This is a genomic window from Nocardia sp. NPDC003979 (assembly GCF_053605015.1).
This window is the reverse complement of sequence record NZ_JBSGIJ010000010.1, coordinates 170,798-226,682: the sequence shown is the minus strand read 5'-3', so window position 1 is coordinate 226,682 and position 55,885 is coordinate 170,798. Positions and strand designations below refer to the sequence as shown.

Sequence of the window (55,885 nt, the reverse complement as noted above, 5' to 3'; positions counted from 1 at the left end):
TGGAGACGACCTGGCCCTGCACGAGCACCTCACGCAGATCCTTGCTGGTGGCATCGAATTCGGTGCGCCAGGCGCCGGTGGCCCCTGCCAGCACCGCGGCGAAAAAGGTGTCGAGGTCCTTGGCGTCGTAGCTGGCCAGGGTGGGGGCGTAGGCGCAGGCGGCCTGGAGCGCGGCGTCGCGGGCCTGCTCGCGGGCACGGATGCGGTGATTGTCCACGGCGAGCGATGTCGCGATCGCGACGGCGCCGATCGCGGTGACCGCTGCTGCCGGAAACAGAATGCGGCGCAGTGTGTTTCGCCGAGGTTCGGTAACCGGCGCGGAACTCTCCGGACTCGGGTCGTCGGCGAGTGGGTTGTCGGGTTCGGTTGTCATACGAGGATTCCTTTGCGTGGGTAGGAGTCAGTTGGCGGGCAAGGGGACGGACAACTCGTCGCCGGTGACTCCGGGTGGCGGGCCCGAACCGTTGTCGGGCCCGGCGGGGCGCGGCGCGTTCGCCGACCCGCGGATCTGCAGTTCGGGGTGGTCGGTGACGCAGTAGTTGTAGAGGCGGGTGCGGCCGTCGGAGACCTCGGCAGGGGAGACCGGGACGGTCTCGTACTCACAGGTGGGGCGCGGCCAGATGTCGGCCATGGTGTGAAAAGCGTTGTCGTGGGCGGGGATTCCCAGTGCGATCACCGCGGTGCGCAAGGAGGGGAACAATGCCGTCATGGCCGGCGTGCGCAGGCGGGCCGCGCGGGTGATGGCGACGAAATTGGTGACCAGGCTGGTCAGCGGGTCACCGGTCTCGGTGAGAACACCGTCGAGTGTCGCGAGCCGGTCCGGCCCCTGGTCGAGGAGTTCGCGCACTTCGTGGTCGGCGGCGTTCATCTGGTCGAACAGCGTGCTCGAACCCCGCACCAGAGTGGCGAGGTCGGGCTGGGCGTGTGCGGTGGTGGCGGCGATGACGCTCAGGTTGCGGATCAGTTCGGTGGTCTGGGGCAGCAGCTCGGCGAGTCCGGCCGTCGCCTGGCTCAGGCCACTGATCACACTGCGCAGCACCTGGGGGCCGCCACGCAACGCGCGGTCGAGTTCGTCGACGATCGCGGTGAGCCGGTCCGGATTCATCCCGGCGATGAGGGCGCCGGTGTTGTCCAGGAACGAGTCGATCGTCACCGGCGTGCTCACCTGGTCGGCGGGCACGGTCGCCCCGTCGGCGAGATAGGGCGCCTCGCCGGTGACGGGCCGGAAATCGAGGTACTGCTCGCCCGCCGCCGACAGGCGACTCACCGCCACCGGCGTGCCGACGGGAATCAGTGCGGCACTGTCGATTACGGTCTCGGCGAGGACGCCCGACTCGTCGATGCGGATCGCGCGCACCGACCCGACCTCGACCCCGCGCACCGTGACGTTGCTGTGGGGGAGCAGTCCGCCGGAGCTGTCGAGCTGGACGCGCACGGTGTAGGTGGTGTGCAACGGCCGCACACCGATCACATCGATGGCGATGTAACTCGAGCCCACCGCCAGCATGGCGACCATGCCCAGCACGCCTCCCATGGTCTTGTGGTCGTGCGCCCAGCGGGCCAGCCGGACGACGACAGTGGCGGTCCACCCGATCATCGGTGACCCCCTTGCAAGCGGCCGAGCACCCGCGCGAGCACCTGGGCAAGGCTGCCGACGAAGGCAGTGACGTCGGTGCCGTCCGGCAACCGGCTGCCCTCGGTGTCGGTGAGGGCGCCGACGTCGAGGTACGAGATGCGTGCGGCCACGGCGAGACTCGACCCGCGCATCGAAGCCCGTGCCACCGGGGCCACCGTATTGAGCCGGTCCAAGGTGGTGGCCAGGTCGTCCCCCATCCGGGTGAAGCCGCTCATCAGTTCCTGCACACTGTCGAACAGGCTCAGAAACTGCGGGCCGGTGGTCGAGGTGAAATCGCCGAGCGCGGCGGTCACCGTCGACACCTTCGTCGTGAGATCGGTGATGGCGCGGTTGTTCTCGCCGATCACCCCGATCAGTTCCGGGAAGGTGTCGGCGGCCCGACCGAGTTCGGTCTTGCGTGCCCGCAGGGTGGTGGTGAGCCCGTTGAGACCGTGCAGAACCGAATCGAGCTGCGCGGTACGCTGATTCAGCGCGGTGAGCGTCGCGGTGAGTTCGGTGAGCAGGTGCGACAACTGCGGGCCTCGTCCGCCGACGATGGCGGCGAGCTCGGAGGTGATCCGCGCGACTTGATTCATCGCGCCGCCGTCGAGCAGCAGCGACATCGCGGTCATCAGCTCCTCCACCGAGGCGCCCGCCGAGGTGTGCTCGCGGTCGATGACATCACCGTCGGTGAGCAGCGAGTTGCCGGGACGGTGCTGCGGCAACACGATGGCGACATGGAGGTCGCCCAGGGGAGTAGGTTGTCGCAATTCCGCGCGGGTGCCGTGCGGTAACGCGATATCGCGGCGCAGTTCGAGTTCGACCTCGGCGCGGAAGTTCGTCGTCTCGATCCCGGTCACCACGCCGACGTCGGTGCCGCCGATCTTGACCCGTGCGCGCTCAGGCAGGTTGAGCGCGTCGTCGAAGACCGCGTGCAACCGGTAGGAGGGCCCGTCGACACCGGGACGGGGCAGTGGGACGTCGTCGACGGTGACCGTGCACGAGCAAACGCCGAGGGCGGTGAGCGCGGCGGCCGTGACGCGTGCGGTCCGGCTCATGCGGTGAGTCCCAGCAGTGCGGCGGTCAGACCGAAGTCGGGCCCGAAGTCCATCAGTTTGCCGGTCCGGCAGCCGTCGGAGCGCAGGGACAACCGAGCGCACAGCAGCGCGAGAGCTTCGCTGTCGAGCACGGACTTGTCGGTGAGCAGGTGCAACCGCAGGGCCCGCTGTTCCGGGTTGACGGCGCGCGCGAAATTGTCGGCCATCAGGGGCGTCACATCGATGATCTCGGTGAGTCCGCGTGCGTTGTCCCGCATCTGGCCGGTGATGGCGACCAGGCGGTTCACCGCGTCGGTGAGCGGGGTCTGGTTGTCGGCCAGGACGGTGGAGGTGTTGGCGATGAAATCGTTCACCTGGGTGAGGACCGCGCCCAGCCCCGGAGCCTGCTCTTCGAGCAGCGCGACCAGTTCGGTCAGCCGACCGCTGAAATCTCGCACCGTCCGGTCGTTTCCGGCGATCATCGTGGTGAGGTCGTTGAGTTCGACGATGGTGCGCGAGATCTGGTCGCTGTTGGCCAGCGACACGTCGAAGGTGGTCGCCAGCGCGTCGAGGGTCTCGCGGATCCGGTCTCCGTTGCCGTCGAGCACCGGGAACAACACCCGGCTGGCCATCGGGCCGTTCGCGCTGTCACCCTTCAACGCGTCGCCGAGCTGTTCGAAATTGCGCAGGATACGGTCGAGTTCGACCGGTGTCCTCGTCCTGGCCAGCGGGATGTGGGCGCCGTCGGCCAGGGGCGGTCCACCGCCGGTGCCCGCCGGGGTCAACTCGACGTGTCGGTTGGTGATGAGCTGCGGCGAGACCAGCGCCGCCTTGACGTCGGCGGGCAGTTCGATGCCTGGCTCGATGGTCATCGCGACCTCGACGAACGCCCCCTTGGGCGCGATCGCGTCGACCCGTCCGACCGGGACACCGAGGACCGCTACGTCGTTGCCGACGAACAAGCCCGCGGTGCTTTCGAAGTCGGCGGTGAGGTGGACGGCATCCGGTTGTAGCGACACCGGAATCGAGGAACAGCCCGCACCGATCCCGGTAGTGATCACCAGCGCGAGGCATTGGAGCAGTCGTCGCATCTACTTGCACCCTTCGACGGCGCCGGCCAGACACAGCCAGTTGTCCGGGAACAGCCACGGCATGTAGATGTCGCCGTAGGGTCCCTGCGCGAACGTGTTGTTGAATTGGCGAACGGCTACCGGCATCACCTGGTACAGCGCGGCGAGGTGGTCGCGGTTCTTCTCCAGGCCCTGTGACATCGTGTTCAGGCTCTGGATGAGCGGGCCGAGTCTCCCGCCGTCCTCGATGCCCATGTCCTGCAAGATCTTCGACGCGGCGGCGATGTTGTCGAGCAGATCTGCGATCAGGTCGCGGCGGCGGCTGACGGCGGCGCCGATCGCCTCGCCTTTCGTCAGCAGCTCGAGCACGCTGTTCTGGTTGTCGGCGATCAGACCCGACACCTGGTCCATGCTGTTCAGCAGTTGGTCCACCTCGTCGCGCCGGGAGGCGATCACCCGGGCCAGCGCGCCGACGCTGTCGAGTGCCTGCGCGGTGAGGTGCGGTGAATCGCCCAACTGGGTGGCCACCGTGTCCAGGCTCGCGCGCAACGCGTTCGGATCGAGCCGTTCGAGATGCTCGAAAGAATTGCGGTAGGTCGGGTCGTTCACGACCTTGGCCAGGTTGTAGGGAACGGTGGTGGCCGACAACGGGATACGGGCATCGGGCAGCTCGCCGCCGGTGCCCGGGTCGAGCTCGACGTGCATCTTCCCGAGAATGGTCGACATCTTGATCGCAGCCTCGGCGTCGTGGCCGAGGCCGAGGTCGGGGCGCACGCTCATCGTGACCAGCACGCGGTCGCGTTCCAGTCGTACCGAAGTGACCGTGCCGACTTCGATCCCGGCTACATCGACGCTGTTGCCGGTGCGAAGACCGGCCGCCTGGGCGAATTCGGCCCGCAGGGTCGCCTCGCCCAGATGCGCACGAGACAGCAGCCCGGATCCGAGGACCACCGCTGTCACCGTCACCCCTGCCGCGATGCCCAGCGAGAAGTTCCGGTTGCCGAACGCGTCGACCAGGGTCGTCCGGATCAGCTGGAACAGGAATCCGATCATCGACAGACCTCCGAGTGCGCGTTGCCGCCGACCTGGGAGAGCACGCCGCGGGGGAACAGCACACCCCACAGCGAGACATCGAGGTTGCAGACATAGGTGTTGACGTAGGTGCCGTTGCCGCTGATCCGGGCGAGCCCGGACATGATCAGCGGTAGTTCGACGGCCGCCTGGTCCAAGCGGGCGCCATTGGTGAGCAGCAGATCCACGCCCGCGACGGCCTGCCGCTGTGCCTGCGCCATTCCCGGGGCCACGCGAGCGATGAGATCGGTGAGTTTCGTCGTCGATTCGGCGATCCCGGTGACCGCCCCACTGAGCACCGCGCCCTGTTCGTGGAGCCCGGTGACCAGGGCGCGCGACTGGGCGATCAACGTTTCCAGCTCGCCGCTGCGATGAGCCAGGCTGGTGATGACATCGCTGAGGTTGCTGATCACCGCGCCGAGGATCTCGTCGCGCTCGGAGAAGGTGGCTGCCAGTGCGGCGGCCTGAGTGATCAGCGCCGACAACGACACTCCGTCGCCTTGCAGCGCCTGCACGAGGGTTTCCGACAGCGAGTTCACGTCGTCGGGTTGCAGCAGGCTGAACAACGGCTCGAAGCCCGACAGCATGGTCGAGACGTCGAAGGAGGACTCGGTGCGTTCCAAGGGGATCGAGCCACCGGCGGGCAGCGGTTCGCCCGGCGATTCGCCCGGAGTCAGTGCCACATAGCGCTGGCCGATCAGATTCTGATAGCGGATCAGCGCTTTCGTGGTGGTGCTCAGCTGTTGCCGCGACTGCACGGACAAGGTCACCCTGGCGTGCTTGCGGTCGACCAGGTCGATCGCGTCCACCCGGCCGATCCGCACACCGGCGATCCGCACGTCGTCGCCGGTACGTAAACCGAGCACATCGGTGAAGGTCGCACTGTAGCGGTGGGTGTCACCGGAGACCGAGCGCTGCAACGTCGACCAGATCGTGAAGGTCGCGATCACGGACAGGGTCACGAAAACAGCGAGCCCGAGATGGGTTGTGCGGGGGCGCATATCAGTGTCCTCCCGAGGGCTTGGGTGTGGCTGTGACGGTCGCGCCGGTGAGCACGGAGCCGAGTAGAAGCAACTGTGTGGTGTTCGGGCGTGCGCCCAGGAACCCGGCCACCGCCGCGGGTCCGGTGAGGGCGATCGGTCCGGCGGCCGGTGGGGAACCGGGCGGTGCGGTGAGGCCGGGGATCGCCGCACCGGGCAGCGACAGGCCGGGGACGGGCGGCAAGGCCGGGAAGCCGGGCACCACCGGGCTGGGTGCGGGTCCGGCGGCTGGAAGGTGGCCGGGCCGCAGCTGCGGTGGAAAAATCTGTGCCGCAGGAGAATCAGGAATTGTCGCGGTATCGCATCGCGGACCTGCTTGGCTGCCGTAGCGGGGGCAGTCGGCAGCTGTGTACTGGCGGAACGGTGTGAACGAGACGGTGATGTCCCACTGCATCTGTCTACTGGGACCCCAGTGGAACACCGTGGCGAGCCGGCTGAGCGAATCACCGAGCGCGGTAACGGTTTCCGTCATCGCCGCCGGATCGGCAGCGAGGGCACCGAAAGTCGCGTCCAGTCCGACCACGAGTTCCTTGCCCGCATCGGGGTTGCGCGCGAAGAGCGCCTGGGTGGCGGCGGTTGCCGCCTCCGCCGCGGTGAGCAGTTCGATGACCTGATCGCGGCGCGCGGTGATGGTCTGCGCCGTCTGGACCGACTTGCCGAGGGCGTCGGCGAGTTCCGGCGCCGACTGGTTCACCGCGGCAGTGGCTGCCCCGAGATTCCCGAGCAGCTCACCTATTCCGGGCAGGGCGCGTACCTCGGTGATCCACCGGTCGAGACGTTCGATCGTCGAACCGGGCAGCCGGGCGTCACCGTCGAGCGCTTCGGCCAGAGTGGCGAGCACCCGGGCAAGCGTGGCGGGCTGCACGCGGTCGAGCACATCGCGCAGGGTGGTCAGCGTCGTCTGTAGCGCCACCGTGGCCCGACCGGTGTCCTGCTCGATCACCGCTCCGGCGTGCAAGGGTGTGGTGGCCGGCCCGTTGTCCACGAGTTCGATCGCTGTGACGCCGAAGATATTGGCCGGAACGACCCGCGCCGTCACAGTGGCCGGGATCCCGGCGGCGGCATCCGGTTCCAGCTCCAGGTCCACGCGTTGCCGAAGACCTTGCTCGGCGATCTCCACCGCGGACACCGAGCCGACCAGCAGTCCGCGAAAGCGCACATCGGCGCGCGCGGGCAGTCCGTCGCCGGTGCTCGTCATGAGGGCGGTCACCGCGACGGTGTCCTCGAAGTGTCCGCTGTATCGCAGCCCGAGCAACGCGACCACCCCGGACAGGCTCAGCGTCATCGCCACCCCGGCCGCGCCGAGTCGCCGACGCGACCAGCCGCGCCCACTGGGATCTGGATACATGTCGTTTCCCCTATCCCGAGATCCGGATACCGGAGTCGACGCCCCAGATAGCCAGTGTGAGAAGCAGATTCAGGAAGACGACGACGATGATCGTCACCTTGATGGCTCGCCCGGCCGCGACGCCGACGCCTTCCGGTCCGCCGGCGGCGATGTAGCCGAAGTAGCACTGGACGAACGTGGCGACGAGCACGAACGCGACCGCCTTGAGCACCGAGTAGACGATGTCACCCGGGTCGAGGAACTGGTGGAAGTAGTGGTCGTAGGTGCCGATGCCGTTGCCGCCGAGGAAGATCGCGGTGATCTTGGTGGTCAGGTACGCGGTGGCCATGCCGACGGCGTACAGCGGCAGAATCGCGACGGCGGCGGCCAGCATGCGAGTGGTGATCAGGTAGGGGAGGGGGCGGATGGCCATCGACTCGAGCGCGTCGATCTCCTCGGCGATCCGCATCGACCCGATCTGTGCGGTGAATCGGCAACCCGCCTGGGCGGCGAACGCGATGGTCGCCAGGAGCGGGGCCAGCTCCCTGGTGGTGGCAAAACCCGAGATCGCGCCGGTGAGCGGGCTCATCGTCAACAGATCGAGCGCGGTGTGCGATTCCATGCCGACGGTGACGCCCCCGAAACCGCACAGGATCACGATCACCCCGGCGGTGCCACCACCGACGACCAGTGCGCCGTTGCCCCAGGTGACATCGATGATCAACCGTGTGACTTCTCTTCGGTAGTGCCGCAGCACGAACGGAACGGCGAGCAGCGCTCGCACGAAGACGACGCCCTGGTGGCCCATCCGCACGTTCGCCTCGACGACCGGCGTTGTCGCTGTTCTCGCCGCCTGGAACGGACGCAGCAGGGGTGGCGTGTAATTCGACATCTCAGAGCACCTTGGACGGCAGCAGGGTGTTGTAGATCTGGGTGAGCGCGATATTGGCCGCGAAGAGCACGATCGCCGAACTGACCACCGCGGAGTTCACCGCGTCGGCGACCCCGCCGGGGCCGCCTTTGGTGTTCAGACCGCAATCACAGGCGATGATCGCGGTGAGCGCGCCGAACACCGCCGCCTTCACCAGCGCGACCAGCAGGTCGCTCGCGACGGCGAACGAGGCGAACGTACTGAGGTAGGAGCCGGGCGTGCCGTCCTGGACGAAGATGTCGAACAGGTAGCCGGTGGCGAAACCGATGAACACGACGAACCCGCACAACAGCATGCTCACCAGCACCGCCGCCAGCAGTCGTGGTGCTACGAGCCTGCGCACCGGGTCGACGCCCATCACCCGCATCGCGTCGATCTCCTCCCGGATCGTGCGGGATCCCAGATCCGCGCAGATCGAGGAGCCGACCGCACCCGCGATCATCAGCGAGGTGACAAGTGGGGCGCCCTGCCGAATGATGCCGAGGCCGTTGACGGCACCGATGAACGTGGTGGCCCCGACTTGGCTGACCAGGGCGCCGATCTGGATCGAGACGATCGCGGCGATGGGTATGGCAACCAGGAGTGTCGGAGTGGCTGAGACAGTTGCCATAAATGAGCTCTGCCGCAGGAATTCGGCCAGTGGAAAACGGCGATTGCCGAGCGCTCGGACCAGCTCTGCGATGGCTTGCCAGGCCATGCTGACCTGTCGTCCCGCGGTCTCTGTCGCGCGTCGCGGATGGTTGCGCCACCAGTCCAGGCAGAAGGAGACGATGAGGTCGAAATCAGTTGGTGTGCTGGTTGATGCAGTTTTCGAGCCCATCGCAACCGCCTCTGTGTGAATGCGGTGGTGGACTCGTGCGACCACTACCGGCGAGATTTCTACTTCGGTGTAGGTGTATTACTACGCGACCGTAGTTTTCTGTCTGGGACTGTAGCAAGAGGTGGTCGTGACTGTCGAGGAAATCGAGGCATCCCGGCTTCGCTCGGATGAGTGCGATGGTGCGGCGTACCGGGCAGCAGTAGGGCAACCCGCACGAGCAACGTGCCGGGGACGGCCGGTCAGCCGTGCCAGCGGCGGTAGACCTCGGCGGCGGCGGAGTGCAGGGGGACGGTGCCCGTGCCGATGAGGAAACGGCCGTCGAGGAATTGGGTGCCCGCAGCCTCGGCGGGGACCAGGGCATCGGCGTGCCAGAGGAGCAGTTCGACGATGGCGGCGGCTGTTTCGTCGGGCAGGGTCGCGGTGGCGAGAAGCAGGTTGGTGACGCCGATGGTGTGGACGGCGGGGCTGCCCGGGTAGGCGTCGGCGGGGATGGCGACGTGGTCGTAGACGGGGCCGTACTTTGCGCGCATAGGTGCGACCAGCGCGCCGAGGTCGAGCAGCCGCATCGGATCGGGCACAGTGAGGGCGGCGGTCGGTACGCCGCCTGCCCACAGCAAGGCGTCGATGGCGCCGTCGGTCAATGCCCGGGTGGCTTCGCGCAGGGGGCGATGTTCGATCACCACGTCGGCGGCCGGGTCGAGGCCTGCCGCGGTCAGAAGGCGCGCACCGGTCACCGCGGCACCCGAACCGGCCGCACCGAGGTTCACCCGTCGGCCACGCAGGTCGGCTACCTGTTCGATACCGCTGTCGGCACGGACCGCCAACTGCAGGTAGTTCTCGTACACGCGGCCCAACGCCACTACCCGGCCGCCGAAGTCGCCGACCGAATCCGCCAGCGCCAATGCGGTTTCGACCTCGCCGTCGGAGATCATCCGCAGATTCTGTTGGGAGCCCGCGGTTTCGACCGGCTCGATCCGGACGTGGTCTGTTTCGTTCGCGGCCGCGTCTGCCAGCAGCCGGGCGAAGGCGAAATAGAAGCCGCCGTCCTCGCCGGAGGCCAAGCGCACTGTCGACCGGTCGCCCGTGCCGCAGCCGAAGAGCGCCGCGGAGGCGAGCGCGGCCAGCGCGAGCATCCGACGACGCGTCATCGGCGCCGCGCCGCTCACCGGGTCACCGCCTGCATCGGACAGTGCCTGCTCAGCACCGCGCCGCTCATCGAAGTACCGCTGGTAGCCGGAGCGCCACGGCGAGGCCGTGTGGCCGCACCGCCTCCACCGCCAGTTCGCCACCGTGCGCTCTGGCCAATGCCTGCGCGATCGAGAGTCCGAGCCCGGTGCCGCCCGGGACAGCCGTGGTGCCGCGGAAGAAGCGGGTGGTGAGTTTGTCGAGTTCCTCCGGTGCGACACCGATCCCGTCGTCGGCGACCCGCACCGTAACCCAGCCCGGCTCGGCCTCGATGGTGACGCGGGTGTGCGCACCGGCACCCGCGTATCGGCGAGAATTGCTCAGCGCCACATCGAGAATCTGCGCCAGCGCCGCCGAGCTGATCGCCGCGGACACCGCCCCGCCGCCTAGTGCCGAAACCTGAGCGGTCCCACCGGACGCACCACTCGAATCCAGCGGCTGAACGCGAGGAGCCGACCGTGGGACCGCCGCCAACTGAACGCCCGCCTCCTGGAACGCCGATACCCACGCATCGATGCGGTCGGCGACGACCTGCGCCGGATCGCACTGTTCCTCCTCGGAAGCGGCGGTCCCGAACGACGCGGGTGCTTCCGCCACGGCCAGGTCCAGCAGATCATCCAGCAGCGCGGTCAACCGTTCCACCTCCGCGGTGGCGCCGCGAAAAGTCGCCGACGCAGTGTCGGGCACGGCGAACTCGAGTGAGTCCAGTCGAATCATCAAAGCAGCCAAGGGATTACGCATCGCGTGGGCGGTATCGGCGACGAGTTGACGTTGCGCGTCGGCGGAGTCGCCGACCGCGGTGGCCATGGCGTCGACGGACTCGGCCAGCGCGCGAACCTCGGGCGGGCCGCCGTAGTTCCTGGTGATCGGTGCGCGCCCGCGCGGCTTGGGCAGGGTGGCGGTGAGCTCGGCGACGGCGTCCGACATCGCGGCCAGCGGACGCAGCACCCAGCGGCTCAGAACGAGCGCCAACAGCATGAAGCCGATCATCGCGCCCAACCCGCCGACCGCGATCACAGCCCAGGTCCTGGCGATAGCGGCACGAGCCGCCGCGGTCGACGCCTCGATCACGACGGCGCCGTTCACCTGCACGCCGGTGCCGACGGGGCGCGCGACGAGCATGACCGGTGCGCTCCACGGCGTGAGCCGATCCTGGTGCTGGGGACGCTGGTTGCGCCGCGCCGCCGCCAGTGCCGCGCTGATGCGCGAATCGGTCACCACCACACCGGCATTCACGATCGGCGCGCCCCGCGCGTCGACGACGAGCACATTTTCGCCGTACAGCTCGTGATAGCGGTGCACCTCGTCGGCGAGCGCGCGCACCCCGTCGGGGGAACCGGCCCCGTCGGCGAGGGTGGCGAAACGGTCGGCGTCGCCGGAACGGCCGAGCACCAGCTGCTGGGTGCGGCTGGTGGCGGCGGTGAGTGACAGCGGCACCGCGAAGGCCAGCACCGCCAGCGCGGCGAACACGGTGAGGACGATCAGCAGTCGGCGGCGCACGCGCCTCCTCCGGTGATCACTGCCCCCACCGATACCCGTAGCCGCGAATGGTGGTGATCAGTCCCGGCCGGTTCAGTTTGGCGCGCAACCCGGTCATGTGGACGTCGAGGGAGCGGGAGACGGCGACGAACGCGTCGCCCCAGATGCGGTCCATCAGCTGCTGCCTGCTCACCGCCGCACCCGGTCGCTCCACGAGCGCCTCGACCAGCTCGAATTCCTTCTGGGTGAGCGAGACCGGGGTTCCGCCCACCTCGACCGTGCGGGCGCGCAGGTCGACGCGCACGTCCCCGGTGACGACCTCGGTTCTGCTCTGGTTGGCGACGGCGGCCGCCCGCCGCAGCACCGTCTCCAGCCGCGCCATCAGCTCCGCGATCCGCGGTGGTTTCACCACATAGTCGTCAGCCCCACCGCGCAGTCCGCGCACGATGGACCGTTCGTCGCTGCGGGCGGTCAGGATCAGCACCGGCACGGCGCTCACCTCGCGCAGTTGCCGAAGTACCTGCAGTCCGTCCGCGTCCGGCAGGCCGAGGTCGAGGAGGACGGCGTCGTAGTCGCGGTGGGCGATGAGCAGGTCGGCGCCGCGGCGCATGCGCTCGGCGCGGTAGCCGCGTGCGGTGAGCGCCTCCACCAGGGCGTCGCCCACTCCGTCGTCGTCTTCGACCACCGCAAGCCGCACGCGCCGATCCTCCCACAGGGCCTGGATCGGCGCGTGTACCGCACGGTCAGCCACGCACGGCGGCCATCGTCCGTTCCGGCTCCACCGGGTCGGCGTGGACCTCGCGTTCGGCTTCGATGGTCGACTCGGCCGAGGTCTCCCGCATGAAGTAGTACGTGAGCAGCGAGATCGCGATACACCCGGCGACGTAGAAGAAGTACAGCGACTCGAGGTCCGCCTTCTTCAGCGCCAACGCGACCATCTCGGCGGTGCCACCGAAGATGGCGACGGTCAGCGCGTACGGCAGGCCGACGCCGAGCGCGCGGATCTTGGTCGGGAACAGTTCGGCCTTCACGATCGAGTTGATCGAGGTGTAGCCGGTGACGATCACCAACGCGAGCATCATCAGGCCGAAGGCGGCCAGCGGGTTGGCGGTGTGGGCGAGTGCGGTCATGATCGGCACCGTCAGCAGGGTGCCCGCGACGCCGAAGAAGATGAGCAGCTTGCGGCGGCCGATGCGGTCGGACAGTCCGCCCGCGATCGGCTGCAGCACCACGAAGACCAGCAGTGCGACGAAGTTGATCCAGGCGACGGTGTCCTTGGAGATGCCCGAGGTGTTGATCATGAACTTCTGCATGTAGGTCGTGTAGGTGTAGAACGCCACGGTGCCACCCATGGTCAGGCCCACGACCAGCAGGCATTCGCGCGGGTACTGCAACAGCACCCGCAGCGAACCGCGCGAGCTGCTCGGGGCCGCGGCGGCGGTCTTCGTCGCGGCCTCGAACGACTCCGACTCGTCCATGCCGCGGCGCAGCAGCATCACCACGATGGCGCCGCCCGCGCCGATCAGGAACGGAATGCGCCAGCCCCAGCTGTACATCTGCTCGGCGGAGAGCACCTGCTGCAGCACGATCTGCACACCGAGCGCGGTGAGCTGGCCGGCGACCAGGGTCACGTACTGGAAGCTGGAGTAGAAGCCGCGCCGCCCCGGTGAGGCCACCTCGGACAGATACGTGGCGCTGGTGGCGTATTCGCCGCCGACGGAGAGTCCTTGCAGTAGCCGCGCCAGCAGCAACAGCACGGGCGCCGCGATGCCGATGGTCGCGAAGCCGGGGGTCACCGCGATCATCAGCGAACCGGCGGCCATCACGGTGACCGACAGGGTGAGCGCGGCGCGGCGACCGAACCGGTCGGCGTAGCGGCCCAGTGCCCACCCACCGATCGGGCGCATGATGAACCCGACCGCGAAAACCGCCGCTGTCGAGAGCAATTGGGCCGTCGGGTCGCCGTCGGGGAAGAACGCCTTCGCGAAGTACACGCTGAACGCGGCGTAGACGTACCAGTCGTACCACTCGACGAGATTGCCGATCGACCCGCGCAACACATTCGCGACGACCCGCTTCTCACCACCGACCTGTGTCGTTGTCACCTTGGACCTCCTCTTTCGGCGCGGCAGTGCGCCGTCGCAGACCACTGTGTCGGCTGTCACAGCCCCCACGGAAGCCACAACGGAGGTTCCTAACGTTCCCTTAGGACGATGCCCGCCCGGGTTCGGTCCGGACAGAAGGAAACGCCCCGAACCCGAAGGGTTCGAGGCGTTTCGTGTCAGGTGTCAGTGGCGGAAGGCGTCCTTGGCCTTCTCGCCCGCGTCCTTGAGGTTGGCCTTGGTCTGATCGGTTTTGCCCTCGTGCTCCAGGTAGCGGTCGTCGGTCGACTTGCCCGCCGCTTCCTTGGCCTTGCCGATGAGCTCCTCGGCCTTGTGCTTCGCCTTGTCCGCGAGACTCACAGTTCGTTCCTTCCAGACAGATCGCTCGGTCAGCGTCGGTGACCGTGGGCCGTCCGTTGGACCCACTGAGCGCATACCCCGGTTTCGGAAAGACAATCAGGCGCAACCATTTTCATTGGTGGGGCTGGTCACTCCGTGATCGCGGGTACCTGTTCGCCGGGATGGGGCGGGGGCGGTGGGGTGCCGTCGCCGAAGGGGCGGCCGCCCAGTTCCTCGCGGTGGTGCGGGGTGAGCCAGTTCGACAGGTCCGGACCCTTCGGGACGATGCCGGTGGGATTGATGTCGCGGTGCACCACGTAGTAGTGCTCCTTGATCTGGCCGAAGTCGATGGTGTCGCCGAAGCCGGGTGTCTGGAACAGGTCGCGGGCGTAGGCCCACAGCACCGGCCTCTCGCTGAGCTTGGTGCGGTTGCACTTGAAGTGCCCGTGATAGACCGGATCGAAGCGGGCCAGGGTGGTGAACAGTCGCACGTCGGCTTCGGTGATGGTGTCGCCGACGAGGTAGCGCTGGGTCCGCAACCGCTCGCTCACCCGGTCGAGTGCGGCGAAGAGCCGGTCGTAGGCCGCGTCGTAGGCGTCCTGCGCCCCGGCGAAACCGCAGCGGTACACGCCGTTGTTGATCTCGGTGAACACTTCTCGGTTGATCGCGTCGATCTCGTCGCGCAACGGTTCGGGATACAGCTGCGGCGCGCCCGGTCGGTGATAGGCGCTCCACTCGGTGGAGAAATCGAGAGTGATCTGGGCGTAGTCGTTGGTGACCACCTGCCCGGTCGCGATCTCGACCATCGCGGGCACGGTGATCCCACGCGGATAGTCCGGGAACCGGGCCAGGTAGGCGTCACGCAGGCGATGGATACCGAGCACCGGATCGACGCCGCCCGGGTCGAGGTCGAAGGTCCAGCTGAGTTTGTCGTGGGTCGGCCCGCACAGGCCGAGTGACAGCACCGGCTCGAGCCCGAGCAGGCGACGCACGATCAGGGTGCGGTTGGCCCACGGGCAGGCCCGGGCCGCGACCAAGCGGTAGCGGCCGGGCTCGACGGGGTAGCCGTCGCGGCCGTCGGCGGTGATGCGTGTGGTGATGTAGTTGGTGTCGCGGCGGAACTCGCCCTTCTCGACGTAGCTGCCCGCACCGGCGTCGGCATCGCTCATCGGGTCAGTGTCGCATATCGGACGGGCGAAACCGGTCACCTGCGGGCGGTGGTGGCTACCCTGGAAATCGAACCTGTTGTGGCGCAGTGACGCTCGCCGGCTTGTGTGGGAAAGGGGTCGGGGACATGATGTCCTAGCGAAAATCATTGTCAACAAACGTGGCTCGGATGGGGGCAGTGTGGAACCGGACCTGGTCTTGACGCCGCGAATCGGTGGGTCGCTTCGCGCGGTACTCGACACTCCCGGCAGGCTCGCGGAGCTGGTGGCCGCGCTCGGATCGCCACTGAATGTGGTTGTGCCACAACAACTGGAGGAGAACGCGGCGAGCTACCGCGCCGTGTACGGCGCGCACCGGCTGAGCGGGAACATCTTCTTCGCGCACAAGGCGAACCGGTCGAGCGCGATCGTCCGCGCGCTGGCGGCGGGGGAGTGCGGAATCGACGTGGCCTCGCTCGGGGAGCTGCGGCACGCGCTCGAGTGCGGATTCACCGGCGACCGCATCATGGCGACCGGTCCCAAGGACCGGGAATTCCTGTGGCTCGCCGCACGGGTCGGCGCGGTCGTCAACGCCGACTCCCGCGAGGAGCTCGCCGAGCTGGCCCGGCTGGTCACCGGTTCGGGGTTGCCGCGAACCCGAGTGATGATCCGGCTGTCGGCGTTCGACTCGCCCGGGGTGACCATTGCCAGCAGACGCAGCCGTTTCGGGCTGCACATCCGCGAACTGCCCTCGGCCCTCGACCTTCTCGACCGACATCGCGACGCCCTCGACCTGCGTGGCATGGCCTACCACCTCGACACCACCGGCCTCGACGAGAAGGCCCTGGCCCTGGAAGGGTGCCTGCTGGCGATGCGGGAAGCCCAGATCAGGGGATTCACCCCAACCGCGATCGATATCGGCGGCGGTTTCGGTGTGAGCTACCTGCGTGACCGTGCCGAATGGCACCGCTACACCACCGAACTCGGCAACGCGGTGCTCGGTACGCGCCCAGCCTTGACCTGGCATAGTCACGGTTACGGCCTGCGCGCAGAGGCGGGCACGCTACGCGGCACCCTCGGCCTCTATCCCGCCCATCGCGAACTCGCCGGTGCGGACTACCTGGACGAACTGCTGCGCCGCGAATCGCCCTCGCTGGGCCGAACATTGGCCACCCTGCTGCTGGAAAACCTCTACGACCTGCACATCGAGCCCGGTCGCTCGCTGACCGACCAATGCGGCCTCACCCTTGCCCTGGTCTCGGAGGTGCGCACCACCGAGGAGGGCGAAATTCTGGTCCGGGTTGCCGCGAATTCCCGTGACATCAGCGCCGAACACCATGCGGTGCTGATGGATCCGGTGCTGCTGCCCGAACGCGCCGGCGAGCCGGTCGGTGTGTACCTCACGGGCAATCTCTGTCTCGAAGAGGACTTCATCACCCGCCGCGAAGTCACCCTGGCGCGCACTCCGGTGCCGGGTGATCTGCTCGCGTTCGTGAACACGGCGGGCTACTTCATGGATTTCGCGGCCGATTCCGCGCTGATGCAACCGGTCGCCCGCACGATCGCGGTCCGCCCCGGCGCGGACGGGTGGACGTGGTGCCTGGATGAACAGTATTGGCCCGTGGAAGGGAACCGCGCATGAAGTACGACAGCATTCTCGACGTCATCGGGGACACACCGCTGGTCCGGATCGATCCGGCCGTACACGGGCTCACCAATATCGACCTCTACGCGAAGATGGAGATGCTCAACCCGTTCGGTTCGGTGAAGGACCGTCCGGCCTGGAACATGGTGCGCGACGGCCTGTCCCGAGCCGTGGAACAGGGTGACGCGGTGGTCGAGTTGTCCAGCGGCAACACCGCCAAGGCGCTGGCGGTGATCGCGGCGATGCACGGACTGCCGTTCAAGAGCGTCACCAACCGCATGAAGGTGCCCGAGATCAAAGAGCTGCTGCTGTTGCTCGGCGCCCGCATCGAGGAGCTGCCGGGCCAGACCGAATGCCTCGACCCGACCGACACCGAAGACCCGCTCAGCCGCATGTACCGGATGCTGTCCGAGGACGGCGGCGGCTACCTGCACACCGATCAGTACTTCAACACCCGCAACCTCGACGCGCACCGCACCGGGACCGCGCCGGAGATCATCAAGGACCTCGACGGCGCGGGCCCCGACATCTTCGTCGCCTGTATCGGCACCGCCGGCTCCTCGACGGGGGTGGCGGGTGTGCTGCGCGAACACAATCCGGCGGTATCGGTGATCGGGCTGGTCGCCGACAAGTCCGATTTCATCCCCGGCATCCGCAATATCGACGAAATCAACGAGGTCGGCCTGTTCGACCCGGACAACTACGACACCATCGACGCGGTGACCTCGCAGGAGGCGATCGAGGGCATGCTCACCCTCAACCGCCGCTGCGGGATCCTCGGCGGGCCGACGGCGGGCGCCGCCTACTTCGGGGCGCTGCGTCATCTGCGGACCGTCGACGCGGAGCTCACCGAGCGGCGCACCGCCGTGTTCATCGTGTGCGATCGGGTGGAGAGCTATCTCAGCTATGTGCGCAAGCGCAGGCCCGATCTGCTCGAGCAACCGGTGCGCCCGAATTCGGTGAGCACGGTGACCGACGCCGAGATCGCCGCCGTGGCGACCGTCGACGTGGACCAGGCGCGTGAGTGGATCGCCCGGGACCGGCCGGTGGTCGTCGACCTACGCGGTTCCTTCGCCTACGGCGCCGTCCACATCGAGGGGTCGATCAATATCGTCGACGAGCTGTTCGACGAACTCGTCCACGGCGGGCTGCCGTTCGGTGCGGGCACTCCGGTGCTGCTCGTGTGCCCGGTCGGTGAGAAGTCCGCGCGCTACGCGGCCCTGCTCACCCGGATGGGGCACCGGGACGCGCGGAGTCTGCGCGGCGGTGTCGTGGCCTGGCGCGACGCCGGCGCACCGCTGGTCAGGGACTGAGCCATGACCGACGACGTTCTCGACCGGCTGGCCGACTGGCAGGCCGGACTACGCGCACAGTTCCCGATTCTCACGCGCAATCCCGACGTGGCCTATCTCGACAGCGCGGCCACGACCCAGAAACCGGCCGCGGTGCTCGACGCGGTCACCGATTTCCTCACCACCGGCAATGCCAATGTCGGGCGCGGCTCGTATCCGTGGGCGACCGCGACGACCAGCCGCATCGAGCGTGCCCGCGATCGGGTCCGAATCGCCCTGGGCGACACCACGACCGGTTCCTCGGTGGAGTTCGTCGGCGGCACGAGTCACGGATTGCGGGCGGTGGCGCAGGACTGGTTGGCCGATCAGCTCCTCGACGGTGACGAGATCATCGTCCCCTTCGGTGACCACGAAGCCAATCTGCGTCCCTGGCTGGACATGCGAGACGACTTGGCGCGCGGTGGTATTCGCGTGCGCATCGTCGCGATGCCGGTCGATCCGGCCTCCGGTGACTACGACCACCGGGCCCTGCCGTCGGTGGTCACCGACCGCACCCGCTTCGTCGCCGTCACCCACGTGCATCACGTCTTCGGTGTCGACATGAACGTGCACCGGGTCCGCGAGGCGGTGGGACCCGACGTGCCGATCTGTCTCGACGCCGCGCAGAGCGTCGGGCACCGGCCGGTGTCGGTCGCCGACCTCGATGTGGATTTCGTGGTGTTCTCCGGGCACAAGATGCTGGCGCTGCCCGGCATCGGGGCGGTGTGGGCGCGCAATCGACGTGGCCCGCGCTTCGCGCTACGCGGGTGGGAGGGGACGCCGAACACGGCGGGCATCGTCAGCATGGCCGCCGCCTTCGACTGGCTCGATGCCGCCGGAACGGCCGAGATCGGCGCCTGGACAAGCGCTTTGACCCTGCGACTCACCGACGGGTTGGCCAGGCTGCCCGGAGTGCGGGTGCTCGGCTGTCAGGACAGTCTCACCGCCGAATCGACCGTGCAGCGGCGCGAGGCGCTGGTGACCTTCCGGCATCGCGCGGTGCGCTCCGACGATTTGGGCTTCGTGCTCGCCGACGAGGGGATCATGGTGCGCGCCGACGGGCACTGCCAGGCGGGCCGTGATTCCGACGACCACGCCGTGCGGGTGAGTGTGCACGTCTACAACACCCCCGGCGAGATCGACCGGGTGCTCGAGGTGGTGCGGCGGTGCGAGGGAATGAGCAGCTGAGCGGGTCCGGGCGGCGTGCGGCCCCGAAGGCGCTGCAGGGGTGAGCAGTTGAGCGGGGTCAGGCGGGGGTGCGGCCTCGGAAAGCGGTGCGCGCGCTGAGGAGGGCGATGTCGTCGCGGGTGCCCAGCCAGTGCTCGTCGTGCGGGTCGAGGAGTCGCTGCCAGACCGCCGTGTCGGCGTCATCGAGGTACGGTGCCGCCCGGCGCACCCGAGCGGCGAATTCGTCGAGCACGACCCGGCGGACTTCGGTGGACAGGGGAGCGGGCAGGTCGACCAGTGCCGTCGAGGCGGTGACGTCGAGGAGACCGGCGTCGGCGAGAATCGTGGTCCAGGCGCGGCGCGGCCGCACCGCTGCCGGGCGGTCGAAGAACCAGCGTGTGAACTGCTGATCGTGCGCCTGGTCGAGCCGGACCTCCAGGCCAGGCCTGCCGAATCCGATGTCCCACGGCAAGCAGCGGGTGGGCAGACCGCCCTCGGCGATGCCGAGGACGCCGCCGGGTCGGAGTAGCCCGGTGAGGGACCGGACGGCCGCGTCCCAGTCGTGCGCGTGGTGCACACACCAGGACGACCAGACCACGTCGGCCGGTTCGGGTAGTGGTGGTGCGCCGTCCTCGAGATCGTGCAATACCGCGCGGACCCGGTTGCTGACCCCGGCCGCGCGCGCGGCCTCGATGGTCAGCTCGAGCATGGCCGGATCGAGGTCCACCGCGTATACGCGCCCCGCCGCACCGACAGCCCGGGCCAACGCGACGGTCGACGTTCCCGCCCCCGGCCCCACATCGACGACAACCTGGCCCGGCGTGACCGCCAACGGCTCGAGCAACGCCAGCGTCGCGTCGAGGAATACGGCCTCGGCCGCGGCCGGTTCCCCGGTCGAGGTCCCGGTCCCCGCACGCCCCCCGCGGCGCTCATGAATGATCGTCATAGCGCACATGCTACTGAACATCATTTTCAACTCGAATGGGGACACGCCGATCGGGAATCGGCGGTGGCGGCAATCGGTGCTTGGCGATGAATCAACAACCCCTGCAACAGCTTCCACCGAGAAGCTGTCGGTACCCCGGCCTACTGTGCTCGGTATGGAGCTCCTGCCCGACACCCGCTTGACCGAGCTGTTCGCGCGGCTGCGCGCCGCCGATTTCCGTGACTGCACGCGCACCGACATCGAACGCGCCTGTCGCGCGATGGGCGGCACACTCGCGAGCGACGGCTCGGTCGACATTCCCGACATGCCCGCAGGCACCCATACCTTCGGCGACGACGATCCCTACGACGAGAACAAGCCGTGCCGACTGTTCTCCGTTCCCCTCGCGAAGATCGAGCCCGAACAGTTCCGCACCTACCTCGATCGCGCGGTGGCGGCGTGGGGTGAGCCCAGCTGGTACAGCGGCCTCTCGGAGGATCTCGACGTCGGCTGGATCTACGGGCCGACGCTGTACACCCTCGAACTGGCGACCGACGGAGACCTCGAGCTGGGTATCCGTTCGGTCGAGGTCGACGGGAACCGCCGATGGTGGAACTGGAAAACGCAATACCACTACCCGGAATTCCTCGACGAGGACGACTGGGTTCCCGCCGACGAGCACGACCTGGAGCACACCAGCGCCGACGACTACGAGGTCGACTACACGTGGTCCGCGGGATCGTCCGGTCGCGGGGCCGAAGTGTGGAGCGTGTACACCCTCGCGCACCTGCGTGGCCTGCTCACCGACCTCGTGACCAGCCTCCATCTCGCGATGCGCGCCCTCGGCCCGGGCCCGCAACCCCTGGTGCTCGACTTCTACGACCTCGAGCAGTCCCCGGATCGTCAGGTGCGATTCACCCTGTCTTCCAATGAGATCCGCGTATCCGCTGCGGTCACCGATGCCACGCGCCACCACCTGGCCGCCCTCGGCTTCACTGATCGCCCCGATGGCACCGCGCTGCGCTGCTGGTCCGACGTGTCAACCGATGCCCGCGCCGCCGCGACCGTCACCACGGTCCTGCTGGACCGGCTCGGCCTCGGCACCGAGTACCTCACCATGCGCGAATCGGGTGACCCACTGTCGATTCCGGGTTTCTCGGTCGACCTGGACGTGGACTTGGTCGATCCCGACGAGGACGAGGACGACGACGAAGAAGACGACTTCTAGCCCGCCACGGTTTCGTCCGTGCGTGTCATAGGAGGCGGTGCACGGCCTCGATGACGGCGCGGCGGCGGTCGTCGGTGGTCTCGGCTTCGGAAGCCGGCACGCCGGCGGCATTGCCCGGAGTCCAGGCGAGCGCGATGCTCAGGACCAGCGTCAGCAGTGTGGCGGGTGAGAAGCCGGAGCCGATGTTGTTCGCCTTCTGTACGGCGGCAAGCGCTTCCAGCTTCACCTCGCGCGCCGGCGTCGCGCCTGCGGGGTTCTGATCGCCGCGCTCGAGGCGGTGCCAGGTGGCGAGCCGGATGACTTCGGGATGGGCTCGGCAGTAGTCGAATAGTCGCCCGGCGTACTCGGGGAGGTCGTCCGCGGTGAAGGGAACCGAGTCGAGACCGTGGGTGACATGGGCATCGAAGACGGCGTCGAAGAGTTGATCTTTGCTGCAGAAATAGATGTAGATGAGGTTCTTGTTGGCTGCGGCGGCCTTGGCGATCCGGTCCACCCGGGCTCCGGCGATGCCATATGTCGCGAACTCCTCGGTGGCCGCCTGGAGGATGCGTGCCTTGGTGGCCTCGGCTCGGGACATGGGGTCATCGTAGTTCCGTGGATTATCGGCGGTGTCATCCGATTCCGAAGAAGACCAGGACCGCGTCGGAGGAAACCAGCAGCACGGTGCACCACACGGTGACTCCGGTCATCAGCCAGCCGATGAGTCGTCGGCGCGGGATTCCCAGCGCGGCACCGAGCATGGCCGAGCCCCAGGTGCCGAAAAGAGCGGGCCCGAGTATGCCGAAACCCGGGACGCCGAACCGGGCGAGGACGCGCCGTGCCCGCTGCCCCGCGGCGCCGGACAGCCGGCCCTCCGCCGCGAGCTCGCCGATGTCGATCGAAGCCCCTACTTGATTCCGTGTTGTCGAATTGCCCTGCAGCGCAGCTGATTTCCAGCGGACAGGCCACGTCTGCCAGGCCAGTCCGACGCGCTCCATGGCGACCACCGCGAAGACGACACAGCACGCCGCGCCCAGTATCACCGCCAACAGGGCGATCGGACCGGGCAAGGACAGCGAAAGACCGACGGGAATCGCGGGGGTGCCCAAGACGAACCCCGCGAGAAAAGCCCAAACGAATCGCACCACGCGGCTTCCTTCTGTTGCTGATCATCGAGCGGCTCGATGCCGCAAACTAACTAACTGGTTAGTATCTTGGCATGGATCACCTCGACACGATGCTCGACGACTTGTCCACCGGTAAATATCTGCTGCTCACCACATTTCGCCGCGACGGCACGCCGGTTCCCACGCCGGTCTGGGTGATGCGCGACGGGACGGCGCTGGCGGTATGGAGCGCGGCGGACACCGGAAAGGTGAAGCGAATCCGCAACAGCGGTCGGGTGACGGTCTGCTCCTGTGACTGGCGCGGCAAGCCGCTCGGCGTCCCCGTGCCCGGGTTCGCCGAGGTACTGACGCCCGGCGAAAGTGCGCACTTCACCGGTCTGATGAAGCGCAAGTACGGCCTGGTCGCTCGCATCGGGCTGGCGGGCAGCGCGCTGCGCGGTGGCTCCGAGCGCATGGCGGGCATCCGCATCCGGCTCGAGCGATGATCGGTGTGAATTCCGCGCGTCATCGACCGTGACGAGCAGTTCTACACTCGACCCCATGTCTGCCGACAACGACCCCACAGGCTCCTTCGACGCGGTGATCTCGGCCGCGGACGCGCCCGTCTGGATCGTCACCACCAGCGCGCACGGCCATCGCGCGGGCTGCCTCGTCGGGTTCGCCACGCAGGTGAGTATCGAGCCGCGTCGGTTCCTCGTCGGTTTGTCCAAGAGCAACCGCACCTACGAGACAGCCACCACCGCAACACATCTCGCCGTGCATCTGATCGCGGCGCGGCATTTCGAGGTGGCCGGGCTGTTCGCCACCACGACCGGGGACGACACCGACAAGTTCGCCAGATGTGACTGGCACACCGGTCCGCACGGGCTGCCGATCCTCACCAGTGCGGCCGGCTGGTTCGCGGGGGAGATCCTCGAGCGCATCGACCTCGGCGACCATCTCGGCGTGCTTCTCGCGCCCGTCGCGGCCGAAGCGCCGTCGACCGACCACGCGATCCTGCACCTGAGCGCGGTCGCCGAATTGAAGCCGGGTCACCCCGCCTGAACACGACAACGGCCCGGAACCGTGGTGGGTTCCGGGCCGTCGGCGGGGATCAGCGCAGGTCGAACCGGTCGTTGTCGACCACCTTGACCCAGGCGTCGACGAAGTCCCGCACGAACTTCTCGCCCGCGTCGCTCTGGGCGTACACCTCCGAGACCGCGCGCAGCACCGAATGCGAGCCGAACACGAGGTCGTTGGCCGTGGCCGTCCAGCGCTTGGCTCCGGTCTTGCGATCGAAGCCCTCGTAGACGTTCTCGCCCGACTCGGCCGGCTTCCACTCGGTGTTCTGGTCGAGCAGATTCACGAAGAAGTCGGTGGACAGCACCCCCGGGCGATCGGTGAACACACCGTGCGAGCTGCCACCGTGGTTGGCACCGAGCGCACGCAGGCCGCCGACCAGCACGGTCATCTGCGGTGCGGTCACATCGAGCATGTACGCGCGGTCGAGCAGCAGACGCTCGAGCGGCGCCTTCTCACCCGGACGCACGTAGTTGCGGAAACCGTCGGCGCGCGGCTCGAGCACGGCGAACGACTCGACGTCGGTGGACTCCTGGGTGGCGTCGGTGCGTCCCGGGTGGAACGGCACCGTCACCGTGTGACCGGCGTCCTGGGCGGCCTTCTCGACCGCCGCGGAACCCGCGAGGACGATCAGGTCGGCCAGCGAGATCTTCTTGCCACCGGTGGCCGAGGCGTTGAAGTCCTGCTGGATGCGCTCGAGCACCTCGAGCACCTTGGCCAGCTCGGCCGGCTCGTTGATCTCCCAGTCGCGCTGCGGTTCCAGCCGGATGCGGGCACCGTTGGCGCCGCCGCGCTTGTCGGTGCTGCGGAAGCTGGCCGCCGACGCCCACGCCGTCTTGACCAGCTGGGCGACGGTGAGACCGGAGTCGAGCACGGTGCGCTTGAGCGCCGCGACATCGTTGTCGTCGACCAGTTCGTGGTCGACGGCCGGGACCGGGTCCTGCCACAGCTGCGGCTCGGCCACCCACGGGCCGAGGTAGCGGCTCAGCGGACCCATGTCGCGGTGCAGCAGCTTGTACCAGGCCTTGGCGAAGGCCTCGGCCAGCTCCTCGGGATGATCGAGCCAGCGCCGGGTGATCTCACCGTAGATCGGGTCCTCGCGCAGGGCCAGGTCGGTGGTGAGCATCGTCGGCGTGCGGGCCGGACCGCCGAACGGATCGGGGATGAGTCCTTCGCCCGCACCGTCTTTCGGCTTCCACTGCCACGCGCCCGCGGGGCTCTTGGTGAGTTCCCATTCGAAGCCGTACAGATTCTTCAGGAAGCCGTTGCTCCACTGGGTGGGTGTCGCGGTCCAGACGACCTCGAGCCCACTGGTGATGGCGTCCTTGCCCTTGCCGGTACCGAAGGAACTCTTCCAGCCGAGACCCTGCTGCTCGATCGGGGCGGCCTCGGGCTCGGGTCCGACCAGGCTCGCGTCACCCGCGCCGTGGGTCTTGCCGAAGCTGTGCCCGCCGACGATCAGCGCCGCGGTCTCCTCGTCGTTCATGGCCATCCGGCCGAAGGTCTCGCGGATGTCGCGGGCCGCCGCTACCGGGTCGGGCCTGCCGTTGGGGCCTTCCGGATTGACGTAGATCAGGCCCATCTGCACCGCACCGAGCGGTCCGGAGAGCTCGCGGTCACCGCTGTAGCGCTCGTCGCCGAGCCAGGTGTCTTCCGGGCCCCAGAACATCTCTTCGGGCTCCCAGATGTCGGGGCGGCCGAAGCCGAAGCCGAAGGTCTGGAAGCCCATCGACTCCAGCGCGACATTGCCCGTGAACACCAGGAGGTCGGCCCAGGAGATCTTGTTGCCGTACTTCTGCTTCACCGGCCACAGCAGCCTGCGCGCCTTGTCGAGATTGGCGTTGTCGGGCCAGCTGTTGAGTGGGGCGAAGCGCTGGGCGCCCTGCCCGCCGCCGCCGCGGCCGTCGGCGATCCGGTAGGTACCGGCCGCATGCCAGCTCATCCGGATGAACAGGCCGCCGTAGTTGCCGTAGTCGGCGGGCCACCAGTCCTGGGAGTCGGTGAGGACCGCGGCGATGTCGGCCTTGAGCGCCTCGACGTCGAGCTGTGCGAATTCCTTCGCGTAGTCGAAGTCCTCGCCGAGCGGGTTGGACTTCGACGAGTGCGCGTGCAGGACCGAGACGTCGATCTGCTCGGGCCACCAGTCCTGATTGGTCAGCGGGCGATGCGCCTTGGGCTCGGGCGAGGGGATCGCGGGGTTCTCGCTCTCGCTGGTGCTCGAGGTCTCGGTGTCAGGAGCGGGTGGGCGGCTATCGGAGGTCACGATATTCCTTCCTGGACGGGTGGTGCGGACTACTCGTTAGGGGTGGACGGTGCGTGCGCGCAGTCGGGGCACAGGCCCCAGTAGATGACCTCGGCTTCATCGATGGCGAAGCCGTGGTCGTCGGCCGCGGTGAGACAGGGTGCTTCGCCGACCTGGCAGTCGACGTCGAAGATCGCGCCGCAGTCCCGGCAGATGAGGTGGTGATGGTTGTCACCGACGCGCGACTCGTATCGGGCGACCAGGCCGCGTGGCTGGATGCAGCGCAGCAGGCCGGCGCCGGTCAGGGTGCGCAGCGAGTCGTAGACCGCCTGGTGGGACACACCGGGCAGTCGCGAGCGGACCGCCCGGATCACCGAATCGGTATCGGCGTGCGGGTGTTCGTGCACAGCGCCGAGCACCGCGACACGCGGAGCTGTGACGCGCAGTGAAACTCCCCGCAGCATCTGCTGGAATTCCTGGTCCGTCGGCACGCCACGAGTCTTCCCCGTTTTCTTGAATCAGTCAAGTATTTGTTCCGGGTCAGGTTCGTGAGAACACCGCGACGAGGAAGTCGGAGTCGTCGCGGAAGGGGCGCAGGTCCCAGGTGGACAGCATGAGATCGGTTGTGAGACCGGCTTTTTCGGTGTCGTCGAGGAAATCGGCGAACTCGTAACCGCGCTCGGCGCCGAAGCCGGTGATCAGGCGGCCCGCGGGTGCGAGATGGCGGGCGAAGCCCTCGAGCACCGCGATCCGGGTGGATGGCGCGAGGAAGGTGAGCACATTGCCCGCGCACACGATGGCGTCGAAATCGCGGGTGGGCAGATCCAGTTCGGCGAGGTCGCCGACGAGCCAGGTGGGGCCGGGGTGATCGGCGCGCGCGGCGTCGATGAGCACCGGGTCCACATCGACACCGACCACGGTGTGCCCCGCGTCGTACAGGTAGCCGCCGATCCGGCCGGGTCCGCACCCCGCGTCGAGCACGCGCGCGCCACGTCCGAGCATGGCGTCGACCAGCCGCGCCTCACCGACGATGTCGGTGCCCTCGGCCGCGAGGGTGCGGAATCGTTGCACGTACCTCGCCGAATGCGACGGGTCGGCGGCGACGATCTCCTCCCACTGACTGGGCGTGCGGTCCTTCGATGCGCTCATGATCGACTCCTCCTGCGGCCGACCCTAGCGCGATTCACGGACTAGGCGCGGAGATCTCCGGGAAATGGCCGGCTGGTGAGGCTGTGATAGAGCACGCTCAGGTCGAGGGCGTCTCCGGCGGCGGTTTTGGGCTCGGCGGCTCGATCGACCTGGCGGTGCAGCGCTTCCATCTTCTCGTCGAGCTGGGTGGCCGCCTCGGCTGCCTGGGCGAGGTCGCTGCGCAGGTTCGGCGGCACCTCACCCCGGTATTTGTAATAGATCTTGTGCTCGAGGCTGGCCCAGAAATCCATGGCGATGGTCCGGATCTGGATCTCCACCGGGACCCGCTGGGTGTGCCCGGCGCGAAACACCGGGATCGACACGATCAGGTGCAGGCTCTGGTACCCGTTGGGCTTGCGGTGGGTGATGTAGTCGCGCTCCTCGAGCACGGTGATGTCGGCCTGGCTGACCAGCAGGTCCCGGATTGTGGCGATATCGGAGATGAAGCTGCACACCACCCGCACACCGGCGATGTCGAGCACGTTCTCGCGGATGGCGGCCAGGTTCATCTCGTAGTTCTTGCGGCGCACCTTCTCGAGCACGCTCTCGGGCGACTTCAGCCGCGAGCCGACGTGCTCGATGGGGTTGTAGGCGTGGGTGTTGTTGAAGTCCTCACGCAGGATGTTGATCTTGGTGGTGACCTCGTCGATGGCGAACTTGTACCCGAGCATGAAGTCGACGAACTGGTCGCGCAGCGCGCGCACGTCGTCGACATCGACCAGTTGCCCGTTGGATGCCGAGCCGGTGTCGGGTTGCCAGGGTTTCACCCCGACCATTGTGCCCGTTACGTCGCCGACGGCCCCGCGGGGGCGTCAGAGCCCCGGTTCGTCCTCGTCGAGCAGATGGTGGTTGAGCTGGGCGAATCCCCACGCTGCCAGGGCGGTGAAGCAGGCGATGTAGAGCAGGTAGGCGGTGAGGACGAGCACGATGCCGTAGTCGTGCATCCAGTGCCCCAGGGGGAACACCGCGAGTGTGCCGAGGCCGAGCATCACCACCGAGGTGCCGAGGGCGGGCAGCGCGAGAGGGGTGAGGTCGGTGCGTTTCGGTTCCGGCGCGGGAGTGGGTTCCGGGCGAGCGATCTCGGGGCAGCGGTCGGGTTGTGCATCGGTGATCATCGAGAATTCCTCGCGTTCGGGCTCGAAATATCAACGGGGGCAGCGGGAGTGGGGCGTCGGCGGTGACGCGCGAGGATCGCCACCCGCCGATGGGCGGTGACCCGTCATGTATTCGGTCCTGCGGGCGGATGGGATGGGACCGATCTGCGTGTCGCAATTTTCCAGCTAAATCGTGTCACTGAGCATGGAAGCGGTGGTCTCGTGGCATGGAGTGAGCTTCAGCGCTCGTCGGCACCACCGCGCCAGCTATGTTTTGGCACACCGGTACCGTTTGCGGCGCGGTCGGCGGGGTAGGGCCACGGCATGACCGAACCAGACGACACCTACGACCCGCCCCAGGACACCGGCGCACCCGACTCGGTCGAAACCGATCCGGCCGCGCTCAACAGCAGCGAGGACCTCGATGAGGACCGCCTGCGCGAAGACCCGCTGGAAGCCGGTATGGACCCGCCCGAGCACTGGACCGGCGTCACGAAATACGGGATGACCCCGGCCGAAGAAGCCACCCCACGTGGGCTGGACGAACGCCTGGCCGAGGAGGAACCCGATGTGGTTCCCGGTTCCGCGCCGCAGGCGGCCGGGTCGTCCTCGGTCGAACTCGATCAGGACGGCAACGAGGTCGCTCCGCGGGTCGGCTACGAAGAGGAACTCGGCATCGCCGCCGACGTGGCCGGTGGTTCCGTGCCCGACGAGATCCGCAGGCCGGAACCGCCGGAGTGATTCGGGTCGCTCAGCTGCCCGCGTATTTCGCGGCGTAGAGAGCCTGATCGGCGCGGGTGAGCAGGTGGTCGGGCCCTTGGCCCGCCAGCGTGACGAGGACCGCGCCGATGCTCACCGTCACGTCGATGCTCACGGTGTCGACGTCGACCGGGATGCTGAGCGCCTTGTGCAGCGCGGCGACCAGCCGGTCGAGCAGGTCCTGGTCGGCCGGGGGTTCGGCGAGGACGACGAACTCGTCGCCGCCGGTACGCGCCAGCACGCACCCGTTCGCGGCGGCCGCCGACTCCAGCCTGTGCGACACCGCGGCGAGCAATTTGTCGCCGACGATGTGGCCGAACGAGTCGTTGACCTCTTTGAAGTTGTCCAGATCCAGCGCGCACACCCCGGCCCTCGCCTCCGGGTCCGCCTCATCGATGACGGTGTGCAGCCGGTCGAGCAGGTACCGCCGGTTGGGCAGGGCGGTGAGCGGGTCGTGCATCGCCTGCCACTGCAATTGCTCTGTGGTCGTGCGTCTTTCGGTGATGTCCTCGCCGAAGCCGAGCAGGTATCGGCGTTCGCCGTCGGCCGAAGTGCAGCGGGTGACGGTCCAGGAGGTCCACACCATCGATCCGTCCTGGCGGGGGAAGCGGCCTTCGATCTGGATGCTGCCGGTGGCCGAGTAGTCGAGGGCGCGCATCACCCGCTCGCGCACCTCGGTCTGCCGGTCGGCCGGGAACATGGTGAAACCGGTCGTGCTGCGCAGCTCGGCGAGGTCGCGGCCGATGAGCCGTTCGAAGGCCGGATTCGCGTCGAGGATTATGCCGTTCTCGTCGCCGATGGAGATGCCGATCGAGGAGTGGTGGAAGGCGATCTCATAGCCCTCGGCATGGGGTGGCCCGGCGCACAGGGCGCGCGCGAAGCCGGTGCCGAATCCGCCGAGCAATGCATCGCCTGCTGCGAGATCGAGCGGTCTCGCCGAATCGGCCACCGCGCGTAGTACCGGAACCGACGCAGCGATGACGGCCGGGTCGGTGAGGCCGAGATCGGCTATCGCTCGCGCGGCTCGTTCGCCGGCCTCGAACGCGGACTCGGGTGGTGCTTGGCCGAGCTCGGCAACTACGCGGCGGAGCTGTTCGACGAGCGAATTCCGCGAGATCGGACCGAGCTCGGCCAGGCGCCGAGCCCACTCGTCTGCGTGGTCGTCGAGGTTCATAGCGAAGCCGGTTCCAGGTGTGCGGCGTCCTTGCCGAGGCCGATGCGGTCGGTGGTGATCATGCCACGTCGGGGCCGGACAGCGGCCGCTCGGCCGCACCGATTCGGTGCCGCGAGGGTCAGGCGGGCTCAGCTGTCGAAGTGAACATCCAGCAATCTCTCGCTCGCGCGCAAATGCTCGGCCATGGTGACGAGCAGGTCGATCGAGTCGCGGGACAGGCCGATCGTCTGCACGAGGAACAGGCGTGGCCGGTCGAGCTGCAGGCGCGCGAGCAGGGTGCTGTCGTCGACGTGCGGCTCGTTCAGGTCGCGGACGAAGAAGTAGTCAGGTTCCACGTGGAAGTAATCGGCGAGTGCGGCAACGGTTCTCCACGAAGGGTTGCTGCGGCCGCCCGACCGCAGCTGGGACAGATACGGTGCCGAAATGCGATGCCCCGCCGCCTGCAACGAGCGTGCGACCTGGCGGTTGGTGCACCGGTCCGCGACCTGCTCGGGTGGATTGCGGAAGAGCTCGTTGAGGCGGGTAGCGAAGTGCGACACGGCGATTCCTCGACATCAGGTTGGTCAGAAGACCATCTTGTGCCGCTCGCTGTGTCGCTGGCAATAGTGCCAGCTAACTTGTGGCTTCCATCACGAAATTCGGCCGGGCCGTTTGTTCCACGGCGAAATGCGGTGGCCTGCCCTCAGTAGGCGAGAGGGTAGTCGTCGTCCGGCATCGGAGTGATCCACGACTGGTCGAATACGTCGGCCGGGTTCGCGGAATCCCAGGCGGCGCGGGCGAATTCGCTCGCGGGTGTGAGCGCGTCCAGATCGAGGCCCACTTCGCGGTCGGCGTCGTCGGCCACCGCGAGCTGTTCGGCGAAGTCGGCGTCATCGCGGGTAGGGAGCATTCTCGACCTCCAGATGCGGATTCGGCGGGGTGGGCCGGCTGCCGGACCGGCCCACCCCGAGGTGGAAGAGCGACGTGACATTCGAGGTGTTCTCGCCGTTGCGGCGGGGGTCCGCGCTGGGTAGGCGGACCCGGCAGCGGGGTCATGACGCGCCTCCTCGCAGAGAAGCGTCCGGACGGGTCAGGCGTTGATGGCCTGGCGCTGGTGTCCGTTGGAGTGTGCGATCTCGATCTTGCGCGGCTTGGCCTTCTCGGCCACCGGGATCGTCAGGCGCAGCACGCCGTCGGCGTATTCGGCGCGGACGTTGTCGGTGTCGAGGCCCTCGCCGAGGAACAGCTGACGGCTGAACACCCCGCGCGGGCGTTCCGCGGCGATCATCTCGCGGCTCGAGTCGAGTTCGGGTCGCGATGCTCGCACGGTGACAACGTTGCGTTCGATATCCAGGTCGAGCGAGCTCGGGTCGATACCCGGCAGGTCGAATTCGACGACGAACTCGTCGCCCTCACGCCAGGCGTCCATCGGCATCACCGTCGGCCGGGCCGCAGTGCCGAGCACCTGCTGCGTGAAACGGTCCAGATCGCGGAAAGGATCGGTACGCATCAGCATGGTCGCCACCTCCAACTCACTCCATTCTCTCTCGTAGGTCAGGTAACCTGTGCCATGTGGCATAGATTTGTTTTAGCACTCTCGGCACGAGAGTGCAAGAGAGGAGTGAGATGTCGCTGGACCCGCACGCGGGATCCCCGCTACCCGACCCGGCGCAGGCCGTGTACGGGATCTCGGTGACAGCAGAACTGACGGGGGTCGGCGTGCAGACGCTGAGGCTCTACGAGCGGCACGGGCTGCTCACCCCGGCGCGTAGCGACGGCGGTACGCGTCGCTACAGCAGCAACGACCTGGCGCGGCTGCAGCGCATCGTCGCGCTCGCCGCCGCGGGGGTGAACCTCGCGGGGATCGGCCGCATCCTCGAACTCGAGGACGCCAATGCTGTTCTGCACGCTCGTCTGCGTGGCGAACTGCCTCCGGATTAGCGCCGACCTGGTGGTCTGTTCCTGTGGGTGAGCATGGGGTCGTGCGGGAAGTGTCGTGAATCTTCCAATGACTTCGATTAACGGTTTTTCCGGGTGAGGGTGAGTCCTAGGTTTCAGGGCGGCTGTCCGGCCGAATTTCGCCTGCGAAAGACCGAGTGTGCGTGTGACGAGTTGGGTGCCGATCCTGCGATCGGTGCTGGTGATCGCCCTGATGACCGGGGCCGTCATCGCCCTGCGCGGTCGGGTTCCCGGAATCGTCCCGGCGGCGGGGGAGCGGCCCTCGGCGCTGACGGTCGCGGTGATGCCGGTGCTGTTGCTCGTCTCGGTGGTCATTCTGGCGGCCGGGGTCCTGATCAGCCAGCACCGCTTGCCGTTGGCGATGCCGCGGATCGAGACCGCCGGTGGTGGGCTGCCACGGCTGCGGGTCGGACGGCTGTCGGTGCTTGTCCCGGTCGCTGTCGGCGCCGCGGCGCTGGTGTTCGCCGGTGGGATCGTCGCCCTGTTCCTGCTGCCCGGCGCGAAAACCGAGCAGACGCCGCCCGAGGACGCGCCGATAGGCGACCGCCCGACCTCACTCGATGCCGCTGCTCCCGAATCACCCTTCAGCACACCGGATCTGAGTGGTCTCACCCTCGTCGTCGCGACCGCACTCGCCCTGCTGCTTGTGGCGATCGCGATGGTCGGTCTGGCCGCGGCGTTCGGTTCCGCACGTCGCGTCCCCGACCACGTCCCACCGCCCGACACCGAACTGCCCGCGCCCGAAGTGGATTCACTCACCCGGGCCGCCGAAATGGGTCTGGCCGCGATGATCGCCCCCGGCCAGGACACCCGCGAGGCCATCATCGCCTGCTACGCCGCCATGGAAAGCGGCCTGTCCGCCGACCGCGCCGCCGCCCCCCTCATCTCCGACACCCCCAACGAGGTCCTGGCCCGCGCCTTCACCACCGGCGTCCTGCAGGACTCCTCCGCCCACGAACTCGTCACCCTCTTCGAGGAAGCCAGATTCAGCCCGCACGACATGCTCGGCTGGCAGCGCATTCGCGCCGAACAATCCCTGCGCGCCGTCCTCGCCGACCTCCAACGCCGCACCGCCGAACTCGTCGCCTAGCGCCCGGCGAGGTGGGGGCGCGCCGCGTCTTTGCTACGGTGGCGATGTGTGCTGGAGCACACCTGTTCGGTTAGCAGCTGGTGGCGGGCCCGTGAGGGCGTGCCGCGGTGGTCGGTGGTGAGGTCGGTGTCCCACGACGAGAGGCCGTTCGATGCGTGCGCAGATCAGTTTGACCGTGGACGGGCATACGCGGGAGGTCGGTGTCGATACGCGGGCCACGTTGCTCGACGTCCTGCGTGAACAGCTCGGTGTGACCTCTCCGAAGAAGGGGTGTGATCACGGGCAGTGCGGGTCGTGCACGGTGTTGCTCGACGGGCGTCGCGCCACGCTGTGTCTTGCGCTGGCCGTCGCGCACGACGGGGCGACCATCGTGACCGCCGACGGGCTCGCCGACGGTGACGACCTGCATCCGGTGCAGCAGGCCTTTCTCGAGCACGACGGTTTCCAGTGCGGTTACTGCACACCGGGCCAGATCTGCTCGGCTGTCGGCATGCTCGAGGAGGTGAAGGCGGGCGCACCGAGTCATGTCACCGCCGACCTCACCGGTTCGGTCGAGCTCACCGACGACGAGATCCGGGAACGGATGAGCGGCAACCTGTGCCGCTGCGGCGCCTATCCGCATATCGTCGCCGCGATCGCGGAGGCCGCCCGGTGAGGGACTTCGGCTACGAACGTGCGATCGGGCCCGAGCAGGCGGTGGCGACGATGCTTGCCGAGCCCGACGCCGTATTCCTCGGTGCCGGAACCAATCTCGTCGATCACCTCAAGCTCGGTATCACCGCACCCGGCCTGCTCGTCGACGTGAGCCGGCTGCCGTTCGACGACATCACCGAACGCCCGGACGGTGGCGTGCGGGTCGGGGCGACGGTGCGCAACGCGGACCTCGCGGCGCACCCGGTCATCCGCGCCCGCTACCCGATGCTCTCGGCCGCGTTGCTCGCCGGCGCGTCACCCCAGCTGCGCAATCTGGCCACCACCGCGGGCAACCTGCTGCAGCGCACCCGCTGCCCGTACTTCCAGGACGTGACAACGCCGTGCAACAAGCGCACGCCCGGCAGCGGTTGTTCGGCGATCGGCGGATACGACCGCGACCAAGCCGTCCTCGGCGCCTCGGACCAGTGCATCGCCACCCACCCCTCCGACATGGCGGTGGCCATGACCGCGCTGGACGCGACGGTCCGCGTGCTCGGCGCCGACGGCGAACGCGAGATCCCGCAGGTCGATCTGCACCGGTTGCCCGGCACCGAACCCGAACGCGACACCGTCCTGGCCCACGGCGACCTCATCACCGCCGTCGACCTGCCCGCCCTGGACTGGGCCGCCAACTCCACCTACCGCAAGGTGCGTGATCGGGCCTCATACGCCTTTGCACTGGTTTCCGTCGCCGCGGCCGTCGATATCGCCGACGGGCAGATCCGCGATTGCCGCATCGCGTTCGGCGGTGTCGCGCACAAACCCTGGCGCGCCCACGCCGCCGAAGCCGCGCTGCGCGGTCGCCCCGCCACCGAGACGAGCTTCGCCGAGGCCGCCGACGCCGAACTCGCCGCCGCACGCCCACAACAGCACAACGCCTTCAAGATCCCACTGGCACGCAGAGTCCTCGTCGCGACCTTGCGCGACCTGACCGAGCAGGGGGCGCGATGACACCCGCGATCGGCAGTTCGCCCACCCGTGTCGACGGGTCGGCCAAGCTACGCGGCCGGGCACCGTACGCGATGGAACACCCGCTCCGGGATGCCTTGCACGCCTTCCCGATTCAGGCGACCATCGCACGCGGCCGGATCGGCGCGATCGATACCCGCGAGGCCGAGACGATGGACGGTGTCGTCGCGGTACTCACCCATCTCAACGCCCCACGGCTGGCCGCCGACGACGACAACGAACTGTTCATCCTGCAGAACGACGAGGTCGCCTTCCGCGGCCAGCTGATCGGGGTGGTAGTCGCCACCAGCCCCGAGGTGGCGCGCGAGGCGGCCACACGGGTCCGGGTGAGCTACGACGAGAGCTCCGCCGACGTGGTCTTCGACGCCGACCGCGACGACCTGTACGCACCCGAGGACGTGAGCGGCGGCTTCGCCACCGACACCGCCATCGGCGATGTCGAGAAGGCACTCGATCTGGCCCCGGTGACCGTCGACCAGACCTACACCACCGCGATGGTGCACAACAATCCGATGGAACCGCACGCCACCATCGCACACTGGACCGAGGACGGTCTGGTCCTCTACGACTCCACCCAGGGCCCGCACGTGGTGCGCTCGACGCTGGCGCCGCTGTTCGGGCTGGAACCCGAACAGGTGCATGTCATCGCACCGTACGTCGGTGGTGGATTCGGGTCGAAGGGTGAACCGCACGCCAATATCGTGCTCGCGGCCATGGCGGCGCGGTTCACCGGCGGCAAACCGCTGAAACTGGCACTCACCCGCCAGCAGTTGTTCTCCCTGGCCGGTTACCGCACGCCGAGTGTGCAGCGGGTCCGGCTCGGCGCCCATCACGACGGTACCTTGACGGCTTTGAGTCATGATGTGGTCCAACAGGTTTCGAAGGTGAAGGAATTCGCCGAGCAGACGGCGATCGTGTCGCGGGTGATGTACGCGTCCGGTACCCGCGCCACCACCCACCGCTTCGCGGCGCTGGACGTGCCGGTGTCGTCCTGGATGCGGGCGCCGGGGCACTGTCCCGGGATGTACGCGGCCGAAACGGCGATGGACGAGCTGGCCGTCGAACTCGGCATGGACCCGATCGCGCTGCGCATCCACAACGAACCCGAGGTCGATCCGGAATCAGGGCGCCCGTTCTCCAGTCGTGGGCTGGTCGAGTGCCTGCGTACCGGGGCACGGCGGTTCGGCTGGGCCGACCGCGATCCGGAGCCGAGATCGCGCCGGGACGGACGGTGGCTGGTCGGCTCGGGGGTCGCTGCGGCCACCTACCCGGCCGATGTGAATCCGGGCAACAGCGCCCGGGTGCGTTTCACCGGCGGACGCTACGAGGTGGCCATCGACGCCATGGACATCGGCACCGGCACCTGGACCACACTCGGCCAGATCGCCGCCGACGCCCTCGGTGTCGCCGGCGACCGCATCGACCTGCGCATCGGCGATTCCCGGCTGCCCGCCGGAACCGTCGCGGGTGGTTCGAGCGGGATGGCGTCGTGGGGATCGGCGGTGGTCGCCGCTGCCGAGGACTTCCGCCGCCGCTACGGCGACGACCCGGCCGACGGTGCCGAGACGACCGTGGAAACGTCGAAAGATCCGGCGCGGGAGAACTTCTCGACCCACGCCTTCGGCGCGCATTTCGTCGAGGTGCGGGTCGATACCGACACCGCCGAGATCCGGGTGCCCCGGGTGGTGAGCGTGTTCGGCGCGGGCCGCATCATCAACCCGCGCACCGCCCGCTCGCAGTTCATCGGTGGCATCACCATGGGCATCGGCATGGCCCTGCACGAGGAGAGCGTCTTCGACACCCGCTTCGGCCAGGTCGTCAACCACGACCTGGCCGGCTACCACATTCCCGTCAACGCCGACATCGGCGAGATCGACGTCAGCTGGATCGATGAACACGACCCGCACGTGAATCCCATGGGCGCCAAGGGAATCGGTGAGATCGGCATCGTCGGCTCGGCGGCGGCCGTCGGCAACGCGATCTACCACGCCACCGGAGTCCGCGTCCGCCATGTTCCCATCCACCTCGAGGACCTCCTCGACGTCGTCTGAGCCCATCGCCTAGATTCGCCGGATGACCTCCACCGCCCTGTACTGCGGCACGCGCTGGGACGAGCAGGGTCGATGGTGTTACGAATTGCTGCGCGCGGACGGCACCGTCGACCTGCTGCCCGGTCTCGGCACCCGGCTCGCGTTCCGGGTCACCGAGGGCCGCTACTGCCTCGGCTACCGCGCGTTCGGCGGCGAACCCGGGCGCCGGACCTGCCCGCACGAGGCGCGGATCGACACCGGTCACCAGTGCGAACGGTGCCGGATCCGGGAGGGGTGGTCGGTGGTGCACAGTCATCGCGGCCCCCTCGCCACCCTGCCCGAACAGGTGCGCGATTACATGGCCCGCCCGCACCACCTCTACATCGCGTACTTCGGTGACGGGATGGCCAAGGTCGGGACGGCCTCGGCGATGCGCAGGCACCGCAGGCTGTTCGAACAGGGTGCGCTGGCCGCCCGCTTCATCACCGATTCGCCCGACGGGTTGCATGTGCGCGAACTCGAACGGGTGGTGACCGAGCGGGCCGGGCTGCGCCAATCGGTGCCCGGCGTCACCAAGACGCGGATCCTCACCCGCCCCCTGCGGCCGTGGTCGGCGGTGGAAGAAGGCGTAGCCGAGGCGGCCGCGCACGCGGCGAGCGCCCTGCCCGACGACATCGTCCGCACCGATATCGCGTGGTCGGGCGGTCGCGACTTCTACGCGACCATCCAGGCCAGCGGCCGATTCCCGGATCCCATCGAAATCACGGCCACCGCAGGCGAATACGTGTTCGACGCGGTGGCCGCCCACGGCCACACCCTGGCCTGCCGTGATCCGGCGGGAGCCGCTGAACTGGTGTTGGTCAACGACTCCCGCCTCGTCGGTCGCCGAATCGAACTCGATGCGGCGATCAGCGTCACCCCGGAACCGGCGCAGACCAGCCTGTTCTGAGGTGCCGGATCAGGCGGGCACGGGAGTCCACTGCTCGGCCGGCGGGCGGCCGGGCAGCGGCTTGCCGATGAGCGCGAGCGGGACGAAGAAGTTCACCTGCCCGATCGCCATGGCGAGGGTGGCCAGAGCCGTCTCGTCGTAATACTTCGCGGCGGCGTCGTAGAGCTCGGCGGTGACCCGTTCGCCGTTCGCGGCCGGAAGCAGGACGGCCTCGGTGAGCGCGAGCGCTACGCGTTCGGGCTCGGTGAACGACGGTGCGTCACGCCAGGTGGCGACCGCGGCGATGCGGTCCTCGGATTCCCCTGCGGCGCGCAGGTTTCCGGTGTGCAGGGCCGTCAGATAGGTGCTGCCGACGATCTGACCCGCGCGCAATTGGATCAGGCTGATGGTCGAGCGGGGGATCGCCCCGTTGCCGACGGCTTTGAACAGTGCGGCGCCGACCTCTGCGAGGGCGGGGACGAGCTGCTGGGGGTTGGGCAGGCGGGAACGGTCGGACATGATGATTTCCTTTCCGGTGGTGTGATTGTCAGGCGATGCGGGTTCGGGAGCCGGTGAGAGAACGCAGGGCCGCGGTGGTGGATCCACCGGTGGGCAGCCAGGCGCGGGCGGCGAAGGTGGCGGCGGTGAAGAACAGGGGCACGGCCCATTTGTCGGGGCCGTCGCCGACGGCCAGGTGGGACGCCGCCGCACCGCCGTAGACGAAGACCAGCCCGGCGTAGGCCCATTCCTTCGTACGCGGGTGGCCGGGCGTGAGAATGGTGGCCAGCGCGGCCGTTTTCGCGACACCGAGGACGGTGGCGAAGTACATCGGGTAGCCGAGGTGGTCGAAGGATTCGCGGACGTAGGAGATCCGGGCGAGATCCCAGTAGGCGCCGACGGCGGTTTCGGCGAGGACTGCGGCAACGGGCACCCAGCGCGCGAATTTCGCGACGCGGGTCAGGCGAGTAGTCATGAGTGAGTTCTCCTGTGTGGGAAGGGAATCGGTCAGGCGGCGGCCGCGACGTGGGTCGCGGCCCGGTGGAGGACGGCGGCGAGCCGGGCGTTCTCGGGGGCGTTGAAGGCGAAGGCGGCGCGACGGCGGGTGTAGCCGTAGGTCAGGCCGCTGTGCGGGTCGGCGAACCCGTCCGATCCGGCGGAACCGGTGTGCCCGATGGCGTAGGCGCCGAGGAACGGAGTGAGCAGGCTCTTGGCTTCGAAGCCGAGCGCATACGGTGCGCTGTCACCGCGCACCAGGTCGCGACCACCGGAGTGGACGGTGGACACCGTCGCGATGGTCTCCAGCGACAGCAGTGGTTCGCGTCCGTCGATCCCGGTGGTAGCCGCCGCGTACATCGCCGCGATACCCGCCGCGCTGCCCACCCCGCCCGCCGAGGCCTGGCCGAGCCTGCGCACGGTGCTGTCGTTGGGCAGCGCCATCACGTCGGCGGCGGTGAAGCCGTGGGCGTTGAGGTTGTAGGCGATGCCCGCGATGCTGTGTGGCGCGGGGGAATTCGCGGCGAAGGCGGCCTCGGCCTCCGGTGTCGCGCGCCAGGGCAGGATCGGCAGGTAGCGGGGCTCCAGGTCGGCGGGCAGGCCGAGGTGGATGGCGAGGTCGAAGGGTGCGCGGATGCGCTGCTCGAACAGCTCGCGCACGGTGGCGCCGGTGACGGCCCGCACCACCTCCCCGACGACGGCGTAGGTGACGAACCCGCCGTATCCGTGCACGGTGCCCGGCTCGAAGTAGGGCCGCTGCCCGACGAGTCGTTCGGCGATCACCCGGTCGTCGGCCAGTTCCGCGACGGTGAAGCCACCATCGACTCCGACCACGCCGGAGCGGTGAACCAGCATGTCGCGCACCGTGATCCGTTCCTTGCCCGACTGGGCGAACCGCGGCCAGTAGTCGGCCACGGGCCGGTCGACGTCGAGCACACCGTCCTGGATCAGCAGCGCGACCACCAGGGCGGCGGCGCCCTTGCTGGTGGAATGCAGCCCGGTCAGCGTCGTGCCGGACACCTCGGAGCCGGACCAGAGGTCGACCACCCGACGACCACGCACGAACGCTGCCAACTGCGCGCCCGGGTCACCCTCCTCGCTCACTACGGCCGCGAATTCGGCCCGCACCTGTTCGTATCCCTCGGCGACGAAACCGTGCACCTCGACCATGATGTTCTCCTTTCGGCCGCAGCTTCCGGCCGCGGCGGATCGTGTTCTGACGCACTGACGTAAGCCACGGGCAGAACGTGACCCGGTCGTGGAAAAACGCTGGTCACGGCACTACGGTCACACTCGGCGTCCCGCTTTCGTCAGAGCGGTGGGACGACATCGAGGAGGACCCGTGCAGAACGCACAGTTGCTGGCCGAACAGTTCGAGGACAACCGCGCCCACCTGCGGGCGGTCGCCTACCGGATGCTCGGCTCGCTCACCGAGGCCGACGACGCGGTGCAGGAGGCCTGGCTGCGGCTGGCCCGCACCGACACCGCCGAGGTGGACAACCTCGGTGGCTGGCTCACCACCGTCGTCGGACGGGTCTGCCTGGACATGCTGCGCTCACGCAAGAGCCGCGGCGAGGAACCGCTCGACAACGATCGTCTGACCGATCCGGTGATCGCGAGCGAGACCGTCACCGACCCCGAACAGGAAGTGGTGCTGGCCGATTCGGTCGGCCTGGCACTGCTCGTCGTGCTCGAGTCGCTGCGTCCCGCCGAACGGCTCGCCTTCGTGCTGCACGACATGTTCGCCATGCCCTACGAGCAGATCGCTCCCATCGTCGACCGCACGCCACAGACGGTGAAGAAGCTGGCCAGCCAGGCACGCCGCCGGGTACAGGGTGCGACGCCGGGTCCCGATCCGGATGTCGCGCGCAGGCGCCGCGTCGTCGACGCCTTCCTCACCGCCGCGCGTGGTGGCGATTTCGACGAATTGCTCCGCCTGCTCGATCCCGAGGTGGTGTTGCGGGCCGACGCGGGTGCGGCGATGCGGGTGATCCGGGGTGCCGCCGCCGTCGCGGGCCAGGCCGAGACGTTCCGGCGCATGGCCACCCTGTGCACCGTGTACCCGGCCCTGGTCGACGGCCGCTGCGGGCTGGTGAACACCATGGACGGTGACCCGTTCTCGATCATCGGCTTCACCGTCGCCGACGACCGGATCACCGCGATCGACATCCTGTCCGACCGGGAGCGGCTGGCCCGTCTCGATCTGACGCCTGTCCTGGGATAGCTCGATCAGTCCGTGGCCAGCTGGGTGCGCAGGGTGTCCAACCCCATGCCGCCCAGCTTCAGGGCCCTGGTGTGGAAGTGCTTCAGGTCGAATTCCGCGCCCGCGCGGCGCCGGGTGTCGTCGCGGGCCGCGAGCCAGGCTTGTTCGCCGAGTTTGTAGGCGGCGGCTTGGCCGGGCCAGCCCAGGTAACGATCGATCTCGTCGCGAGCGGTGACGGCGTCTTCGAGAGTTCTCGTCAGCAGGAATTCCCGACCGAGGTCCGGGGTCCAGCGTTCGCCGTCGTGAAAACCGGTGCCCGGCGGTATCGGCAGGTCGAGGTGCATGCCGATATCGAGGACGACGCGGGCCGCGCGGAAGAGTTGCTCGGAGAGCATGCCGAACAGGGCACCGTCGTCGTCGAGAAAGCCGAGTTCCCCCATGAGACGCTCGGCATAGAGCGCCCATCCTTCGCCGTGCCCGTCCACGAACGACATGAGTCGCTGGAACCTGTTGAGCGACTTCGCCTCCCGTACGGCAGTGGCGATCTGGAGATGATGACCCGGCACACCCTCGTGGTAGACGGTGCTGATTTCCCGCCAGGTGCTGAACCGCTCACGGCCCGCTTCCACCGACCACCACATACGGCCGGGCCTGCCGAAATCCTCGCTCGGGCCGAGGTAGTAGGCGCCGACTCCGCCACCCGGCGGTGCGATCCGGCACTCCAGGGCCATCAGCTCGTCCGGAATCTCGAAGTGTTCACCGCGCAACGCGTTCAGTGCTCGATCGGAGGTTTCCTGCAACCAGTTCGCCAGGGCGGCGTGCCCGTGCAGGTGGTACCGGGGGTCGGCGTCGAGGACCGCGGCGGCTTCGGAGAGGGAGGCGCCCGGCGCGATCCGGCCGGCCACGGTCGCCATCTCGTCATGGATGCGCCCGAATTCCGCCCACCCCCACGTGTATGCCGCATGCGTGTCGATCTCGGCACCGGTGAAGTACCGCGACCACAGCCGGTAGGTGTCCGCACCCACCGCGTCGGCACGGGGAGCGTGTGGCGCGAGCTCGGTGCGCAGGAACTCGGCGAGCTCACCCAATGCCTGGTCGGCGGCCGCGGCGACACCGGACAGATCCGGTGCGCCCGGCACGTGGGCGGCCGGCGCGGCGAAGGCGGTGAAGAACCCGCCTGCCCATGTCTCGACCTGTCCGGCCGTGCCGAGAACCTGCCGCAGCGCCGCGCCACGGCCTCGCTGCTGTGCGGTGAGCAGGGAATCACGCAGGCCCCCGATACTGTCCGGAACGGCGGCGAGGCGATCACCGATCACGGTCCAGTCCTCGGCGGTATCGTCGGGCATCACGTCGAACGCCATGCGCAGGTCCTGTACCGGCGAGGCGATGACATTCAGGGCGCCGAGCCGCAGCCCCGCATCGTGCAGCTCGACCTCAAGGCCGATGCGTTCGGCGAACACCGCCGCGGCCACCCGCTCGTCGTCGGCGGGCGGGGTCGAGGCAATGGCCTGTGCGGCTCGGTGGGCGAGTTCGGCACGGGCTTCGTACCCGTCGGGGGAGTAGTCGGTGAGCCGATCGTCGTGGTCGGTGATGCCGAGCAGGGTCGCCGTCACCGGGTCCGCGGCGGCGAAATCGTCGACATACCGGTCGCAGATCCGGTGGACCTCGGAGTCGGCGCGCACGCCGTCAGCTGTCGACGGAACGGTTGTCGAGCGCCTCGCGCAGGTCGGCGTTGATCCGATGGGCCTCGGCGAGCTGGTCTTCGAGAATCACGATGCGACAGGACGATTCGAGGGTGTTGCCCGCGTCGACGAGTTCGCGTACTCGCGCGGCGATGCGCAGCTGATACCGGGAGTAGCGGCGATGGCCACCCGCGGAGCGCTGCGGAGTCAGCAGTTCCGCGGCGTCGAGGGCGCGCAGGAACGCCTGGGTGACGCCGAGGATTTCGGCGGCGCGACCCATGCTGTAGGCGGGGTAGTCGTCGTCTTCGAGCCGGTCGGCGGCACTGATGCCGTCGTTGGTGTCCACCTGCTGCACTGCACCTCTCGGTCAACGCTGGCAGGCCCGGCGCGCTGGGCGCCGGGCCTGGAATCTACAAACGAGGGATTGACTTCACATTCACTCCGCACCCCGACACTCTCCGGGACGCGGGACTGGTAAGTGACTGCTCAGTGACCACCACCTCCTGTGACTACCGGTTATGTCGAAGCTCGTGTACATCAGCGACTGTACAACTGCTCTCGCAAAATGTCTACAGTCATCACTGCAGATTTTCTCGACCGTCGACGCGTCAGATCAGGATCGGCATCGGCGCGGTCTCCGGGAAGGTGACAGGCAGCGCCGTCAGCGCCCGGTGGAAGGGACCCGGACGCCACGTCAGCTCCGACTCGGGTACCGCGAGCTTCATCTCGGGCAGAGCGTCGAGCAGTTGATCGATGGCCTCCTGGACGATCAGATAGGCGGGTGATTTGGCGGGGCAGCCGTGTGGGCCGGTGCTCCAGGCCAGGTGGGCGCGGTTGTCGAGGAACTCACCCGTGCCGATGGCCGGATCGGTGTTGCAGGCCGCCATGCTGATGAGCACCGGCTGATGCGCGGGCAGCCACACACCCTCGACCAGGATCGGCTGACGCGGATAGGTGATGCAGTGGTTCGCCATCGGCGGATCGGTGTAGAGCACCTCGTCGAGCGCGTCGCGCGTCGACAGGCTGCCGCCGAGGATGCTGCCCGCGAAGCGCTGATCGGTGAGGATCAGCCGGACCGTGTTGAGGATCAGGTTCAACATCGGTTCGATACCCGCGCCGTACATGGTGAGCAGCTGGTTCATCAGCTCCTCGTCGTTGAGCCGGGCGGGGTGCTGCACCAGCCGGGTGGTGACGTCGTCACCGGGGTCGAGCTGTTTGTGCCGGATCTGTTCGTACAGCGCGTCCTCGAGCATCTGACCGCCCTGCGCCGCGCTCGCGCCGCCCTCGAAGATCGCCGCCATACCCGCGGCCGCTCGGGCACCGATGTCCTCGGGGACGCCGAGCATCGAGTTCAGAGCCGCGAAGGCGAGCGGGAAGGCGTACTGACTCAGCAGTTCCGCACTGCCGTCGGCACAGAACGTGTTGATCAAAGGAATCGCGAACTGCTCGACGGTGCGCTGCAACCGGTACAGGTCGACCCCGGCCAGACTGGCGACAGTGGCCTGCCGGTAGCGGGCGTGCTCGGCCCCTGCGGTGCGCAGAGCGTTGGGGCGGTAGCGCATCATCGGCAGCACCGGGCAGTCTTCGGGCACGGTGCGTTCCCACATGCGGGCATCGGCGGGGAAGTGGTCGGGATCGTTGAGGATCTGGACGGCGGTGCGATAGCCGATCACCAGCGTGGCGGGCACGCCGGGCACCAGATCGACCGGGACCAGCGAGCCGAAACGGCGCCGCATCTCGCGGTAGGCGCTCTGCGGGTCGGCTGCGAACTCCTCCGAGTACAACGCCACCCTGGCCTGCCCGCTGTTCGAGTCGGGGGAGACCGGGGTGGGGCCGAAGGAGGTCTCGAGCGTCACAGCGACGTCTCCGCTCGACGGAACTCGTCACGCCGGGGCGCGGCACCCAGCTCGCGGCCGACCCGCTCGGCCAGATCGTTCATCCGGTGTGCGACGAGTCCGAGATCGACGTCCGCTGTCGTCGCGACACCGAGCAGGGTGCCCGCCCCTGCGGCGGTGATCAGGATCATCCCCTCGTCGTACTCGGTCATGTTCTGGCGCACCGTATTCGCGAAACCGCCGCAGAACTCGCCGAGCGCTTTGCCGAGCGAGCGCAACCCGGAGGCCGCGGCGGCGAACCGCTCGGCCTCGTCCTTGCTGATACCGGGCGAGTGGGCCACCCGTAGACCGTCATCCGATAAGAGGACCGCGAACCGCACGCCGTCGAGCTCCAGATCGTCCAACAGCCAAGCCAGGCGGTTGGTGCTGTCGGTGAGGGAAGTGCTCATCAGCTGTCCTGTCCGTCGATGGAACGTTCGGCCGCGGCGCGGCCGTGCCGGGATCCGCTGTGCCAGGCGGTGACCAGTTCCGGTCTGCCGGGCGATTCCGCGCCCGTGGCCCGGCCGGTGGCGGGGGCAACGACTCGTCGCGTGCGTTTGGGTAAACCACCGGGGGTCGTGCCGGGTGCCGTGTGTTCGGGTGGGGCCGCGACAGCCACCGCCTCGACATCCCGTGGCTCGGAAACATCCTCGCGCACAACGGGTTCCGGCGGCACATCGGCCTGCTCGAGCTCGTTCGAGCGGGCGTCGGACTTGTCGACGAGCAGCGCGGAGGGGATGAAGACCATCGCGCGGGTGCCGCCGTAGACATTGGGACCGTCGACGTAGGCCGCGAAGCCGTAGCGGCGGGCCAGCGCCGCCACACCGGGAAAGCCGATCTTCGGCGACGGCCCGAGCGCGTTGATATCGATCACGCGCTCGCCCGACAGGATCTGGCGCGCCTCCTCCATCTGTTCCTGGCTCATCCGCACGCCCGCGTCGTCGATGATCAGGGTGACGCCGTGGTGTCCCTGCTGGAAGGCGACATCGACGAACGACGAAGGCGGCGAGTAGCGCAGAGCGTTGTCGAGCAAGGTGGCCACGGTGTGCACCAGCGGCTCGACGGCGCGGCTGATGACCACCCGGTCGCAATGTCCCGCCCGCACCCGCAGGTAATCGCGTACCCGGCTGGTCGCGCCCGCCACCACGTCGTCGACGGTCTGCTGCGGCCAGCGCCTGCCGGGCAGGCCGCCGGAGACGAGCACATACGACTGCGCCTGCCGGATCATCTGCTGCACGGTGTGGTCGATGCGGCTCAGGGTGCCGTACACCTCGTCGTTGCGGTTCTCGCGCAACGCGTTGCTGACCACCTGGCCCACGTCGGCGCCCAGGCTCACCACGGTGGTGCCGAAGGCGCGCACCGCGTTGCCCGTCGCGGCACGGGCTTCGGCGGCGACCTGCGCGCGGGTCTCCGCGCGGACGGCCTCCACCCGGTCGTCGGCGCGCTCCTGCGCCTCGTGTTCCACGGCCAGGCGGGTTTCCTCGCGCACCAGGGCGAGATCGTCGGCGTGCTCGGCCGCGATCCGGGCGATCTTGTGCGCGAACGGCGAGTCCCGCAGCTGGGCGGGGACCTCGGCGGTGACGTCGGGTTCGTCGTGGCGGCGGATCGCTTCGGTGATCCTCGGCAGGGTCGCCTCGATCAGGCGCGTCATCGCCTCGTCGTGCGCGTAGAGCTCACGTTCGGCCGAGGACAGCCGCGCGCGGACGTGACGCTCGTTGCGCAGCGCGACCAGAGCCACCGCGACAGCGCCGAGCAACACCACTGTTGCGATACCGAACAAGAACACCGCGATTGTCGGGGTCATCGGTTCCTTTGTCGTCTCACCGGCCGAAGAGCCTGGTGGCCGGAACCTCGCCGGTCCCTCCGGCGAGACTGTTGCCGGTGGTGCAACCGTGCGAGTGCGGCCTGTCCCCGTCCCGCTGTGCTGCGCTTCCGGCGAATCCGCACACACCTTATCAGTGCGTATTTCGCGGTCGGAAAGTGTTGGTACCGAAAGTGATTCGTCCCTATTCCGCATCCGGTGACGGCGTGCCAAGATATATGTGACACGAAGTTCCATCTACACTTGAATGGAACCGCCGGTACCACTAAACTGACCAGTGGAACCACCGCTAGGAGACACCGATGACGTTGTCCACTTACCACGATATTCTGCAGGGCTTGTCCGAGGGATCGGTGAGCAAACACTTCGACCCCTATGTCGACATCGATTGGGACGCACCGGAAATGGCGGTGCATTCCGACGACCCCCGCTGGATCATGCCCACCGAGGACCCGTTGGGTCGCCACCCCTGGTACCGGGCCCAGCCTGTGGAACGCCAGATCGCCATGGGTATGTGGCGGCAGGCGGGCATCGCCAAAGTCGGTATCGACTTCGAGCAACTACTCATCCGTGGCCTGATGCAATACCTGATCTCGGTGCCCAACGGTGATCCGGAATTCCGGTACGTCACGCACGAGGCTGCCGAAGAGTGCAACCACACGATGATGTTCCAGGAGATGATCAACCGCATCGGCTACCGCGATGTGATCGGCATGGGCCCGATCGACCGCAAGCTGACGATGGTCATCTGGCCGGCGGTGAAGTATTTCCCCGAGTTGTTCTTCACCCTGGTGCTCGGCGGTGAGGAGCCGATCGATCACCTGCAGAAGTCGTTGCTGCGCGGCGGTTTCGACCTGCATCCGATGGTGCACCGGGTGATGCAGATCCATGTCGCGGAGGAAGCCCGCCACATCTCCTTCGCGCACGAGTATCTGCGCAAGAACGTGCCAGCGATGCACCCGGCCACCCGGTCGCTGCTCTCGGTGCTGTTCCCCGTCGTGATGCGGGTGATGCTGTCGATGATCGCCACCCCGCCGAAGGAATTCGTGGACAAGTTCCACATTCCGCGCGAGGTGATGCGCGAGGCGTACTGGGGTAGCACCGAATCCCGGCACACCAAGCGTGACGTGTTCACCGACGTGCGCGCGCTGGCCACCGACATCGGCCTGATGAACCCCGTCGCCAAGCTGGTCTGGCGGGCACTGGGCATCGACGGCCCCGTCTCGCGCTACCGCAGCGAACCGGCCCGCCGGGTCACCGCGTGATCCCGGAGAGCTGGGCGGCCCCCACCGAGGTGCTGCTGCCCGACGCCGATCCTTTCTATGTGCCACGCGACGGATTCGACAGGTCGGCGCCGGGCACGCTGTTGCGCTGGCGCCCGGTGGAATTGGCGGCGTTCGGGCTGATTCCCCTGCGGGCCCGGGCCTGGCAGCTGCTGTATCGCAGCAATGATCTCAACGGCGTACCCGAGGCCGCCGTCACCACGGTGATCGCCCCGGCCGACGGTGTGGCCGAGGGTGCGCCACTGGTGTCGTTCCAGTGCGCGATCGACGCCATCGCGCCGCGCGCCTTCCCGTCCTACTCGCTGCGCCGCGGCTCGCGGGCGATCGGCACCTGTGCCCACATCGAACTGCTGCTCTTCGCCGACGCGTTGTCCCGGGGCTGGGCGGTATCGGTGCCCGATCACGAGGGCATGCTCGGCGCGTGGGGTGCGCCACGCGAACCGGGCTACCGCGCACTCGACGGCATTCGCGCGGCACTCGCCTTCGAGCCGGGCGGCCTCGCGCCCGACGCCCAGGTGGGCTTGTGGGGTTACTCGGGAGGCGGCCTCGCCTCGGCGTGGGCCGCCGAGATGGCGCCGACCTACGCGCCCGAGCTCGATATCGCCGGCGCGGTACTCGGCTCACCGGTCGGTGACCTCGTCTCCACCTTCCACCGGCTCAACGGCGGCTTGCACGCGGGCTTGCCGACCCTGGTGGTCGCGGCGCTGCGCCGGGTGTATCCGGCGTTCGCCGAACTGGTCGACACCCATTTCTCCGACGAGGGCCGCGCGGTGCTCGACAAGGCGGCGGAGTCGACCACGGTGGGTGCGGTGCTGCGGCTGGCCAGGTACAGCGTCGACCGGCACTCCGGTGCGCCGATGACCGAGCTGCTGGCCCTCGAGGCGATGCTCGAGATGTTCGCCGACCTCACCCTCGGCGACCGAGCGCCGACGGCGCCGCTGCTGGTGACCCAAGCGGTGCACGACCAGATCATCGCGGTCGACGACATCGACGCGCTCGTGCAGCGCTACCGGGCCAACGGCGCGCACGTGACCTACCTGCGCGACCGGCTCAGCGAGCACCTGAGCCTGCTGGCAGGCTCGGCCCCGCTGAGCCTGAACTGGCTGGCCGACCGCTTCGCCGGGCTGCCGGTGACACCCTCGCAGACCAGGACCGTGCTCAGTGTCCTCGGTCTGCCCGGGGGCCGCCACGGTCTCGCCGACCTGGCCAGGGCTGTGGTGCGAGTCCTGTTCGCGCGCCCGATCACCAAGTCGGTGACCGGTCGCGAGCTCGCGAACCCGGCGAAGCGGGACCAACGCGCCGCCTGACCGAACCCTGAACTTACTCACTGGTAAGATACTGGCCCGTAGGGACTGCCGACGGCAGCCGGTGAGATAAGGGGTTATCGGTGGGGATCGTGACCGATGTACCGCGCGCGGTACGGAATGTGTGGGCCGTCTCGTTCGGCGGTGGGCTCGAATCCGGCGAGCCCACCCCGTCGACGACGGTGTACGAGCGCCCGCACCGCCATCTGAAGCGGTACGAAGCCGGCCACGCCGGGGGAAATCCGGTGCTGCTCGTGCCGCCGCTGGCGGTGACCCCGGCGTGCTTCGATCTGCGTCCCGGCCAGAGCCTGGTCCGCCACCTGATCGAGCAGGGGCGACAGCCTTACGTGATCGATTACGGCCAATTCGGTTACGCCGACCGGAATCTCGGCCTCGAGGACTGGATCGACGACATCCTGCCCGAGGCCATCGCGCGGGTCGCCGCCGAACACGACCGGCCGGTCGACCTCATCGGCTGGTCGCTGGGCGGGGTGTTCGCCCTGCTCACCGCCGCCGCCAACGCCGACCTGCCGATCGCGTCCATCACCGCGCTCGCGGCCCCCATCGACCAGCGTCGCACCCCACTGCTGGCCCCGATGCGCCTGGCCGCCAAGGTCACCGGTGGCAAGGAGATGGCCCTGGCCACCCGGATCATGGGTGGTATCCCGCAGGAATTCGTGCGTCTCGGCTTCCGGTTGCAGGCACTGGACCGCGAGATCACCAAGCCCGCCTACCTGATCCGCAACGCGCTGGACACCGAGGCGCTGGCCCGGCTCGAGGCGACCGAGCGGTTCATGTCCTCGATGCCCGGTTACCCGGGGCGTTCCTACTGGCAGATCCACCGCAGCCTGGTGCTGCGCAACGAACTCGCCGAGGGCTACATCCGGCTGCGTTCGGATCTGGTGATCGAACTGGCCAAGGTCACCTGCCCCGTGCTGCTGCTCGGCAGCCGGGGTGACGCGGTGGTGCCCGCCTCCTCGGTTCGGCGCGGCCTGGACGTGCTGCCGAACGCCGAGGTGGAATTCGTCGAGGTGCGCGGCGGTCACCTGGGATTGCTCGCCAGTGCGACCGCCGCGCAGATCACCTGGCCGGCGATCGACGAGTTCCTCAGCCGCTGACCACCTGCGCCGAACCGTGCTCGGCGCGCAGTGCGTGCTTGACCACCTTGCCGCCCGCATTGCGCGGCAGCTCCGCGACCACCACCAGCGCCTTGGGGTGCTTGTAGCGCGCCAGGTGGGTGTCGAGGTGCTCGGCGAGGTCGGTCAGGGTGATGTCGGCGCCGTCCTCGGTGACCACGACGGCGACGGGCACCTCGCCCCACTTGTCGTCGGCCCGGCCGATCACCGCGGCCTCCCGGATGCGGGGATGGGCGAACAGTACGTTCTCCACCTCGGCGCAGTAGATGTTCTCGCCACCGGAGATGATCATGTCCTTCTTGCGGTCGACGACGTAGACGAAGCCCTCCTCGTCGCGGCGCACCAGATCGCCCGAGTGGAACCAGCCACCGGCGAACGCGTCGGCGGTCGCGCGCGGGTTGTTCCAGTACTCGCGCATCAAGGTCGGTCCGCGGTAGACGATTTCGCCCACCTCGCCGGGGCCGACATCGTTCATCTCGTCGTCGACGATGCGGGTGGCGATGGTCGGGATCGGCTTGCCGACCGAACCGAGTTTGCGGATCGCGTCCTCGCCGTCGAGCACACAGGTGATCGGTGACATCTCCGTCTGCCCGAACACCGCCACATTCAATGCGTTCGGGAACGTCTCGGCCATCGCGCGCAGCACGGTGTCGGAGGCGGGGGCGGCGCCCCAGCTGATCACACGCAAACGCAGATCCCGCTGCGCCACGGTGGGATCGGCGCACACGATCTGCCACTGGGCGGGCACGAGGAACACCGAGGTGGCCCGTTCGCGCTCCCAGGCGTCGAGCACCTCGGTGGCGTCGAAGGCCTTGAGCGGGTGGATCACGGTGAGCGCGCCGAGCACGAAACACGCGGCAACACTGCCCAATCCGGCGATGTGGAACAGCGGTGAGGCGCAGAAGGCGATGTCGTCGGCGCGGTACTGCATGGCCCGGATACAGGTGAGGGCCTGAGAGTTCATGTTCAGGTGCGTGAGCACCGCGCCCTTGGGGTTACCGGTGGTGCCCGAGGTGTACATGATCAGCGCGGCACTGTCTTCGGGAATATCGAGCGGCTCGTGCGGGTCGCCCTGTTCGGCCAGCAGGTCGTCGTAGCCGAGGACGCCGTCACCGGTGGTGCCGCCGACCACGATCCGGGTGGCCAGCGCGTCGGTCTGCGCGGCGACGGCCCCGGCCAGCGGGGCGAGGACCGCGTCGGTGATGATCGTGCGCGCACCGCTGTCGGTGACCTGGTAGACGATCTCGGGCGGGGTGAGCCGGAAGTTCACCGGCACCGCGATGGCGCCGAGGGTGTTGATCGCGAACACCGACTCGATGTACTCGGCGTTGTTGAGCATCAGGATCATCACCCGGTCGCCCTGGCCGACCCCTCGCCGCGCGAGCGCGTCGGCCAGGCGTTGCACGCGGTCGTGCAGTTCGCCCCAGGTGGTCGTCTTGCCGAGGAACCGCAGCGCGGGCGAATCGGGAATCGTGGTGGCGTGGATCGCGATCTGGTTCATCCAGTGATTGCGTCGCGAGCGCATCGGTTCGGTAGCGGTTGACATCTCGTCTCCTGCGGAACGCCGGACTCAGGCCGGATCGGTGATGGGGTGGACGGCGCCGTCGAATCGTGGCGCCCGGCGGGTGAGCATCGCGGTCATTCCCTCGAGGAAATCGGCGGAGGTGAGGAGTTCGGACTGGCCGGTCTTCTCCCTGGCCAGGGCGGCCTCGAGCCCGGTGAGGGTGGCCGCGTTGAGCGCGGCCTTGGTCAGTTGCAGTGCCCGGCGCGGTCCCGCGGCGAGCTTGGCGGCGACGGTTTCGACGTGTGCGCCGAGCTCTTCCGACGCAATCGCGCGGGTGATGAGGCCCGCTGTGGCGGCCTCGGTCGCGGGCAATCGGGCGCCGAGCAGGGCGAATTCGGCGGCGCGGGCGCGGCCCATGGACGCCGCGACCACGGCCGTCGCACCGCCGTCGGGCATCAGCCCGATGGAGGTGAACGGCAGCAGCAGGTAGGCGTCCTCGGCGGCGTAGATGAGGTCGGCGGCCAAGGCGATGGACGTGCCGACACCGGCGGCGGGACCGTTGACCTGCGCGATCACCGGCAACGGTGAATCGACGATGGCCCGGATGAGATCGTTGGCGCGATCCATCACCACCTCCGGGGACGCCTCGTTGCCACCCGCCGCGCTGGCCGCGGCCAGATCGGCACCGGTGCAGAAGGCCGCCCCCGCCCCCGTCAGGACGATGACTCGCACGGACGGCGTCGTCGCGGCCGCCGTGACCAGGTCGCACAGCTCGGTCATGGTCGCCAGATCGATGGCGTTCATCCGCGCCTGGCGGTCGATCGTGATCCGCAGGACGCCGTGTTCCTCGGTGCTGAGAACGCTCGCGCTCATCGGGCCACCGCCTCGACGATCGAGCCGGCCAGGCGGTCGGCGATCAGTTGCTCGGCCTCGCGCACCATTCGGTCGATCAGGTCGGCGCAGGTGGGGATGTCGTGGATGAGGCCCTGGCACTGGCCGACGCTCCAGATGCCCGCGTCGAGGTCGCCCTCCTCGTAGACCTTTCGCCCGCGCGCACCGGCGACCAGGTCACGCACATCGGCGAAAGTGCCGCCCCCACGCTCGATCTCGACCACCTGGCGGCTGACGGCGTTGTCGGCCACCCGGGCGGTGTTGTGCATGGTGCGGAAGATCAGCTTCGTGTCGAGCTCGGTGTTGGCCACGATCTTCTCCTTCACGGCGTGCGCGATCGGTGACTCCACGGTGCACAGGAACCTCGTGCCCATGTTCACCCCGTCGGCGCCGAGCGCCATGGCCGCGACCAGGCCGCGCGCGTCGGCGATCCCGCCGGAGGCGATCATCGGGATCTCGAGCTCACGAGCCGCGGCCGGGATGAGGACCAGGCCGGGGGTGTCGTTCTCGCCGGGGTGCCCGGCGCATTCGAAGCCGTCGATGCTCACACCGTCGACACCGACCTGCTGCGCCTTGAGGGCGTGCTTGACGCTGGTGCACTTGTGCAGCACCTTGATGCCCGCGTCCTTGAGGAACGGCAGGTGGGTGGCCGGATTCCCGCCGGCGATCTCGACGATCTTCACCCCGCCGTCGATGATCGCCTGCCGGTACTCCTCGTAGGGCGGCGGCGTGATGGACGGCAGGATCGTCAGGTTCACCCCGAACGGCTTGTCGGTGAGATCGCGGGTGCGGGCGATCTCCTCACGCAGCGCCTGCGGCGTGGGCTGGGTGAGGCCGGTGATGATGCCGAGACCACCCGCTTCGGACACGGCGGCGGCGAGTTCGGCGCGGCCGACCCACATCATCCCGCCCTGCACGATCGGGTGCTCGACACCGAATGCCTCGGTGAATCGGGTGCGCAGCATCGCGCTCTCCCTCCGGATTCAGACGTTCCCGCCGGTCGCGGGCAGAACCAGGACGGCTCTGGGCAACCGGACAGAATCATGATTAACTTAGCGAGAATTGTGATTAACTTAATGGCGGCCGACGCGGCCTGTCAACACCTCGTGCGGCGAGTTGCCCGCCCAGTGGAACCGCGCACCGCCACACCGCGAACGAGTGACCTGAAGGAAGGTCGACAATGACCGAAACCCCCACCGCAACACCGATTTCTGCGACAATGATCGCCACCGCGAACCCGGCGACCGGCGAGCCAGTCGGCAGCTGGCCGGTCGACGACGCCGCGCGGGTCGCGGCCGTCGTCGCGCAGGCTCGCGTGGCCGCACAGTCATGGCGCGAACTCGGGTTCACCGAGCGGAAGCGGGCGTTACAACGCTGGGCGTCCCAGCTGGTGCTGCGCGCCGACGAGTTCTGTGCGCTGATCCACGCGGAGAACGGCAAACCGCTCGACGACGCCTATCTCGAGATCATCACCGCGGTCGAACATCTGAACTGGGCCGCCGAGAACGCGCAGCGGGTCCTGAAACCCAAGAAGGTCTGGCCCGGCCTGATGATGGCCAACCACGAGGCGGTGATCGAGCAACGCCCGCACGGTGTGGTCGGTGTGATCGGCCCGTGGAACTACCCGGTGTACACCCCGAACGGGTCCATCGCCTACGCCCTGGCCGCGGGCAACACCGTCGTGTTCAAGCCGAGCGAGCTCACCACCGGCATCGGGCACTGGTACGTGGACGCCTTCACCGAGGCCAATCCCGGCTTGCCCGAGGGGATCCTGAGTGTGGTGACGGGCCCGGGGGAGACCGGCCGTGCACTGGTGGAGTCCGGTGTCGACATGATCGCCTTCACCGGCTCGACCGCCACCGGCAAGCGGATCATGGCGGCGGCCGCCGAGCGGCTCACCCCGGTCGTACTGGAATGCGGTGGCAAGGACGCGGCCATCGTCGCCGAGGACGCCGACGTGGCCGCGGCCGCCGACGCGATCGTGTGGTCGGCGATGGCCAATTCCGGGCAGACCTGTGTGGGCACCGAACGCTGCTATGTGGTCGCCTCGGTGTACGACGAGTTCCTGGCCGAACTGACCAAGCGGGTGCGCGAGCTCGTACCGGGCTCCGACGGCGACGCCGCCTACGGGCCGATGACGTTGCCCGCCCAGGTCGACGTGGTCGCCGAGCACGTCGACGCCGCCCTCGCCGACGGCGCGACCGCCCTGGTCGGTGGCGCCGATTCGATCGAGGCGCCGTTCGTCCGCCCGATCGTGCTCGTCGACGTCCCGGAGAACTCCCTCGCGGTGCGCGAGGAGACCTTCGGCCCGACCCTGACGGTGCGCAAGGTCCAGGATGTGGCCGAGGCGATCCGCCTGGCCAACGACTCCCGCTACGGGCTCGCCTCGTCGGTGTTCTCCCGCAAACGCGGCATGGCCATCGCGCGCGAGCTGCGGGCGGGCGCCACCTCGGTGAACAGTCCCGCCGCCTATGCCGCCATTCCCGCGCTGCCGTTCGGTGGTGTGGGGGAGTCGGGCGTCGGCCGGATCCACGGTGCGGCCGGACTGCTCGGCTTCACCCGCCCGCATTCGATCGCGCGGCAGCGCTTCGCGATTCCCGGCATGGCGCTGCAGTCCTTCGCCAGAACCGAATCGACCATCGCGATGGTCAAGAAACTCACCGTGCGCCGCTTCGGCCGCGCCAAGTAGACCCAGCAATCAGGAAGCAGAGGAACAGTATGGGCGTCGAATTCACCTCGGAACAGAAGGATTTCGCCGCGGCGGTCGCCGCGTTCGCCAAGCGCGAGGCGGGGACAAGGGCGCAGCGTGACGAGCTCACCGATCACGACAGAGAACAGCACAACCCGGCGGTCTACGCGAAGATGGCCGAGCTCGGGTGGCTGGGGCTGACGGTGCCCGAGGAGTACGGCGGGTCGGCGGCCTCGATGGTCGACATGTGCATCCTGCTCGAGGAGACCCACCGCGGCATGCTGCCGATCGGCGCGATCGGGCCGACCCTGATCACCGGCGGCGCCTACGCCAAGTTCGGTACCGACGCGCAGAAGGAGAACGTGCTGCGCGGCATCGTTCGCGGTGCGTCGCAGTCGATCTCGATGTCGGAACCCGAGGCGGGCTCGGATGTGGGCAACCTGTCGACCAAGGCGGTCAAGACCGCCGACGGCTGGCTGATCAACGGCCAGAAGACCTGGTGTTCCAACGCGCACATCTCCGAGAACATCCTGCTGGTGGCCCGCACCTCCAAGGAGGGCGGAAAGCACGAGGGGCTCACCATGTTCCACGTGCCCGCGAACACCCCGGGGCTGCAGATCACCCCGATCGAGCTGATGGGCAACCAGACCGAAACCAACGACCTGTACTTCACCGACTGTGTGCTCCCCGAGGACGCGGTGGTCGGCGAGGAGGGCAACGGCTGGCGTCAGCTCATGACCGGCCTGAACTTCGAGCGGCTGATCCTGGCCGCGATGA

57 protein-coding genes (2 of these 57 cut by a window edge) are annotated in these 55,885 nt (G+C 68.3%); 19 read left to right on the top strand and 38 right to left on the bottom strand.

The genetic code is table 11. The features are described 5' to 3' along the window. The 15 genes from ACWEVR_RS21910 to ACWEVR_RS21840 form a co-directional block, all read right to left on the bottom strand. Nucleotides 1-373 carry the 5' portion of a hypothetical protein gene (locus ACWEVR_RS21910; RefSeq protein WP_452468484.1) on the bottom strand. It extends 200 nt beyond the left edge of the window, so only the first 373 of its 573 coding nucleotides appear in the window; it begins with the start codon at nt 371-373; its stop codon lies beyond the left edge, outside the window. A 27-nt stretch (nt 374-400) separates the two neighbouring features. Further along, the gene (locus ACWEVR_RS21905; protein WP_452468483.1) at nt 401-1,597 is read right to left on the bottom strand and encodes an MCE family protein; all 1,197 of its coding nucleotides are present in this window, start codon (nt 1,595-1,597) and stop codon (nt 401-403) included. Further along, nucleotides 1,594-2,673: an MCE family protein gene (locus ACWEVR_RS21900; protein WP_452468482.1), complete on the bottom strand. Its 1,080-nt coding sequence runs from the start codon at nt 2,671-2,673 to the stop codon at nt 1,594-1,596. Before ACWEVR_RS21900 ends, ACWEVR_RS21905 begins: the two co-directional genes overlap by 4 nt. Next, a complete protein-coding gene (locus ACWEVR_RS21895; protein ID WP_452468481.1) occupies nt 2,670-3,743 on the bottom strand; it encodes an MCE family protein in 1,074 nt (357 codons plus the stop codon). Before ACWEVR_RS21895 ends, ACWEVR_RS21900 begins: the two co-directional genes overlap by 4 nt. Further along, complete coding sequence (locus ACWEVR_RS21890; protein WP_452468480.1) at nt 3,744-4,775, bottom strand: MCE family protein; 1,032 nt, start codon at nt 4,773-4,775, stop codon at nt 3,744-3,746. Then, nucleotides 4,772-5,794: an MCE family protein gene (locus tag ACWEVR_RS21885; RefSeq protein ID WP_452468479.1), complete on the bottom strand. Its 1,023-nt coding sequence runs from the start codon at nt 5,792-5,794 to the stop codon at nt 4,772-4,774. The genes ACWEVR_RS21890 and ACWEVR_RS21885 overlap by 4 nt, the downstream gene beginning before the upstream one ends. 1 nt (nt 5,795) lies before the next feature. Further along, nucleotides 5,796-7,181 carry an MlaD family protein gene (locus tag ACWEVR_RS21880; protein WP_452468478.1) on the bottom strand — a complete coding sequence of 462 codons (1,386 nt, stop codon included), beginning with the start codon at nt 7,179-7,181 and terminating at the stop codon, nt 5,796-5,798. A gap of 10 nt (nt 7,182-7,191) precedes the next feature. Next, nucleotides 7,192-8,052 (bottom strand): ABC transporter permease, encoded by an 861-nt coding sequence (locus ACWEVR_RS21875; RefSeq protein ID WP_452468477.1) that lies wholly within the window; start codon nt 8,050-8,052, stop codon nt 7,192-7,194. A 1-nt stretch (nt 8,053) separates the two neighbouring features. Further along, the gene (locus ACWEVR_RS21870; protein WP_452468476.1) at nt 8,054-8,911 is read right to left on the bottom strand and encodes an MlaE family ABC transporter permease; all 858 of its coding nucleotides are present in this window, start codon (nt 8,909-8,911) and stop codon (nt 8,054-8,056) included. Between the two features lie 239 nt (nt 8,912-9,150). Beyond that, nucleotides 9,151-10,059, bottom strand: coding sequence for a TAXI family TRAP transporter solute-binding subunit (locus tag ACWEVR_RS21865; RefSeq protein ID WP_452468475.1), 909 nt, complete (start codon nt 10,057-10,059; stop codon nt 9,151-9,153). A 64-nt stretch (nt 10,060-10,123) separates the two neighbouring features. Beyond that, nucleotides 10,124-11,596: a sensor histidine kinase gene (locus ACWEVR_RS21860; RefSeq protein WP_452468474.1), complete on the bottom strand. Its 1,473-nt coding sequence runs from the start codon at nt 11,594-11,596 to the stop codon at nt 10,124-10,126. 16 nt (nt 11,597-11,612) lie between these two features. Next, on the bottom strand, nt 11,613-12,272 hold the full coding sequence (locus tag ACWEVR_RS21855) for a response regulator transcription factor (protein WP_357145058.1): 660 nt from the start codon (nt 12,270-12,272) through the stop codon (nt 11,613-11,615). A gap of 46 nt (nt 12,273-12,318) precedes the next feature. Next, a complete protein-coding gene (locus ACWEVR_RS21850; protein WP_452468473.1) occupies nt 12,319-13,680 on the bottom strand; it encodes an MFS transporter in 1,362 nt (453 codons plus the stop codon). 183 nt (nt 13,681-13,863) lie between these two features. Then, the gene (locus ACWEVR_RS21845; RefSeq protein ID WP_452468472.1) at nt 13,864-14,037 is read right to left on the bottom strand and encodes a CsbD family protein; all 174 of its coding nucleotides are present in this window, start codon (nt 14,035-14,037) and stop codon (nt 13,864-13,866) included. 128 nt (nt 14,038-14,165) lie between these two features. Further along, a complete protein-coding gene (locus ACWEVR_RS21840) occupies nt 14,166-15,185 on the bottom strand; it encodes a glutathione S-transferase family protein (protein WP_452468471.1) in 1,020 nt (339 codons plus the stop codon). Nucleotides 15,186-15,363: 178 nt separating this feature from the next. Here ACWEVR_RS21840 and ACWEVR_RS21835 point away from each other — a divergent pair, with 178 nt between their 5' ends. From ACWEVR_RS21835 to ACWEVR_RS21825, 3 genes are read left to right on the top strand one after another with little or no spacing between them, the layout of a single operon-like run. After that, the gene (locus tag ACWEVR_RS21835) at nt 15,364-16,803 is read left to right on the top strand and encodes a Y4yA family PLP-dependent enzyme (RefSeq protein ID WP_452468470.1); all 1,440 of its coding nucleotides are present in this window, start codon (nt 15,364-15,366) and stop codon (nt 16,801-16,803) included. Further along, entirely contained in the window at nt 16,800-18,119 is a 1,320-nt protein-coding gene (locus tag ACWEVR_RS21830; RefSeq protein WP_452468469.1) for a pyridoxal-phosphate dependent enzyme, read from the top strand. Before ACWEVR_RS21835 ends, ACWEVR_RS21830 begins: the two co-directional genes overlap by 4 nt. Before the next feature lie 3 nt (nt 18,120-18,122). Beyond that, a complete protein-coding gene (locus ACWEVR_RS21825; protein WP_452468468.1) occupies nt 18,123-19,325 on the top strand; it encodes an aminotransferase class V-fold PLP-dependent enzyme in 1,203 nt (400 codons plus the stop codon). A gap of 58 nt (nt 19,326-19,383) precedes the next feature. Here the strand turns inward: ACWEVR_RS21825 and ACWEVR_RS21820 are convergent, their stop codons facing one another. Continuing rightward, nucleotides 19,384-20,250: a class I SAM-dependent methyltransferase gene (locus tag ACWEVR_RS21820; protein ID WP_452468467.1), complete on the bottom strand. Its 867-nt coding sequence runs from the start codon at nt 20,248-20,250 to the stop codon at nt 19,384-19,386. 154 nt (nt 20,251-20,404) lie between these two features. On the opposite strand from ACWEVR_RS21820, the gene ACWEVR_RS21815 reads away from it, so the two are divergent. Next, complete coding sequence (locus ACWEVR_RS21815; protein ID WP_452468466.1) at nt 20,405-21,457, top strand: hypothetical protein; 1,053 nt, start codon at nt 20,405-20,407, stop codon at nt 21,455-21,457. A 25-nt stretch (nt 21,458-21,482) separates the two neighbouring features. Here the strand turns inward: ACWEVR_RS21815 and ACWEVR_RS21810 are convergent, their stop codons facing one another. Both ACWEVR_RS21810 and ACWEVR_RS21805 read right to left on the bottom strand, forming a co-directional pair. Then, nucleotides 21,483-22,034 carry a TetR family transcriptional regulator gene (locus ACWEVR_RS21810; protein ID WP_452468465.1) on the bottom strand — a complete coding sequence of 184 codons (552 nt, stop codon included), beginning with the start codon at nt 22,032-22,034 and terminating at the stop codon, nt 21,483-21,485. 34 nt (nt 22,035-22,068) lie between these two features. Next, a complete protein-coding gene (locus ACWEVR_RS21805) occupies nt 22,069-22,584 on the bottom strand; it encodes a hypothetical protein (RefSeq protein ID WP_452468464.1) in 516 nt (171 codons plus the stop codon). A gap of 71 nt (nt 22,585-22,655) precedes the next feature. On the opposite strand from ACWEVR_RS21805, the gene ACWEVR_RS21800 reads away from it, so the two are divergent. Then, the gene (locus ACWEVR_RS21800; RefSeq protein WP_452468463.1) at nt 22,656-23,048 is read left to right on the top strand and encodes a PPOX class F420-dependent oxidoreductase; all 393 of its coding nucleotides are present in this window, start codon (nt 22,656-22,658) and stop codon (nt 23,046-23,048) included. Between the two features lie 55 nt (nt 23,049-23,103). Next, entirely contained in the window at nt 23,104-23,607 is a 504-nt protein-coding gene (locus ACWEVR_RS21795; RefSeq protein WP_452468462.1) for a flavin reductase family protein, read from the top strand. Nucleotides 23,608-23,656: 49 nt separating this feature from the next. Here ACWEVR_RS21795 and katG read toward each other — a convergent pair whose 3' ends face one another. The 5 genes from katG to ACWEVR_RS21770 form a co-directional block, all read right to left on the bottom strand. After that, nucleotides 23,657-25,885 (bottom strand): catalase/peroxidase HPI, encoded by a 2,229-nt coding sequence (gene katG, locus ACWEVR_RS21790; protein ID WP_452468461.1) that lies wholly within the window; start codon nt 25,883-25,885, stop codon nt 23,657-23,659. A gap of 29 nt (nt 25,886-25,914) precedes the next feature. Further along, on the bottom strand, nt 25,915-26,328 hold the full coding sequence (locus ACWEVR_RS21785) for a Fur family transcriptional regulator (RefSeq protein WP_174552199.1): 414 nt from the start codon (nt 26,326-26,328) through the stop codon (nt 25,915-25,917). Between the two features lie 76 nt (nt 26,329-26,404). Continuing rightward, nucleotides 26,405-27,013, bottom strand: coding sequence for a class I SAM-dependent methyltransferase (locus ACWEVR_RS21780; RefSeq protein ID WP_452468460.1), 609 nt, complete (start codon nt 27,011-27,013; stop codon nt 26,405-26,407). Nucleotides 27,014-27,054: 41 nt separating this feature from the next. Next, entirely contained in the window at nt 27,055-27,828 is a 774-nt protein-coding gene (locus tag ACWEVR_RS21775; protein ID WP_452468459.1) for a GTP pyrophosphokinase, read from the bottom strand. Nucleotides 27,829-27,864: 36 nt separating this feature from the next. Beyond that, entirely contained in the window at nt 27,865-28,167 is a 303-nt protein-coding gene (locus ACWEVR_RS21770) for a hypothetical protein (protein WP_452468458.1), read from the bottom strand. A gap of 303 nt (nt 28,168-28,470) precedes the next feature. Between ACWEVR_RS21770 and ACWEVR_RS21765 the strand changes: the two genes are divergently transcribed. Next, on the top strand, nt 28,471-28,887 hold the full coding sequence (locus tag ACWEVR_RS21765) for a hypothetical protein (RefSeq protein WP_181697337.1): 417 nt from the start codon (nt 28,471-28,473) through the stop codon (nt 28,885-28,887). 10 nt (nt 28,888-28,897) lie between these two features. Here the strand turns inward: ACWEVR_RS21765 and ACWEVR_RS21760 are convergent, their stop codons facing one another. The 4 genes from ACWEVR_RS21760 to ACWEVR_RS21745 form a co-directional block, all read right to left on the bottom strand. Further along, nucleotides 28,898-30,079: a diguanylate cyclase domain-containing protein gene (locus ACWEVR_RS21760; protein WP_452468457.1), complete on the bottom strand. Its 1,182-nt coding sequence runs from the start codon at nt 30,077-30,079 to the stop codon at nt 28,898-28,900. A gap of 128 nt (nt 30,080-30,207) precedes the next feature. Beyond that, nucleotides 30,208-30,618: a helix-turn-helix domain-containing protein gene (locus ACWEVR_RS21755; protein WP_452468456.1), complete on the bottom strand. Its 411-nt coding sequence runs from the start codon at nt 30,616-30,618 to the stop codon at nt 30,208-30,210. 143 nt (nt 30,619-30,761) lie between these two features. Further along, nucleotides 30,762-30,968 carry a hypothetical protein gene (locus ACWEVR_RS21750; protein WP_452468455.1) on the bottom strand — a complete coding sequence of 69 codons (207 nt, stop codon included), beginning with the start codon at nt 30,966-30,968 and terminating at the stop codon, nt 30,762-30,764. Nucleotides 30,969-31,148: 180 nt separating this feature from the next. Then, on the bottom strand, nt 31,149-31,574 hold the full coding sequence (locus tag ACWEVR_RS21745) for an Hsp20/alpha crystallin family protein (RefSeq protein ID WP_452468531.1): 426 nt from the start codon (nt 31,572-31,574) through the stop codon (nt 31,149-31,151). Between the two features lie 110 nt (nt 31,575-31,684). Here ACWEVR_RS21745 and ACWEVR_RS21740 point away from each other — a divergent pair, with 110 nt between their 5' ends. The 6 genes from ACWEVR_RS21740 (at nt 31,685) to ACWEVR_RS21715 (ending at nt 37,748) form a co-directional block, all read left to right on the top strand. Then, on the top strand, nt 31,685-31,999 hold the full coding sequence (locus tag ACWEVR_RS21740) for a MerR family transcriptional regulator (RefSeq protein ID WP_067639203.1): 315 nt from the start codon (nt 31,685-31,687) through the stop codon (nt 31,997-31,999). Between the two features lie 157 nt (nt 32,000-32,156). Next, nucleotides 32,157-33,107 carry a DUF4129 domain-containing protein gene (locus ACWEVR_RS21735; RefSeq protein ID WP_452468454.1) on the top strand — a complete coding sequence of 317 codons (951 nt, stop codon included), beginning with the start codon at nt 32,157-32,159 and terminating at the stop codon, nt 33,105-33,107. A gap of 151 nt (nt 33,108-33,258) precedes the next feature. Continuing rightward, nucleotides 33,259-33,762, top strand: a complete 504-nt coding sequence (locus ACWEVR_RS21730) for a 2Fe-2S iron-sulfur cluster-binding protein (RefSeq protein ID WP_067639201.1) — start codon at nt 33,259-33,261, stop codon at nt 33,760-33,762. Then, on the top strand, nt 33,759-34,751 hold the full coding sequence (locus ACWEVR_RS21725) for an FAD binding domain-containing protein (protein WP_452468453.1): 993 nt from the start codon (nt 33,759-33,761) through the stop codon (nt 34,749-34,751). Before ACWEVR_RS21730 ends, ACWEVR_RS21725 begins: the two co-directional genes overlap by 4 nt. Beyond that, on the top strand, nt 34,748-36,820 hold the full coding sequence (locus ACWEVR_RS21720) for a xanthine dehydrogenase family protein molybdopterin-binding subunit (protein ID WP_452468452.1): 2,073 nt from the start codon (nt 34,748-34,750) through the stop codon (nt 36,818-36,820). The genes ACWEVR_RS21725 and ACWEVR_RS21720 overlap by 4 nt, the downstream gene beginning before the upstream one ends. 22 nt (nt 36,821-36,842) lie before the next feature. Then, complete coding sequence (locus ACWEVR_RS21715; RefSeq protein ID WP_452468451.1) at nt 36,843-37,748, top strand: hypothetical protein; 906 nt, start codon at nt 36,843-36,845, stop codon at nt 37,746-37,748. A 9-nt stretch (nt 37,749-37,757) separates the two neighbouring features. On the opposite strand, the gene ACWEVR_RS21710 is transcribed toward ACWEVR_RS21715, so the two are convergent. Genes ACWEVR_RS21710 through ACWEVR_RS21700 form a run of 3 tightly spaced genes read right to left on the bottom strand, consistent with a single transcriptional unit; the run spans nt 37,758 to nt 39,890 of the window. After that, nucleotides 37,758-38,246 (bottom strand): carboxymuconolactone decarboxylase family protein, encoded by a 489-nt coding sequence (locus tag ACWEVR_RS21710; protein ID WP_452468450.1) that lies wholly within the window; start codon nt 38,244-38,246, stop codon nt 37,758-37,760. A gap of 28 nt (nt 38,247-38,274) precedes the next feature. Further along, nucleotides 38,275-38,700, bottom strand: a complete 426-nt coding sequence (locus tag ACWEVR_RS21705; protein WP_452468449.1) for a DoxX family protein — start codon at nt 38,698-38,700, stop codon at nt 38,275-38,277. 32 nt (nt 38,701-38,732) lie between these two features. Further along, complete coding sequence (locus tag ACWEVR_RS21700; protein WP_452468448.1) at nt 38,733-39,890, bottom strand: serine hydrolase domain-containing protein; 1,158 nt, start codon at nt 39,888-39,890, stop codon at nt 38,733-38,735. Between the two features lie 172 nt (nt 39,891-40,062). On the opposite strand from ACWEVR_RS21700, the gene ACWEVR_RS21695 reads away from it, so the two are divergent. Further along, nucleotides 40,063-40,944, top strand: a complete 882-nt coding sequence (locus ACWEVR_RS21695; RefSeq protein ID WP_452468447.1) for a sigma-70 family RNA polymerase sigma factor — start codon at nt 40,063-40,065, stop codon at nt 40,942-40,944. A gap of 5 nt (nt 40,945-40,949) precedes the next feature. Here ACWEVR_RS21695 and ACWEVR_RS21690 read toward each other — a convergent pair whose 3' ends face one another. The 5 genes from ACWEVR_RS21690 to ACWEVR_RS21670 form a co-directional block, all read right to left on the bottom strand. Beyond that, entirely contained in the window at nt 40,950-42,605 is a 1,656-nt protein-coding gene (locus tag ACWEVR_RS21690) for a DUF885 domain-containing protein (RefSeq protein WP_452468446.1), read from the bottom strand. A gap of 4 nt (nt 42,606-42,609) precedes the next feature. Next, nucleotides 42,610-42,951, bottom strand: coding sequence for a helix-turn-helix domain-containing protein (locus ACWEVR_RS21685; RefSeq protein ID WP_452468445.1), 342 nt, complete (start codon nt 42,949-42,951; stop codon nt 42,610-42,612). 262 nt (nt 42,952-43,213) lie between these two features. Then, the gene (locus ACWEVR_RS21680) at nt 43,214-44,461 is read right to left on the bottom strand and encodes a cytochrome P450 (protein WP_452468444.1); all 1,248 of its coding nucleotides are present in this window, start codon (nt 44,459-44,461) and stop codon (nt 43,214-43,216) included. Continuing rightward, nucleotides 44,458-44,889, bottom strand: a complete 432-nt coding sequence (locus ACWEVR_RS21675) for a roadblock/LC7 domain-containing protein (protein ID WP_067488887.1) — start codon at nt 44,887-44,889, stop codon at nt 44,458-44,460. The genes ACWEVR_RS21680 and ACWEVR_RS21675 overlap by 4 nt, the downstream gene beginning before the upstream one ends. Beyond that, nucleotides 44,889-46,283: a sensor histidine kinase gene (locus ACWEVR_RS21670; RefSeq protein WP_452468443.1), complete on the bottom strand. Its 1,395-nt coding sequence runs from the start codon at nt 46,281-46,283 to the stop codon at nt 44,889-44,891. Before ACWEVR_RS21670 ends, ACWEVR_RS21675 begins: the two co-directional genes overlap by 1 nt. A 320-nt stretch (nt 46,284-46,603) precedes the next feature. Between ACWEVR_RS21670 and ACWEVR_RS21665 the strand changes: the two genes are divergently transcribed. The 3 genes from ACWEVR_RS21665 (at nt 46,604) to ACWEVR_RS21655 (ending at nt 50,006) form a co-directional block, all read left to right on the top strand. After that, complete coding sequence (locus ACWEVR_RS21665) at nt 46,604-47,566, top strand: AurF N-oxygenase family protein (RefSeq protein WP_452468442.1); 963 nt, start codon at nt 46,604-46,606, stop codon at nt 47,564-47,566. After that, on the top strand, nt 47,563-48,891 hold the full coding sequence (locus ACWEVR_RS21660; protein ID WP_452468441.1) for a lipase family protein: 1,329 nt from the start codon (nt 47,563-47,565) through the stop codon (nt 48,889-48,891). The genes ACWEVR_RS21665 and ACWEVR_RS21660 overlap by 4 nt, the downstream gene beginning before the upstream one ends. Before the next feature lie 89 nt (nt 48,892-48,980). Beyond that, nucleotides 48,981-50,006: an alpha/beta fold hydrolase gene (locus tag ACWEVR_RS21655; protein ID WP_452468440.1), complete on the top strand. Its 1,026-nt coding sequence runs from the start codon at nt 48,981-48,983 to the stop codon at nt 50,004-50,006. Here ACWEVR_RS21655 and fadD5 read toward each other — a convergent pair. The 3 genes from fadD5 to ACWEVR_RS21640 are packed head-to-tail and all read right to left on the bottom strand — an operon-like array spanning nt 49,996 to nt 53,384. Then, nucleotides 49,996-51,570: a fatty-acid--CoA ligase FadD5 gene (fadD5, locus tag ACWEVR_RS21650; RefSeq protein WP_452468439.1), complete on the bottom strand. Its 1,575-nt coding sequence runs from the start codon at nt 51,568-51,570 to the stop codon at nt 49,996-49,998. The genes ACWEVR_RS21655 and fadD5 overlap by 11 nt on opposite strands. Nucleotides 51,571-51,594: 24 nt before the next feature. Next, nucleotides 51,595-52,401: an enoyl-CoA hydratase gene (locus tag ACWEVR_RS21645; RefSeq protein WP_452468438.1), complete on the bottom strand. Its 807-nt coding sequence runs from the start codon at nt 52,399-52,401 to the stop codon at nt 51,595-51,597. Continuing rightward, nucleotides 52,398-53,384, bottom strand: coding sequence for an NAD(P)H-dependent flavin oxidoreductase (locus ACWEVR_RS21640; protein WP_067488874.1), 987 nt, complete (start codon nt 53,382-53,384; stop codon nt 52,398-52,400). Before ACWEVR_RS21640 ends, ACWEVR_RS21645 begins: the two co-directional genes overlap by 4 nt. A gap of 215 nt (nt 53,385-53,599) precedes the next feature. Between ACWEVR_RS21640 and ACWEVR_RS21635 the strand changes: the two genes are divergently transcribed. Both ACWEVR_RS21635 and ACWEVR_RS21630 read left to right on the top strand, forming a co-directional pair. After that, the gene (locus ACWEVR_RS21635; protein ID WP_452468437.1) at nt 53,600-55,108 is read left to right on the top strand and encodes an aldehyde dehydrogenase family protein; all 1,509 of its coding nucleotides are present in this window, start codon (nt 53,600-53,602) and stop codon (nt 55,106-55,108) included. A 29-nt stretch (nt 55,109-55,137) separates the two neighbouring features. Further along, a protein-coding gene (locus ACWEVR_RS21630; protein ID WP_452468436.1) for an acyl-CoA dehydrogenase family protein crosses the window boundary here: on the top strand, nt 55,138-55,885 show its 5' portion. It continues 398 nt past the right edge of the window; only the first 748 of its 1,146 coding nucleotides appear in the window; the start codon lies at nt 55,138-55,140; its stop codon lies off the right edge, out of view.

Bases quoted from the DNA above. Each gene is read 5' to 3' on its own strand.
- ACWEVR_RS21705 (WP_452468449.1), bottom strand. From the start codon at position 38,700: ATGACTACTCGCCTGACCCGCGTCGCGAAATTCGCGCGCTGGGTGCCC.
- ACWEVR_RS21665 (WP_452468442.1), top strand. From the start codon at position 46,604: ATGACGTTGTCCACTTACCACGATATTCTGCAGGGCTTGTCCGAGGGA.
- ACWEVR_RS21830 (WP_452468469.1), top strand. From the start codon at position 16,800: ATGAAGTACGACAGCATTCTCGACGTCATCGGGGACACACCGCTGGTC.
- ACWEVR_RS21740 (WP_067639203.1), top strand. From the start codon at position 31,685: ATGTCGCTGGACCCGCACGCGGGATCCCCGCTACCCGACCCGGCGCAG.
- ACWEVR_RS21715 (WP_452468451.1), top strand. From the start codon at position 36,843: ATGACCTCCACCGCCCTGTACTGCGGCACGCGCTGGGACGAGCAGGGT.
- ACWEVR_RS21880 (WP_452468478.1), bottom strand. From the start codon at position 7,181: ATGTATCCAGATCCCAGTGGGCGCGGCTGGTCGCGTCGGCGACTCGGC.
- ACWEVR_RS21820 (WP_452468467.1), bottom strand. From the start codon at position 20,250: ATGACGATCATTCATGAGCGCCGCGGGGGGCGTGCGGGGACCGGGACC.
- ACWEVR_RS21825 (WP_452468468.1), top strand. From the start codon at position 18,123: ATGACCGACGACGTTCTCGACCGGCTGGCCGACTGGCAGGCCGGACTA.
- ACWEVR_RS21810 (WP_452468465.1), bottom strand. From the start codon at position 22,034: ATGTCCCGAGCCGAGGCCACCAAGGCACGCATCCTCCAGGCGGCCACC.
- ACWEVR_RS21765 (WP_181697337.1), top strand. From the start codon at position 28,471: ATGACCGAACCAGACGACACCTACGACCCGCCCCAGGACACCGGCGCA.
- ACWEVR_RS21730 (WP_067639201.1), top strand. From the start codon at position 33,259: ATGCGTGCGCAGATCAGTTTGACCGTGGACGGGCATACGCGGGAGGTC.
- ACWEVR_RS21815 (WP_452468466.1), top strand. From the start codon at position 20,405: ATGGAGCTCCTGCCCGACACCCGCTTGACCGAGCTGTTCGCGCGGCTG.
- fadD5 (WP_452468439.1), bottom strand. From the start codon at position 51,570: ATGTCAACCGCTACCGAACCGATGCGCTCGCGACGCAATCACTGGATG.
- ACWEVR_RS21905 (WP_452468483.1), bottom strand. From the start codon at position 1,597: ATGATCGGGTGGACCGCCACTGTCGTCGTCCGGCTGGCCCGCTGGGCG.
- ACWEVR_RS21890 (WP_452468480.1), bottom strand. From the start codon at position 4,775: ATGATCGGATTCCTGTTCCAGCTGATCCGGACGACCCTGGTCGACGCG.
- ACWEVR_RS21700 (WP_452468448.1), bottom strand. From the start codon at position 39,890: ATGGTCGAGGTGCACGGTTTCGTCGCCGAGGGATACGAACAGGTGCGG.
- ACWEVR_RS21900 (WP_452468482.1), bottom strand. From the start codon at position 2,673: ATGAGCCGGACCGCACGCGTCACGGCCGCCGCGCTCACCGCCCTCGGC.
- ACWEVR_RS21865 (WP_452468475.1), bottom strand. From the start codon at position 10,059: ATGACGCGTCGTCGGATGCTCGCGCTGGCCGCGCTCGCCTCCGCGGCG.
- ACWEVR_RS21780 (WP_452468460.1), bottom strand. From the start codon at position 27,013: ATGAGCGCATCGAAGGACCGCACGCCCAGTCAGTGGGAGGAGATCGTC.
- ACWEVR_RS21745 (WP_452468531.1), bottom strand. From the start codon at position 31,574: ATGCTGATGCGTACCGATCCTTTCCGCGATCTGGACCGTTTCACGCAG.
- ACWEVR_RS21895 (WP_452468481.1), bottom strand. From the start codon at position 3,743: ATGCGACGACTGCTCCAATGCCTCGCGCTGGTGATCACTACCGGGATC.
- ACWEVR_RS21670 (WP_452468443.1), bottom strand. From the start codon at position 46,283: ATGACCCCGACAATCGCGGTGTTCTTGTTCGGTATCGCAACAGTGGTG.
- ACWEVR_RS21840 (WP_452468471.1), bottom strand. From the start codon at position 15,185: ATGAGCGATGCCGACGCCGGTGCGGGCAGCTACGTCGAGAAGGGCGAG.
- ACWEVR_RS21770 (WP_452468458.1), bottom strand. From the start codon at position 28,167: ATGATCACCGATGCACAACCCGACCGCTGCCCCGAGATCGCTCGCCCG.
- ACWEVR_RS21775 (WP_452468459.1), bottom strand. From the start codon at position 27,828: ATGGTCGGGGTGAAACCCTGGCAACCCGACACCGGCTCGGCATCCAAC.
- ACWEVR_RS21760 (WP_452468457.1), bottom strand. From the start codon at position 30,079: ATGAACCTCGACGACCACGCAGACGAGTGGGCTCGGCGCCTGGCCGAG.
- ACWEVR_RS21885 (WP_452468479.1), bottom strand. From the start codon at position 5,794: ATGCGCCCCCGCACAACCCATCTCGGGCTCGCTGTTTTCGTGACCCTG.
- ACWEVR_RS21870 (WP_452468476.1), bottom strand. From the start codon at position 8,911: ATGGGCTCGAAAACTGCATCAACCAGCACACCAACTGATTTCGACCTC.
- ACWEVR_RS21785 (WP_174552199.1), bottom strand. From the start codon at position 26,328: ATGCTGCGGGGAGTTTCACTGCGCGTCACAGCTCCGCGTGTCGCGGTG.
- ACWEVR_RS21675 (WP_067488887.1), bottom strand. From the start codon at position 44,889: ATGAGCACTTCCCTCACCGACAGCACCAACCGCCTGGCTTGGCTGTTG.
- ACWEVR_RS21800 (WP_452468463.1), top strand. From the start codon at position 22,656: ATGGATCACCTCGACACGATGCTCGACGACTTGTCCACCGGTAAATAT.
- ACWEVR_RS21750 (WP_452468455.1), bottom strand. From the start codon at position 30,968: ATGCTCCCTACCCGCGATGACGCCGACTTCGCCGAACAGCTCGCGGTG.
- ACWEVR_RS21720 (WP_452468452.1), top strand. From the start codon at position 34,748: ATGACACCCGCGATCGGCAGTTCGCCCACCCGTGTCGACGGGTCGGCC.
- ACWEVR_RS21635 (WP_452468437.1), top strand. From the start codon at position 53,600: ATGACCGAAACCCCCACCGCAACACCGATTTCTGCGACAATGATCGCC.
- ACWEVR_RS21640 (WP_067488874.1), bottom strand. From the start codon at position 53,384: ATGCTGCGCACCCGATTCACCGAGGCATTCGGTGTCGAGCACCCGATC.
- ACWEVR_RS21645 (WP_452468438.1), bottom strand. From the start codon at position 52,401: ATGAGCGCGAGCGTTCTCAGCACCGAGGAACACGGCGTCCTGCGGATC.
- ACWEVR_RS21875 (WP_452468477.1), bottom strand. From the start codon at position 8,052: ATGTCGAATTACACGCCACCCCTGCTGCGTCCGTTCCAGGCGGCGAGA.
- ACWEVR_RS21710 (WP_452468450.1), bottom strand. From the start codon at position 38,246: ATGTCCGACCGTTCCCGCCTGCCCAACCCCCAGCAGCTCGTCCCCGCC.
- ACWEVR_RS21795 (WP_452468462.1), top strand. From the start codon at position 23,104: ATGTCTGCCGACAACGACCCCACAGGCTCCTTCGACGCGGTGATCTCG.